The sequence below is a fragment of the Flavobacterium sp. SORGH_AS_0622 genome, assembly GCF_030818825.1.
In the GTDB taxonomy this organism is placed as follows: Bacteria; Bacteroidota; Bacteroidia; order Flavobacteriales; family Flavobacteriaceae; genus Flavobacterium.
In genome coordinates this window covers 865073-922743 of the sequence record NZ_JAUTAX010000001.1, presented here as the reverse complement: position 1 = coordinate 922743, position 57671 = coordinate 865073, and the positions used below count along the sequence as shown (strand labels likewise).

Sequence of the window (57671 nt, the reverse complement as noted above, 5' to 3'; positions counted from 1 at the left end):
AATGCTAATACTTTAACGTCTTTACCTGTTCCGTGAGGTAATGTAACCACACCTCTAACCATTTGATTCGCTTTTCTTGGATCTACACCCAAACGAACTGCGATATCAACAGACTCATCAAATTTTGCAGAAGCAACTACTTTTATTAATGCAGCTGCATCTTTAAGAGAATATAGTTTGTTCTTTTCAATTTTTGAAGCAGCCTCTTTTTGCTTTTTTGTTAATTTTGCCATGTCTTTTTCTTAATTAAAAAGGAGCGTCTCCTGATACAGTTATACCCATAGATCTAGCTGTTCCAGCAACCATACTCATTGCAGCTTCCACAGTGAAAGCGTTTAAGTCTGGCATTTTGTCTTCAGCAATAGTTCTAATTTGTTCCCAAGTAACGCTAGCTACTTTTTTACGATTAGGCTCACCAGAACCAGATTTTAGCTTTGCAGCTTCCATTAACTGAACCGCTGCTGGAGGAGTCTTAACAACAAAATCAAATGATTTGTCTTTGTACACAGTGATTTGCACTGGACAAATTTTGCCAGGTTTATCTTGAGTTCTAGCATTAAATTGCTTACAAAACTCCATGATATTAACCCCAGCAGCTCCTAAAGCAGGTCCAACCGGTGGCGACGGGTTCGCAGCACCTCCCTTAACTTGTAGTTTAACTACCTTACTAATTTCTTTAGCCATTTTTAAAAAATTTAACACTGTAATCAATGGAAGCGATTACAATGGTTATTATAGTGTAACAAAAAATTATACTTTTTCTACTTGCATAAAGCTTAATTCTAATGGTGTTTTTCTTCCGAAAATCTTAACCATAACCTCAAGTTTACGCTTCTCTTCATTGATTTTTTCAACAGAACCATTAAATCCGTTAAAAGGACCATCAATAACCTTAACAGTCTCGCCAACACTAAATGGTATAGATCTTGTATCTGTATTTACAGCCAATTCATCTACCTTACCTAACATACGGTTAACTTCAGAAAGTCTCAAAGGAACAGGTTCCCCGCCTTTAGTCTCTCCTAAAAAACCAATAACACTAGTAATTGACTTAATAATATGAGGTATCTCACCAACCAAGTTGGCTTCGATCATAACATATCCAGGAAAATAAACTTTATCCTTAGACATTTTCTTTCCCTCTTTTACAGTAACTACTTTTTCTGTAGGCACTAAAACCTGGGAAACATAATCACCCATACCTAATCTGGCAATTTCAGTTTCGATATAAGCTTTGACTTTGTTTTCTTGTCCGCTTACAGCTCTAACTACATACCATTTTTTCACATTATTATCTGCCATCACAAAAAAATTATCCTTTTAACCAGTTAAAAAATCCAGCCAAAGCTTTTGCAAAAAATTCATCTACTCCCCATGTTGCCAAAGCGAATAAGATAGAAAATACAGCCACAACAATTGTCAATTTTTGAACTTCAGCCCAAGCTGGCCAAGTAACATTTGACTTTAACTCTTCGAAAGCCTCTGATAAATAATTAGTAACTTTTGTCATTTGATATATTTTTTTATTGCACGGGCGGAGGGATTCGAACCCCCATCAACGGTTTTGGAGACCGCTATTCTACCCTTGAACTACGCCCGTAATTAAAAGCCAGTGACCTCATTTAAGAAAGTCAACTGGCTTTTTAATATTTATAGAAATTATTCTAAAATTTCAGTAACCTGACCAGCACCTACTGTTCTACCACCTTCACGGATAGCAAAACGTAAACCTACGTTCATTGCGATTGGGCTTAATAAAGCAACCTCAATTGTCAAGTTATCACCCGGCATTACCATCTCTACACCTGCTGGTAAAGAAATAACTCCTGTTACGTCAGTTGTACGTACGTAGAACTGTGGACGGTAGTTATTGTGGAATGGAGTGTGACGTCCACCTTCTTCTTTTTTCAAGATATAAACCTCAGCTTTGAATTTAGCGTGTGGTTTTACTGAACCTGGCTTAATAATAACCATACCTCTTTTGATATCAGCTTTATCAATACCTCTTAACAATAAACCTACGTTATCTCCAGCTTCTCCTCTATCAAGGATTTTACGGAACATCTCAACTCCTGTAATAGTAGAAGTTAATTTTTCAGCTCCCATACCAATGATTTCAACAGGATCTCCTGTATTAGCAATACCAGTTTCGATACGACCTGTAGCAACAGTTCCACGACCTGTAATTGTAAATACGTCCTCTACTGGCATCAAGAATGGTTTAGCTACGTCACGTACTGGCTCTTCGATCCAAGCATCAACAGCATCCATCAATTCTAAAATTTTAGGAACCCATGCAGCATCATTATTCAATCCTCCTAAAGCAGAACCTTGAATAACTGGACCATTATCTCCATCATATTCGTAGAAAGATAATAAATCTCTAATTTCCATCTCAACAAGCTCTAACAACTCAGCATCATCAACCATATCCACTTTGTTCATGAAAACAACGATTCTTGGAATACCAACCTGACGACCTAAAAGGATGTGCTCACGAGTTTGTGGCATTGGACCATCTGTAGCAGCAACTACTAAGATAGCTCCGTCCATTTGAGCTGCTCCAGTAACCATGTTCTTTACGTAATCCGCGTGACCTGGACAGTCAACGTGAGCGTAGTGACGGTTAGCTGTTTCATACTCTACGTGTGATGTATTAATAGTAATACCTCTTTCTTTCTCCTCTGGAGCGTTATCGATTTGATCAAACGATTTTGCTTGACAGTAACCAGCATCTGACAATACTTTAGTAATTGCAGCAGTTAATGTAGTTTTTCCGTGATCCACGTGTCCAATTGTACCTATGTTTAAGTGCGGTTTGGAACGATTAAAATTCTCCTTTGCCATTTTACTTAATTTTTAATCTTAGTTATATATTAATTTTCAATTTCCTACTTACTTGAGCCAATGTCGGGATTTGAACCCGAGACCTCTTCCTTACCAAGGAAGCACTCTACCCCTGAGCTACACCGGCAGAGAGTTCTGATTTTAGATTCCGAATTTAGATTTCAGATTTTCAAAATCTAAAACCCAAAATCTCACCTTCTTTTTTTGTGGGGAGAGCAGGATTCGAACCTGCGAAGTTCACACAGCAGATTTACAGTCTGCCCTCGTTGGCCGCTTGAGTATCTCCCCTAATTTTTTAATTCCATTATTTTAAGAACGAATTTCAAATCGCATTTGAAACTTTTTTTTGAGCCGATAGAGGGACTCGAACCCACGACCTGCTGATTACAAATCAGCTGCTCTAGCCAGCTGAGCTACATCGGCGAATGCATTAAAAAAGTCCGCTATTTCTAACGGACTGCAAATGTAGGTATTTTATCTTTTAATCAAAACATTTTTTAAAAAAAATTTCAATTAAATATGTGCTCTTATTTTTTCTTTCCTTTTTACAAGCAAACGTTCTAAAGATTCTGCAGAAAGCTCAACCGCCTCCTCAAATGTCTTACACTGTTTTTTTACCAAAAAATCATCACCAGGAACATTAATCTTTATCTCTACCACCTTATTTTCTTTATCACTTGTTCTTTCAACTTTTAAAAAAACATCTGAAGAAACCACTCGATCGTAGTATTTTTCCAACTTATCCATTCTTTCCTGAATAAAATCGACCAATTTTCTGTCGACAGTAAAATTAACTGCATGAACATCTACCTTCATAATACAAATTTTAGGATTTAACATTTAGAATTATCACTTATTTCTAGGATGCGCACCTTTATATACTTTTTTAAGCTCCGCCAAACTATTATGAGTATAAACTTGTGTAGACGCCAAACTAGAATGCCCTAATAATTCTTTAACTGAATTCAAATCTGCCCCATTATTCAATAAGTGAGTTGCAAAAGTATGACGAAGCACATGCGGACTTTTCTTCACCTTTTCTGAGACCCTACTAAAGTATGAATTTATTAATCGATAAACAAAAGATTCACTCAATTTTAACCCTTTTTTCGAAATAAAAAAATAGTCCGAATCCACAATATTATCCAAACCATCTCTCTCCTTTATATAAGAATCAATTTGATCTACTATAATTGGTAAAATAGGAATAATACGTTCTTTATTTCTTTTTCCTAAAACTTTTATAACACCAGCCGAACGATCAACATTTTTAATCATTAAATGAATTAATTCAGCACGACGCATTCCTGTAACATAAAACATTTCAACAATAAGCTTATCACGAACTTCTTCAAAACCTACCGGGACTTCAATTTGACTTAATAAATCCTTCAATTCTTTTTCAGAAAAAGGAACCTGAACAACTTTTGGCGTTTTTAAAGCCTTATGTTTCAACATCGGATTAATCTCAATCTGTTTTGTTTTTAAAAGGAATTTATAAAATGCTTTTAAAGAAGCCATCTTTCTATTAACAGAAACATTAGAAATATTTTGATCAACCAAAAAAACAATCCAGCTCCTAACCTGACTATAATTTACAGCATCAATATTATCCTGATCAAAAGATTCAACAACAAAAGACTCAAAAGAAACAATATCATTTAGATATGCCCCAACCGTATGAGGAGAATATTTTTTCTCTAACAAAAGATAATCCCTAAAAGCTTCTTTATTTGTTTTCATCAAAATTGAATCTAAAAATTAAGCACAAAAAAAACCGTTAGCATCAAAATTAAAACATTTTGACCACTAACGGTAATTATTTTTGAAAAGCTAATACTAACTTTCTAAACTATCTTTCAAGCCTTGGATGTAAGCAGCTTTTTGAATTTGAGCTCTTTTGATAACAGAAGGCTTAATAAAAGCAGTACGTGCTCTTAATTGACGAACAGTTCCTGTTTTATCAAATTTTCTTTTATAGCGCTTTAATGCTCTATCGATATTTTCTCCGTCTTTAATTGGTATAATTAACATAATATAGACACCTCCTCTCGTTAAGGCTGCAAATGTAAATATTAATTATGAATTATGAGTTATAAATTACGAATTATTTTTAAAAAGAGAGAAAAGATGATAGAACAAGAAAATAGACATATTATTCTTTATTCTTTATTCTTTATTCTTTATTCTTTATTCTTTATTCTTTATTCTTTATTCTTTATTCTTTATTCTTTATTCTTTATTCTTTCAGTAAATTTCTTGAAATAACTAATTTTTGAATTTCAGTTGTTCCTTCTCCTATAGTACATAATTTCGAATCTCTATAAAATTTTTCTACAGGAAAATCTTTTGTATAGCCATATCCTCCATGAATCTGAACTGCATCATTCGCTATTTTAACACAAGCTTCTGAAGCATACATCTTTGCCATAGCTCCGGATGTAGTTACTGGTTTATGCTGTTGTTTTAAGAAAGCTGCTTTGTGCAGTAATAACTCCGAAGCTTCAATCTCAGTTGCCATGTCTGCCAATTTAAAAGAAATACCTTGAAAGTTACTTATCGGCTGACCAAACTGATGTCTTTCTTTTGAATATTTTAATGCTGCTTCATAAGCTCCTTTTGCTATTCCTAAAGATAAAGCTCCGATGGAAATTCTTCCACCATCCAAGATTTTCATAGCCTGAACAAAACCTTGTCCTACTTCTCCTAATCTATTTTCATCCGGTACTCGGCAATTATCAAAAACTAACTCTGCAGTTTCGCTTGCTCGCATTCCTAATTTATTTTCTTTTTTTCCTGACGAAAAACCAGCCATCCCTTTTTCAAAAACAAAAGCGGTCATCCCTTTAGAATCACCTTTTTCTCCAGTACGTACTATAACAACTGCTATGTCGCCAGAAATTGCATGAGTTATGAAATTTTTTGCTCCATTTACAATCCAATGATCTCCGTCTCTAACGGCTGTTGTATTCATTCCTCCTGCATCAGAACCTGTATTATGTTCTGTTAATCCCCATGCTCCTATATATTCTGCCGTAGCTAATTTTGGAAGCCATTTTTTCTTTTGTTCTTCATTTCCGAAGGTTAAAATGTGGTTAGTACATAAGGAATTATGTGCCGCAACTGATAATCCTATTGAAGGATCTACTTTTGAAATTTCTTCAATTACAGTAACATATTCGTGATACCCCAAACCTGAACCACCATATTCTTCGGGTACTAGAACTCCCATAAAGCCCATTTCGCCAAGTTGTTTGAACAATGGGATTGGAAAAATCTGCGCTTCATCCCATTCCATTATATAAGGTCTTATATTTTTTTCAGCAAAGTCTTTTATCGACTGCGCTATCATCTGCTGTGTTTCGTTGTAATCAAAATTCATTAGTTACTTTCTTTTAGAACTCCAAATATAAACTAATTATTTTTGCTTTTTCAACAGGAAAATCTTTAATTTTTGCTAAATCCTCAATATTATTAAAATTTCCATTCATGCTTCTGTACGTGACAATCTGTTTTGCCAGTGTATATCTGAAATATGGAAACTGGGATAATTCTTTTAAAGAAGCATTATTTACATCTATTTTTTTTATAGTTGAGGGAATAACAACTTTAAAATGGCTCTTTAGCTCAGTTATAACTTCTGGCGAAAGCCCCCAAACTTCTTGCATTTGGTCCATTGACACAAAACATCCTAGAATTTCTTTCTGCTTTAGTATTCTAGACGATAAGCCTTCTCCAATTCCATAAATTTTTATTAGATCTTCTTGTGTTGCTTTATTGATATCTAATACTTCAAACTTCTCAACTTTTTTTGAAAAGCTCTTCGCAGTATATTCTGTTTTTTCTGTTTTGAAACGTGTTTTATTTTGAACCCAATCTGGAAATTTAAATAAAGGAGAAATCTTATTTAATAATGAATCTGAAACTCCCGTAACCTTTTGAAATTCTTCTGCTGAATTTACATATTTATTTTCTTTACGAAATGCTATCAGGCGATCAATTTGTTCAACTGACATTCCAAGTTTATATCCTTTATAATCCGAAATAAAATTTGGATTAAATAGATAATTTACTGGCTTACTATTTTGTTTAATAGATTTTTGTTCATCAATATCTGATTGATAAGCCATCCATTCTTCTTTATTAGGGCTTTTGGTTTCTGAAGTACTAAAATCTGAAAACAAGTAGAATAATTGCAATGATATTATAATTATAAACAGGATAAAGATTCCTGTTCGTTGATGCTTTGTAAAATGCAAATACTTATTTAAATGTGTTAAATTCATAAACAAAAAAGAGTTTCAAATTTATTTAAAATTAAAAATCAGAAAAATCTTTCAAATTTATTAAGAAAATTAGTAAGAAAATAGTTTTTAAAAAAATTATCAAATCTGCTACAAAAGAGCAATTAATTTAATGAATATCAATACTTAAAGAAGCATCCTTGAGAGTCCTTTAAAAAAATTCAATAATTTATAACTTAAAACATGATATTTGTTTTTATTTTTTACAAAAAACAATACATTTGGAGCTTAATAACAATAAACCAATATAATAGTATGTCAATTTGGAGAGTTAAACCAATATCTGCCTTTGAGGCCGATATAAAAAAAAGTAATTTAAAGAGAGTCCTTGGAAAATGGAGTCTTACTGCGATTGGAGTTGGTGCCATTATCGGTGGAGGAATTTTTGTACTTACCGGTACTGGAGCTTATTATCATGCAGGTCCAGCATTAGCTGTTTCGTTTATTATTGCAGGTATTGCCTGCGTTTTTGCAGCTCTTTGCTATTCTGAATTTGCGTCAATTTTACCTGTAGAGGGATCTGCTTATGCATATGCTTATGGTACAATTGGTGAAATTTTTGCCTGGATAATTGGCTGGGGGCTTATTCTCGAATATGCAATGGGATCTATGACGGTCGCCGTTTCCTGGTCGGGATATTTTAATAAATTGCTCAAAATGTTTCACATCAAACTTCCTGACTGGCTTACAACAGATCCAGCAAGCTACACTGGAGAAGGTTTCTCTATGAATCTTCCAGCTTTTTTGATCGTTATTCTAGTTATTTCACTACTTATTAAAGGAACAAAAAGTGCTGCTAAAGCAAATAATGCAATTGTTATTCTTAAAGTTTCTGCCGTAATCTTTGTAATCATTGCAGGTCTTTTCTTTATTAATACTGCAAACTGGCACCCATTTATTCCTGAAGCTACTCAAATTGTTGAAAAAGAAACTACTCATAATGCTTACGGAATTGGAGGTATTGTTTCTGGAGCTGCGGCGATTTTCTTTGCTTATGTTGGTTTTGATGCTGTTTCTACGCAGGCTGGAGAAGCTATCAATCCTAAAAAAGATGTTCCGTTTGCGATCATTGCTTCTTTATTAATCTGTACAACTTTATATATTCTTGTTTCTTTAGTTTTAACAGGGATGATGAATTATCAAGATTTTAATCCGCTAGGAAAATATCCAGAAGCTATTAAAGCACCAGTTGCTTATGCTTTTGATATCGCCGGACAAGGCTGGGCTGGTTTTATTATTACTGTTGCTGCTACTATCGGTTTAGTTTCTGTATTGATGGTAATGATTATGGGTCAATCTAGAATTTTCCTTGGAATGTCTAAAGATGGTTTAATTCCAGCTGTTTTTTCTAAAGTAAATCCTCTTTCTGGAACACCAAAAACTAATTTAATGATTTTAGGAGGTATTATTGCCACAGTTGCTGCATTTACACCAATTAATAAATTAGCAGATATGACAAGTTTTGGTACTTTATTTGCCTTTACAATGGTTTGTATCGCTGTTTGGATTTTAAGAGTTAAACAACCTGAATTAAACAGAACTTTTAAAGTTCCTGCTTTACCTGTTATCGCAGTATTAGGAATCTCAATTAATACTTACCTAATTATCAATTTGAGTTTAGATGCTCAATTATTATCATTAGGATGGCTTGTTATTGGTATTCTAGTTTACTTTGGATACAGTAAGAAAAGATCGAAACTTAACAACGGAATCGAAGAATAAAAAATACTATTTCAATAAAAAAGCTCCAAATGAAAATTTGGAGCTTTTTTTATAAATCAAATACTGATGTTCTTTTTGAGCGAATTAAATCTTTTAATCTAATCCAAAAAGCGAGAGTCAAGTAAACTCCAAATCCTAAACCTGCTGTCACAAAAGATATATAAATAAAAAATAGTCTTACGCTTGTTACACGCATTCCTAGTTTATCTGCCAATCTTGAAGAAACATGAAAACCATATTTTTCAAAAAAGAATTTAAGTTTTAAAATAGCTGACATTTTTTATTTCAGATTTTAGAATCATTTACCTCTAAGAGGAATTACAAATGTACAAATTATCTCATTATCCTATTATCTTATTTTCTAATTGCTTTTAAGTAATTCTAAACCTAGTCCGCATTTTAAACATGCTTTCTTATTACAATATTCATTTTTAAGCTCTAATAAGGTCTGGCTTTCAAACGCATTTTTCGACTTTATTCCAAAGGAATCAAACTTATCTATTATCGCATTTTTTTCGGAAGCTACTTCATTCATAAAATCAATCAAATCTTCCGCTATAGATTCTCCCATTATATTAGAATAAGCAAATTGAATTGGTATTATTGTATTTATAACTATCAAATCTAAAAATGATTTTGATACTATTTTTGCTTTCTTCGGACTTTCTTTATCAAATTGATAGTGGTCTTGCCAATAAGGACTTACTGAAACATTCAATAATTCGTACACGTTCTTCAAAGATTTTAATTCAATTATTTTAGAAAACAAATTTTGATGTTTATGATATAAACCTCCCAATTGAGAAAGTCGAATCGTAGGAAAATTATCAGGGCGAAGTTTAAAAAATTGAACTGGTTCAATAAACGTCTTCTCTAATTGATACTTATGAAGTAAGTAAAAATATCTGAATTTTAGATCCTTATAATAAACATCTTCTTTTTCTGAATCTAGTAATCCTGCAGTTCCAAAAAGCAATGCTTCTAAATTTTCTATTTCAAAACTTTCCTTTCGTATAATTGAAAATGGAATTGCTTTTGATATTTGTAAAAATGAAGTTCCGTTTGTATTCAAACCAAAATTCTTTGCTAAAAGGCAAAATAAAACTGCTTCCCAATCTTGATTTGTCTGCTCTAATAGATCATAAACAAACTTTGATTTTCGTTCTAAACGTTCAAAAAATAATCTTTCCTGCCAGCTTTTAAAAACAAAATCATCGATATGTTTTATTTGTTTCTCACATGAAATCCAAGTTTTTGGAGAAAGCAATTCCCTATAATTGTTTACTACATCTTTTGAAACATAATCTTTTAAAACCAAAACAGGAATCTCGGTATTATTTTCTCTAAAAATTGGAGTATCATTTTCCCAAACTACATGAAGAATTACATTTTTATAAGCTGGATCTTTTTCGTGATTGTGCAGATACCAATCAGAAGATTTTAAATGTATTTCTACATTGCCTGCCCATTTTTGATTTCCAATTTTAATTTGGGCATTAAAAAAGTCAGGTCCAGAAAGTTCTAAATAATCTCCCGTTTTTATAATGGTAATTGACTCACCTTGAGCAGTTTTTAAATCCAAGAGATCAAATTTCTTGAATTTCCAGAGATAATGAAGGAAGTCTTCTCTCATTTTTAGATTTTAAAGTATAATTATAAAATCTAAAAATAATAAAATTTCAATATTATTCTTACAAAATAAATTTTATTTAACGAAGCAAATATAATTTAGCACATGCCCTTGCATCAGATAAAGCTTCGTGATGATTAAGCTGAATATTCATTTCGCGACAGCAATCACTTAATTTTGTTGGCTTTAAACCTTTAGCTTTATAAATTTTAACTGTACATTCCCACTTTGGCGCAATGTTTAAATCTTCGTAATTCAAACCATGAAGCAGCATTGATTTCATTAAAACATTTCGGTCAAAACTTTCATTGTGCGCCACTACAACTCTATTTCTTAATCTTCTTTCAATTTCAGGATAGACCTGGTAAAAAGATTTTGCAGTGACTGTATCTTTCGGATAAATTCCGTGAACGCGAATTGTAAAAGGATTATACTCGTTATTCGGCGGTTTTATCAATGTCACAAATTCGTCCACAATAATTCCGTTTTGGACTGTAACAATACCCACTGAGCAGGGATGATATCCCGTTGCAGTTTCAAAATCAATAGCTGTAAAATTCATTTTATATTTTTAAAAAGACAAATCCACAAATCTAATTGCCAAAACAATAAGATTTATGGATCAGTTTTATTAGTAACGGCTTATTTTATAGAGCCGATAATATCATATTTTGTAATAATGTGATGGTGACCGTTTCCTAAATCAATTAAAACTGCATCGTTTTCTTTTGTAAAAAGTTTAGAAACTTCTTCGATTGGCGTTCCTAATTTTACGATTGGAAAAGGTTTACCCATTACATCTTTAATTGGTTTTTCGGCTACATTTTTATCTGCAACATAACTTCTAAACAAGTCAGTTTCATCAACAGAACCTACAAAACCATTTATGTCTACAACTGGAATTTGAGAGATTTTATATTTACGCATACGCTCAATAGCATGCGAAACCAATTCTTCTGTACGAACAACAATTAATTCCTTGTCAATATGATCTTTAATCACATCTTCTGCCTTCGTGATATTTTCTTCTAAGAATCCACGCTCGCGCATCCAGTCGTCGTTAAACATTTTACCTACATAACGGCTTCCTGAATCGTGAAATAGAACTACTACAACATCATCCGGCTTAAATTGATCTTTTAACTGTAATAGTCCTTTAATACAAGCTCCCGCTGAGTTTCCAACAAAGATTGCTTCTTCTAGGGCAATTTTTCTTGTATAAACTGCAGCATCTTTGTCTGTTACTTTTGTAAAGCCATCGATTAAAGAAAAGTCAACATTCTTAGGTAAAATATCTTCTCCAATTCCCTCTGTTATATAAGAATAGATTTCGTTTTCATCAAAAATTCCTGTTTCATGGTATTTTTTAAAAACAGAACCGTAAGTATCAATTCCCCAAATTTTAATGTTTGGATTTTTCTCTTTTAAGTACTTTCCAACACCTGAAATTGTTCCTCCTGTTCCTACACCTACAACAAAATGCGTAATTTTTCCGTCTGTCTGTTTCCAGATTTCTGGTCCCGTCTGCTCATAATGTGCCAATGAATTTGATAAATTATCATATTGGTTTACATACCAAGAATTTGGTGTTTCTTCTGCCAAACGCTTTGAAACTGAATAATAAGAACGAGGATCTGTAGGCTCAACATCGGTAGGACAAACAACTACTTTTGCTCCAACAGCACGAAGAATATCCATTTTCTCTTTTGACTGTTTATCTGAAATAACACAAATTAATTTATATCCTTTGATAATTGCTACAAGAGCAAGTCCCATTCCTGTATTTCCAGAAGTTCCTTCGATAATAGTCCCTCCAGGTTTTAGGTCTGCCGTCAGCCTCTGCATCTTCAATCATTTTTACCGCCATTCTGTCTTTTACAGAATTACCAGGATTAAAGGTTTCGACTTTTGCTAATACTAACGCATCAATTTCAGCAACAATTTTATTGAGCTTTACCAATGGTGTGTTACCAATTGTTTCTAAAATATTCTTTGAAAAGTCCATTTTTATTTAAGTTTAATATGTGGTTTTAAAATGAAAGTAAGTTTTTCTTATTGGAAGAAATTCCAAACTAAACCAAAACGCAATACAAAATCACGATAAGGATTATTTGGCGTAGCATAATAATTGCTTTGCGAAAAAGCGGCATTAAAATGCTCTGCTTTTAAATAAAATCTTGTCTGGCGTATTCTAGCATTTACGAAAAAATCGAATGTAGCAAAACCGCCAATCTTTTTATCTTGCTGTACAAAAAATTCTGCAATAACAGGATTATAATCATCTCCATAATACTTAGTCTGATAATTAAATACAAGACCTGTTTGCATGTATAAAGCTTTCTTAAAAAAGTAACCTGAATAATAAAATGTATTTCTAGTTACGAAATCTGGAACATTTAAGATTAAATCTGACTGATCTACTTTTTGGTACAAAAGTGTATTATCTAATGCAAAAGGTCCAAATTTAAATTCTCTACTCGCTTTTATCTCTAAATAATTAATAGCGTTTCCATATTGAAATGGTTTTACAATTTGAACATTTCCTGCTTTCTGTTCATCGGTTGCGGCATTTGTAAAATACAAGTGATCTTTTAATACTGTATATTGAACTTGTCCTGTTAACCAAGCCGTCTGAATCTCAGCGCTAAGAGAATTTATTTTTTCGTTTTTAAAATTATTAGACCAATTGTATTCTATCCAGCTGCTTTGGTATAAATTATAATTGTTGTTTGGCAGTTTATTGATGTTACGATATCTAAAATCAAATTTAATTTTATCATTTAGATCATATCTTAACTTCGCATCTAAATCAGAAAGAGATTGATTGGTAATTGATCTAGAATATAGAAATCTACCATTCCATTTGTTTTTCTGATATTCATATTGTCCTCCTACATTATTGATCTGCAAAAACAAATTATCTGGAATTGCTTTTCCTGTGCTGTCAATAATAATTCTAGTATACTTATAATTTGATCTATAATCATCAATAAAAAAATTGAACTTTCCTAGAAGGGAATTTTCATAAGCAAGACTTGCTTTATTATAAAGCCGCTCATATTTGGTCTGATCATTTATACTACTTGCCACATACGAATCTCCAAAACGCTTCACTTGAGTACTATTATTATTGCTATCTGTAACTGTAGAAATTACTGTAGGCTGTTTATATTCATACCCTTTATTCTCATAATTAAATTGATGTGTTACATACAAATTATTAAAACCGTTTGTTGGATTTACTCTAAAAGCATGATCAAAAAATAATCTTCTTCCTTTCAATAAAGATTCTGCATCGGTTAAATAAACCTGCAATCTTTGGCGGTTTTTATAATCTTTATTATCGCTTTCAAAGTTTTCATCGTTTGTAATTCCGCCATTTTCTTCATTTAATACATCTTGAAAAGTATAGTGAGCATTTATCGCATAACGTCTGCTGGTAGTTGCATAACTAGTTGTAAATCTAAAATTTCCAGCACTAACCAATTGATTAATATAATCTCCTTCAGATCTTAACCCCCGATAAGCAATGGAAAAATTAAGATTTTTAGAAACGTTTAATGTGATAAAAGAATCTACATTTTGTCCTTTATTAATTGTTGTATTAAAAAACAATTCTGTAAAAGGTGTTGCCGCAGAATAATATCGAATCTGATCTGCTTGGATATAATTAAAATGTTTACCGCTAAAACCTATTTCTGGATACGGAGAAAAATTGGTTAAACTATATTGTAAAGTGTTTAAAGGCTGTCCGATGTTTGAAAATTCCTGATATCCGAAAAGATCTTTTCTAAGGTGATTTTGTCTGTAAGCACTTTTAATTGTCAGCGATGTATCTGCATAAATAGTATCGTGCTCCAGCGTAATAATTTTATATTGGTCTATTGTGGCGATTTTAGCTTTTTTCTTTTTTACGGTATCTGTAATACTTGAATATTCCGTATTCATATCTAAATTATTTTTAGAAGCTGGCTTTTTTACTTGAGAAAACAATAACGTAGGTACAACTAATAGATATAGAAAAATGAATATTCTCATTTGATGGCTTTGTATAAATTTAATTCGACAAAATTTGCTAAGCAAAGGTAAGATAAAAACGTATAAACGAAAAAAACATAATATATAATATGAAACCAGAATCGCTTAGGTCTTTTTGGAAACGAAAACCCCGTATACAAAAGTATACGGGGCTCTCAAAAAAAATCAAAATATTTATTATTCTTATTCCCAAAATGGGTATAATTTACTTTGAATATTAACTTAATTGATATAGATTATATTCTAAAGATTAGAATTTATCCCAGAACAATTTAGTATTTAATAAATCTCCACCAATGTCAGAAGCTGCTTTAGTATAATTTGTTTTATTTATACTTGCTTCTACACCCGGATAAGTATATCTAACAGGCACAGTAAAAATAAGTTTGTTTATAGCTGCTTGAGGTGCTTTTAAAACTGGGAAATCCAATCTTCTGTAAGATGTCCATGCTTCGTATCCTCTGTTATAAAGAGCAAACCATGCTTGATTACCAATTTTTTCTTTCCATGTTGCTCCACTTAACGGATTATTATAATCTACTTTTGGACTTGCAATATAAGCATCAATAGCTGCAGTGCTAGTTACTCCCCAATCTGCCATAGAAGCTTTAATACCTGCTTCGTAATATACTTTTGCCTGAGCAGACCCCCCTGGAATTAAATTTTTCTCAGCAGCTTCTGCTAATAAGAAATTCAACTCAGCGAAATCAAAGATAGTTCCTGGGAAAACTGGATTGTTTAATGTCGATGTTATTTGTGAATAAGCTGTATAAACATTTCCTGCACCATAAGTTCCACCTACAAAAGTTCTTCCTGCAGGAATAACTGGAGCTGGAGAAGTTAGATTAGTAAAATATTTAGGCATCCTTGGGTCACCACCAGGAACAACAGCATCCATAGCAGAAACAAAAGGCTCAGCAGGAATAAAATCAAATCGCTGACTAGTTACTAAATCAGCATATAATGGATTTTGATTTCCTGATGTTGTTAAATAAGTCAATTTTGTATTATCAGCATTACCTGCTAAAGCACCAGAAGCAAGAGCTGCCTGAACTTGAGTAGTTGCATAAGCTGGATCAACATCAGACATATTAACTGCCATTCTAATGATCAATGAGTTCGCAAATTTTGCCCATTTTGCATTACTTGCAGCATTTCCTGAATAGATAATATCTGCTGCACCAAAGTTAGCTACTGTACTGTTCGCTTTTAAAACCGCAACATCTGCACTTAATCTTTTAATAAGATCTTGGTAGATAGTTTTTGCATCATCATAAGCTGGTAAAGGATATTTTTGAATATCAATTGCCTGTGAGTAAGGAACATTTCCAAAAGTATCTACTAATACACTATAAGCATAAGCTTCTAAAATATCTATAAGAGCTAATTTATTTTGCTTAACTGCTTCCTCTGCAGGAGTTGCAGGAGTTGTTGCTGAAATCATAACTCTTGAATCGTGAAAATCAGCTAGAACATCTCTGTACAAAACCAAAAAGTGTGTATCAGGAATTTTTCTGTTTGTAATGTTGTACTGACTTTCATCAGGATAAGTTGTCTCTGTCCATTGTTGTGCAAATAATCTAAAAACATTATTATTCACACTAGTACTAACCATTTGATCGACTAATTTTTTCTCAGCATTTGTAAATAAATATTCCGATTTGGTAGTTGTTGGTCTTTTCGGATCAACATTCATATCTGTAATGTCCTGGCTGCACGAAACCATCATACCTACCACAGACATTAATAAAAGTACTTTTTTCATGATTTAAAATTTTAATGTTAGGTTACAACCGATATTTCTTGTTGTAGGAAGTGAACCTCCTGAATAACCTGATGATAAGTTACCTGAACTTAGACCACTTTCTGGATCTGCATCTGGAAGATTTTTGCTGATGATCCATAAGTTAGAACCTACTAAAGAAAGACGTAAATCATTCAAACCTGCTTTAGTTATAAATTGTTTAGGAAAACTATAAGTAATACTTACCTCTCTTAATTTTACATAACTTGCATCGTAAACAAATGCTTTTTGTGGATTATTATTGTACCCATAGATACTTCCAGCAACTTCAGGACTTGGTGTTCTTGTAGTATTAGGAGTTCCATCTTCATTTACTCCAGGTAAAATAACACCACCACCATTAGCAAGTGTATTTCTTACAGGATTTCCAAGCTCATTGTTTCCTGCTGTAGAAGTATATAAACCAGAACTTTGACCGTAATATTGATCAAGAGAGAAGATATCTCCTCCTTTTTGAACATCAATTAAGAAACCTAAAGAAACTTGTTTGTAAGTAAATTTGTTACGGATACCACCAATCCAATCTGGTGTAACATTACCAATTACATTATTAGTAGTTGCAGTTTGTAAATACACTCCATTTTTAGTTACTTTTTGTCCGTCAGCATTGTAGATATAATCTTTACCAAGGATATCTCCATAAGGATGTCCTTTTGTACCAACGATACTAACACCACCTTGGAATGTACCAATTGTTAAAACATCAACACCTGGTGTTAAAGCTACAACTGTATTTTCATTTTTAGACCAGTTTAGGTTAATATCCCACTGAAAATTATTTGTTTTTAAAGGAGTTAGATTGAATATTACCTCAACACCTTTATTTTCTACAGATCCCGCGTTTACATATCTAGAAGAGTTACCAGTTGCAGTAGAATAATCTACTGGGAAAATTTGATCTTCACTTAAACTTTTGTAAACACTTACATCAAAACCTACTCTTCTGTCAAGGAATTGCATCTCTAAACCAAGTTCTTGCGATGTAGTTTTTACAGGGTGCAAATCTGGGTTATTAGCAGTGTTTGGTCTTGAATAAAGTTGGTTTGAACCAAATGGATTAAATTTGGTATATACATCTTGTAATGCATAAAGATCAATACTTCCTTGTGGATTCTCAGCATAACTTGCTCTTAATTTACCGAAAGTTAACCATGGTCTATTAATGTGGTTTGTAAAAACATAACTTCCAGATACTGAGTATGTATTAACATCGTTATCATCTTGTGGCAACATAGAGAATGCATCATTACGCACCGTTCCTTCTACAAAAAAGAAATCTCTGAATCCTACTGAAGCAGATGCATAAACACTGTTTACCGCTGAATTATCTTCAACCTCAACCGGGAATGGAGAAGCATTTACTGAATTTGATAATGCATAGATTTCCGGAATAATAAGTCCCCCATCTGTAGAAGCTAAGGTAGATGTACGTCTGGTTCTTAAAGCATTATATCCAATCAAACCTGTTAGTGAGAAATCCTCAGTAATTTTTTTATTGAAGTTTAAGGTAACCTGATAGTTTTGCTCAGAAAACATACCCGTATATTTTTGGTATCCTGAACCAACAGCTAAACGGTTAATACCAAATGTTCCTGCCAAAGATCCTACTGCTTTTCTCTCTTCACGTAATTCTGAATAAGAATCTGTACTTATTTTTCCTGTAGCGTTTAACCAATCTGTAAATTTATAATCTAACTGACCATAACCGATGAAACGATTTCTTTCGTCTGTTTGGTAATTTCTATATCTTGTAAAATATGGGTTATCCCAATACTTAGGATTTGTATTTCCATTAGCAGGATCTGCCATGTTCCATGAAATATTTTGTCCGCCTGAATTTTGGAAAGCTTCTTTCTGAGATTGAATATCTACGTTAGTTCCCCACCATTGACGAAATAAACCTGCAACGTTGTCTCCACCGTAACCAGTAGTATTTCTACCCATTGTAGTCTGTGCTAAATAATTTGCGAAAACACTTGCAGATAATTTATCCGTTAATTTGTGGTTGAATTTAATACTTGCATTATTTTTCTTCAATTCACTATTTGGTAAAATACCAGTCTCTTTATAGTTGTTGTAATTGATAACAAAGTTGCTTTTATCTGAACCACCTTCAAAAGAGATTGAGTTATTGAATGTTTGAGCAGTTTGAAAAAATGTAATTGGACCATTTTTAGCAGCTACCCATGGAGATTTTTGTCCAAATTTTGAAGAATATGGAGAATATGATTCCCAAGTATAAACAGAAAGATTTGGATCAAACGCAACACCGTAAGAAGCATCATCTGTAGTACTTACCACTTGGTTACCATTTTTATCGATAACAAAAAAAGCACCTGTTGGCCCAACTGGAGTACCTTTTGGATTTCCAGTTGCATCATAAGTAGGTCCATAACCTTGTCCGTATTTATTTTGGTAAACAGGGAAAGTCTTTTTATCAACTGAGCCAACTCCAAACTCACTAGATACAGTCACTCCCATACCTTTTTGAGCTTTTCCTTTTTTTGTAGTAATCATAATTACACCATTTCCAGCTTGAAACCCATATAAAGCAGATGCGGCAGCACCTTTCAGTATGTTTAATGATTCGATATCATCAGGATTAATATCCATACCAGCATTACCGTAATCATAAGTATTACGTGCTCCAGCAGTTTGTGCTCCATTACTAGAATTCACATTGGAATTGTTAATAGGCATACCATCAATAACAATAAGCATTTGGTTATTTCCAGTAAGGTTTTTAACACCTCTCGAAACTACGTTTGTAGATCCTCCAAAGTTTGTGTTCTTTCTAATTTGTACCCCAGCAGATTTACCAGAAAGATCATTAAGGAAGTTTGCACCTGTTGTTCCACCCACTAAATCTTGTCCTTTTATTTCCTGAGTAGTATATCCAAGAGCTTTTTTCTCTCTTTTAATACCTAAGGCTGTAACAACAACACCTTCTAACTCAGTAGTATTGCTAGCTAATTTTACATTTAATGTTGTAGAACTAGCTGCAACTTCTTGCGTTTTCATTCCAATGTAAGTAAAAGTCAAGACTTCGCTTGACGTAGCTTTGATAGAGAATTTTCCATCAAAATCTGTTTGTGTTCCAGTTTTAGTTCCTTTAACTAATACACTCACACCTGGTAGAGGCAATCCTGCATTATCGGAAACCACACCCGAAACAGTTCTTTCTTGCGCAAAGGTTAGTTGCGTAATCAGCGCCACCAAGAGCACTAAGAATCCATTTAACTTTAGTTTCATTTTTAAAAATTTTGAATTAGTATCTGGCAAACATCTTAATATTTTCTTAAAATAACAACAAGGCAAAATAACACTATATCGTTTTCGTTTTAAACTTACTTCAAAACAATTGTCAAAAACTTACTTTTTTATAAACAAAACTCAACATTATCAGACATATACGTAAAATTAGAATGATTCTATTTAATTTATTTTTAACAATAATTTAACATAATTTTAGCAAAATTGATTTTTTATTTAACTCATAAATTCATATATCAGATGTATAAACTGACAAAATTTCATTTTTTTTTAATGTATTTTAAACTCTATTTGTTAAAAAATGTTAATAACATCCATTATTAAAAACTTATTTAACATTTTGTTAATGATTTCTTATTTACTCAAACATTTGCAAATCAGAAGAAAAAAATACAATCTTTGTGATTCAAAAAAAATTTAAATGCTTCAATTAAATTATTCAGGATTTATTTTAGAAACTGGCACTGATGAAGCTGGCCGCGGATGTTTAGCCGGTCCTGTGACAGCGGCTGCAGTAATTTTACCTCATGATTTTAACAATGAGTTTTTGAATGACAGTAAGCAATTGTCTGAAAAAATTAGAAAAGAACTAAAACCTATAATTGAGGATCAGGCTGTTTGCTTTTCAGTAACACATTTACATGCGGATGAAATAGATGAAATCAACATCTTAAACGCTTCGATGAAAGGAATGCAGGAATGCATCTTGAAATTGAAACATGTTCCTGAATTTATTATTGTTGATGGAAACCGATCTTTAAATGCCAAACTTGGACTTAAAAATGCTTTTGGAAGACAGTTTTCTGAAGATGAAATAACACTTTTAAAATCGATCCCAAATCAAAGTATTATAAAAGGAGATGCGAAATATTTAAGCATTGCCGCTGCTTCAGTTTTAGCTAAAACCTATCGTGACGAATTTATGGATAAGATTCACGAAGAATTCCCCATGTACAACTGGAAACAAAATAAAGGATATCCAACAAAAGAGCATCGCGAAGCCATTAAAGAATTTGGAACAACAAAATACCACCGAATGAGTTTTAGACTTCTTCCTGAACAATTAGAATTGAATTTTTTAGAATAAAAAAAGACTTAATTGGATAAGTCTTTTTTTATTGCACTAAAATTAATTAGACAATGTCTTTTCTAAAAATAACATTTTGAGCTGATTCTCCCACTCTAATACATTTTCAACAGAAGGTCTATCTGCTTTATCAAAATAAAAATGGTGTTTAATTTCTAAACCACTATAATTAAAAATCCCAGTGTCTGAAGTTAATGTCAAGGCTTTATCCATTCCCATTGTTTTATATTCAGCATTCGATTTTCCATGAGAGTTAATAATAATGGTTTGTTTTCCAGTCAATAGTCCTTTTTGAATCCCTTGATCATATCGATATGCAAATCCATAACTAAAAACTCTGTCAATATATCCTTTCATAATAGCTGGCATTCCAGTCCACCAAATTGGATAAATAAAAATAATCTGATCTGCCCACGAAATAAAATCTTGTTCTATTTTAACATCATCAGCAACCTGTCCAATCCTTTGTCCCTGCATATCTTGCAAAGAAAGAACTGGATTGAAATTGATTTCATTTAAATCACGAACAACTATTTGTTGCCCAGATTTTTCTAAAGATTCTATAATGGTATTTTTGAAAAAATGGTTTAAACTTCCTGAATTTGGATGTGCATAAATAATTAAATTTTTCATGTTTTTATTTTTAAAGATTAACATGACAAATGTAAAACGCACATTTGGGTGACAATTGTAAGAAAACGAAATTAGCTTTAATCCATTTTTGAACTGCAAATGTCTGATTGAAATTTCAAATATTTGGTTGGCGAAATATTCATGTAGTATTTAAAATCATGAATAAGCTGGCTTTGATCGTAATAGCCGCATTTATCTACAATAGTTAACCAATCTGTTTTGGATTCTTCTAGTATATCTTTCTCTATTTGATTAACGGCTTTTAAAAACCTTTCGTAACGATTTGCTTCTTTAATTGTGTAACCAAAAATTTTCTTCTGGTTAAGTTGAATATTTCTTTCTGTTTGGTTAATCTGCGAAGCTATTGCCTTTATAGGATTTATATTCTCGTTTTGAAAATCGTTTAAAAGTGTTGTAATTGCTGTTTGCTCTCTTAAATATGGCTTGCAGAAATCTAAAATATAATCAACACGATCTTTTGTATCTGGAAGTTTAATGAGCTCATCCCATAAAAGTGTGAAACAATTTTCATTAATTAAATCATCTGGATGAATGGGCAGAGAATCAAAAAGAGCATTTCCAAAGAACCGATAAAAGGCATCTTCTTTAAAATTGGCAACTAGAATCTCTGAATTAGGTTCTAAAGTATAATCAAAAGCTTGTTTTATCGGACCAAGAAGAACACATTTTTCAACTTCCAAAAAATGATTCTGCTGAGATTTCAAGTATGATTTTGTGCCGAAGTTAAAAACTAAAATAGTCTGAAAACTAGGCAATAAAGTTTTTGTAATAGGAAATGTCGTCTTGTTTTCGGCAAAATAAAAATGAGAGAAAACAGTTTCAAATGCCGAAGGAACTGCAATTCTATAATTGTTATTTTCTTCAGCATTTTTCATACTATAATTATTAGAAATTTATTCAACAAATTCAGCCTCAAACAAATGAGCTAAATGCTTAATAATTCTCGATTTTACTTCTTCTTCATCTACTCTTTCCACACCAAGTTCAACTTGTAAAGAAGTAACGCCTTTTCCGCGAATTCCACATGGAATAATATTATCAAAATAACCCAAATCTACATTGACGTTTAATGCAAATCCGTGCATGGTTACCCACCGTGAAGCTCTTACGCCCATTGCGCATATTTTGCGGGCAAACGGAGTTCCAGCTCCTAGCCAGACACCGGTTTCTCCTTCACTTCTACCCGATTCTAAGCCATATTCTGCTAAAGTCAAAATAATTGATTCTTCAAGTAAACGTAAATATTTATGAATATCTGTAAAGAAATTTTCTAAATCCAGAATCGGATAACCCACAATTTGTCCTGGTCCGTGATACGTAATATCGCCGCCACGGTTAATTTTATAAAAAGTTGCTCCTTTTGCTTCGAGCTGTTTTTCGTTTAATAGTAAGTTTTCTAAATCACCACTTTTTCCTAAAGTATAAACATGCGGATGCTCTACAAACAATAAATAATTTGGTGTTGGCAGATCAAGTTCTTCTCGTCTGTTTTTGATCTTTAAATCGACTATATCTTTAAAAATTTCTTCTTGATATTCCCAAGTCGATTTATAATCTTTGTTTCCCAGATCCTGAAGTTGGATTTTTTTATTCATTTTAATTATTTTTCAAACTCAACATCAAAGTTAAGTTTGTCTGGATTCTCCATATAATCCGTGAAAGAGTATTGAATTGTAATTGATTTTCGATCGTCGCTAAATAATGCATTCGGATTAGAGACTTTCTTAATCTTTTTTGGAAAGTGATATTTTACAATATAGTTAGAAGATGCAAACATCATTTTAGACATATCTGGAGCAGAGTCCTTCGCTTTTGCTGCCAGTTTTTGCTGGTCTATTACTGCTTTTCTTGTAAATTTCTTTCCGTCGTATGTATAGCTTAATTTACTATTATTATCTCCAAAACCATTTCCAAGTGGATTTGTATTTGCTCCTCCTTCCAACTTTTGAAATGTGCTCAGTGTTTGCAAAATGTCTTGCAGCTCGTTTACATTTTTAAAGTCAGTAGCCATTGTCATTAGAAATTGTTTTTTCTCCGAGCTCATTTTTGTGGTAACTACAAAGTTTTCGAGTTTTTTGAGTTCTTTTTGAGTTTCTGGAGACAACTTAGCAATACTGTCTTTTTTCTCTTCGAATAATTGTTTGAAGGTAAAAGTGGAGTCAATATCTTTTTTGGCATCGCTGCCCATTTGACCTGCTAATTGATCGCCAGCCATTTCCATCAAAGCAGAACCATCCATGTCAACAGCAAATTTTCCAGTTCCGTTATCATTGATGTAAATATTTTCAGTAAAAGTACAGCTTGTTAATGTTGCTATTAAAAAAGAAAAACTAAGTAGTTTGTATAATTTCATCGTAGTGCAATTTTTTATCAAATATACGAAGACTATTTTATTTTTTAAGATTCTGAGATATTCAGATATTAAGGTACCAATATAATAGCTTTTAAATTCAGTAAAATACTTCTCAAAGCATATTTTGGAAATAAAAACATCTAACATATTTCCGATAGAAGCGGTATCGTTTTCTGCTTTTTCTGCAAAAAAGATACAATTGCCCCCAAGCTTCGGAAGCAAGACAAAAGGTGATTGAAACCCAATAAATTGCTGCTGCAAAAAATCTAAAATCTGCATTCTAAAATCTACATTCTTTTCTTTATCTTTGCACACTTAAAAAAAGAGCACAAAATGGCATTATCAGAACAAGAAATCATCAGAAGAGAAAAACTTCAAAACTTACGCAGTCTGGGAATCAATCCTTATCCAGCTAATCTTTTTCCTGTAAATCATACTTCTAAGCAAATTAAGGAGTCTTTTGAAGAAGGTAAGAAGGTTATTGTTGCGGGTCGTTTGATGAGCGTGAGAGATCAAGGAAAAGCTTGTTTTGCTGAATTGCAGGATAGCGAAGGACGTATTCAATTGTACGTGAATCGAGATGTTTTGTGTGAAGGTGACGATAAAACTTTATATAACCAAGTATTTAAAAAATTAACCGATTTAGGTGACTTTATTGGTATTGAGGGTGAATTGTTTACTACAAAAGTGGGTGCACAATGCGTTCGCGTTGACGGTTTTACTTTCTTGAGCAAAACATTACGTCCGCTTCCTTTACCAAAAGTTGATGAAGAAGGAAACGTTCACGATGCATTTAATGATGCTGAATTGCGTTACAGAATGCGTTATGTAGATTTAACTGTAAATCCGCATGTTAAAGAAACTTTCATCAAACGTACAAAGTTATTCAGCGCAATGCGTGGTTATTTTAACGATGCTGGATATCTTGAGGTTGATACTCCGGTTTTGCAGTCAATTCCTGGTGGTGCTGCGGCAAGACCTTTTATTACACACCATAATTCGCTTGATATTCCGCTTTATATGCGTATTGCAAACGAATTGTACTTAAAAAGATTAATTGTTGGTGGATTTGAAGGTGTTTATGAGTTCTCTAGAAACTTCCGTAACGAGGGAATGGACAGAACGCATAATCCTGAATTTACTGCAATGGAAATATATGTAGCCTACAAAGACTACAACTGGATGATGGAATTTGCTGAAGGTTTATTGGAACATTGCGCAATTGCTGTAAATGGCACAAGCGAAGTGACTTTTGGTGAACATACAATCAACTTTAAAGCTCCTTATGCACGTGTTACAATGACAGATTCTATCAAACATTTTACTGGTTTTGATATCTCTGGAAAAACAGAGCAAGAATTGTTTGAAGCTGCAAGAGGAATGGGAATCGAGGTTGACGAAACAATGGGTAAAGGAAAATTAATTGATGAAATTTTTGGAGCGAAATGTGAAGGAAATTATATTCAGCCAACTTTCATTACAGATTATCCAAAAGAAATGTCTCCGCTTTGTAAAGAGCATAGAGATAATCCAGATCTTACAGAGCGTTTTGAATTAATGGTTTGCGGTAAAGAAATTGCAAATGCATATTCTGAATTAAATGACCCAATTGACCAGCGTGAGCGTTTTGAAGATCAAATGCGTTTGGCAGCAAAAGGTGATGATGAAGCTAACGGAATTATCGACGAGGATTTCTTAAGAGCGCTTGAATACGGTATGCCACCAACTTCTGGAATGGGAATTGGAATGGATCGTTTGATTATGTATTTGACAAATAATGCTTCGATTCAAGAGGTTTTATTGTTCCCACAAATGCGTCCGGAGAAAAAACAAGCTCAGGTTGAATTATCGGATGAAGAAAAATTTATCGTAGATTTATTGAAAGGAAACGAAAGTAAAATGGATCTTCAACAATTAAAAATCACTGCGAATTTAAGTGGTAAAAAATGGGATGCTTCTATGAAAAATTTATCTAAACATGGTTTGACTAAAGTTGTCGTTGACGGCGAGTTTAAAACTGTGGAATTGGTGGGATAAATTTTTTAAAATTCCAATTTTAGAAAATTTCAAATTCCAATTTGGGATTATAATATTCAAACCCGACAGGTTTTTAAAACCTGTCGGGTTTTGTATTTAAAAGATCTGATTAAAAAGAATACTTCTCTAAATTCTTTCCTTGAATATCTAAAACTGTTGTACTTTCTTTTGGAATATCCCCTTTTAGCTTTTCTTGAACAGAAGGATTTGACGGATATTTTCCGTTTTTCATTTTTACAAGATGAGAAATTCCGCCGCTTTTCACGATCAGATCATAAAATTTATCGGTTGAGGAAGTCGCTACATAAATTGGAAAATCGGTCACTGTGAAACGATTAATTACGCTTCCGTCATTATTTAAAATATACCCCGAACATCCTCCGCTTCCGCAGAAATATGAATTGGAGAAACCAACAAAATATTCATTTTTTTGATCGTTATTCAAATCAAAAGCTTCATAATAAAAATAACGGTCGTCTTTTGTCATTGCAGGAAGATCTGCTTTTAACAACACATTCAATTGTTTTCGAATCAAGTCAACTGTTTTATCTTCTTTTGCTGGAGCGTCACTTACGTCGGCAGTTCCCGCAGCAGTTTTTGACAAAGTGTCTTCAGCAATTGTTTTGATTATACTTTTGTCGTCGGTTTTATCTTTATTTTGACATGAAATCATTCCCAGAATCATAACTGCCCCTAAAATTGTATTTCTCATAATTTCTTTATTTTAAATTCTCAACATTACGTTTGTTAAACCAACAAAGCGGCTTTGTTTTCAATATCATTTTGACTTACCAGTGATTTTATATTATTGAACGTTACCAAAGCAATCTGCGTTAAAGCTTCATTGGTAAAAAATGCTTGATGCGCTGTTACCAAAACATTCGGAAAACTCATTAAACGCTGAATAGCATCATCTTGAATAATATCTGCTGAAAGATCTCTAAAGAACAGTTTTTCTTCCTGTTCGTAAACATCTATTCCTAAATAACCTATTTTACCTTCTTTTAAACCTTCAATAACGCAGGCCGTTTCTATTAATCCGCCACGGCTTGTATTGATAATCATAACGCTGTCTTTCATCAAAGCAATTGAGTCTTTATTAATGACATGCTTCGTTTGATCGTTTAGCGGACAATGAAGCGAAATGATATCACTCGATTTAAAAATCTCTTCTAAACTAACAAAAGAAACGCCGTCTTTTATCATTTCTTCATTGGTAACAATATCATACGCCAAGACTTTACAGCCAAAACCTAGAGCAATTTTCGCGAAAGCTTTACCAATATTTCCTGTTCCGATAATTCCAATTGTTTTGCCAAATAAATCAAAACCTAATAATCCATTTAAGGAAAAATTCTGTTCGCGAACTCTGTTGTAAGCTTTGTGTGTTTTTCGGTTTAAGGTTAAAATCATTGCCATTGCATGTTCTGCAACTGCCTGCGGAGAATAAGCTGGAACACGGCAGACTTTTATATTGTATTTTTTAGCAGCTTCTAAATCAACATTATTAAATCCGGCGCATCGTAAGGCTATAATTTTTACATTCTTTTCTGCTAATTGTTTAATAACGGCTTCGTTCACAATATCATTTACAAAAACGCAGACAATCGAAGCGTTTTCGATTAAAATTACGGTTTGCGGATTTAACTGCGTTTCAAAGAAATCCAGTTCAAAACCAAAATCAGTATTATATTTATTAAAGAATGCTTTATCATAAGGCTGTGTTGAGAAAAAAGCAATTTTGTTGTTCTTTACATTATTTTCTAAACTCATAATACATCGTTTTTGGTTCTTAATTTCTAGTTTTACTAAATTAAGCAATTAATTCTGACGAAAGCATATAAATTACTGTTCTCTGAATTTTAAATGATCTGTACTAAAAAGCAAACCAATTCCACTGTAAGGATCTTTTTTTAAATCGAAAAAACTATTTACTCCCGACAGATCTTTATATAAATCAGCAATTATAGAAGAATTTTGAAATCCATCAATTGTATGATTTATAATTGTATCAGCAAGACAGGTTAATTCTTTTGAAGCATTTGTAACACCAATGTTATTTCCCGTTTCCCAATCCCAAATAATCCAATCCCAATTGTGTTTGCGTCTCACACAATCAAGCCATAAATAAGAAAGATTCTTGATTTTTAGTTGATTAAAATCTTTTTCTTTCCAATATTCCACACTTTCTATTATTGCTTCTACAGCTTCGTCGGTTTGATCGTATATAAAATCAGGATTAGAGATCTGAATAATCTTTATAGCATTATTTATTTTCGTATTGATTGATTTTAATTCTTTTTCAGTTGGTTTTCTTAAAAAGGCAAAATCAATATCTTGTTTTTCAAAAACGTCTCCTGCTGATTTTACAAGCATTACAGAAGGAATACATTTTACATTAGCATTTAGGTCCAAAAACTCTTCATTTGGATCAAAAGAAAAGTTAGCAGCAGTATAAAAACCTGAGACGTATTTCTCCTCAATTTCTTTTATCAGCTGATAATTATGATAATTTAAATCTTCCTTTATTTCATCTTCATTCTTAAAGTTACAAAAATAATCTGGCTGAAGCATCCAATACAAACAGAGAGCCGTTCCCTTATCAAGATATTTTTGTTTTATAATCCATTTAAAAGGTTCAATAACATCATCATAATTCCAATGTTGAACAAATTGATGAAGCTCTGGAGCAGTTAGCTTTTGATAAGACAACTCTCCTTCTAATGCTTTAAGGACTCTATTCTTGTTATTTTTAGTAAATAGTTTCATTTTAGTTTTGATAGTGTCAATTTTTGAAAAACATGCAATAATTAAAAAAATTTAATAGTTTATAAAAGGAGAACTACATAATCTTCCTCCACTTTTATTTGTTGAAATTCATTTACAAACATTCTGAACATTTCTCCAAATTTAATGTTTCATTATCTTTCATATTTTTCTGCAGCTTTTTTTAAAGCCATATCTAATTCTGGACTGAAATGTAATTGTATGCTATCTAAATCAAATTGCTTAGGTTTTTCAAAATTAAAGTTTATAATAAAATCTTCGAAATTTTCAGCAACCAAACAAACATCTTCCCCTTCATGTTCTTCATGGAACCATAAATAAATTTTATAATTTTCCTTATCCATACAGACTAAATCTCCTCCACCAAAATCAGCTATAGGAAATAAATTTACTGGCAAAAACTCTCGCTTGGTTTTCAGTTCAATTTCTAAATTATTAACCCCATCATATAACCCAAAAATGGCAGATATATCAAAATGTGAATCTCGAATATGCTTTGGCAATTCTATTATCGGAGTAAAAACATAATTATCTTTAACATAATCATTTCCAAAAAATTGTAAATAAAAAATATAATTTTCAGGAAAAGTTAATTTATACCTTTTGGCAACATCTTGAATATCGTTTTTAGTCAACAAATTACGTGATGGACTCAGTTCAAAATCAATAATTTCTTCGAGTTTAAGTTTTAATTTATTCATTTTTGTTTTTTTTATATAATAATCCTTCGCCACTTGTATTTGCAAAAATTCATTTTCAATACCTTCTAAATCTGTGATATCTTTTAGCGATAATTTTTCACTATAAATCTCAAATTGAATTATTATTCTTTCATTTGTAAAAATGATTCCATATTCAATTTCTTCTTCATCTTCAAAATATGATATTAAAAATACCTTTTCAACATCTAATCCTGACTCTTTTACATCAGATCATTTCCTTATTAAAGATTTGTTAGTTCTCGTAATTCTTCTTTGCATAATTCAATTCTTTAATGCTCATGTTTACATTTTTTAAGTTCTACAAACTAATAACATCAATTTTATAAAAAGGGGCACAATAAGTCATAATTATAACATTTTAAGCTCATTAACTAAAACTTAAAAGTTAAACAAATAATAATTCTTACAATAAAAATTAAACCAATTTAGTTTAATAAAGTCTAACGAGTATAACAATTAAAAAAACTTAAAAATGAAAAAATTATTTATCGCAGCTATGTTATTTGTTGGAATAGCAAGTTTTGCACAAGACACAGATCAAAAACCTCAACGCGAGCAAAGAGAAAGAATGACTCCAGAACAGCGTAATGAGAAACAATTCCAAAAATTAACAACAGAATTAAGTCTTGACGCTAGTCAGCAAGCACAGGTTAAACAACTTTTGGCTGACAGAAGTGCTAAAGCTGAAAAATTTAGAGAAGCAAGAAAAGACAATACTACAAAACCAACTGCTGAAGAAAAAGCTGCTTTCAAAAAACAAATGGAAGATGAAGTTGCTGCAAACGACGCTAAAATGAAATCGATCTTAAAAGCTGACCAATACACAAAATGGAAATCTTTGCAAGAAGAGAAAAAAGATAAAATGAGAGAAAAGGTAAAAGAGTATAAAAAAGAAAACAACTAAAAGTAGTTTATAAAAGAGGTCTAAATGGCCTCTTTTTTATTTCTATTATTATTTATGTTTTCATTAATACTTTCTGTTAAATAAAAGACAAACTTCATAATTGGATTAAACTTAATAAAATCGTGGCAGTCTAATTGCTTATAATCTTAAAAAAACGAATTATGAAAAAATTATTTATCGCAGCTTTATTATTCGTTGGAGTAATAAGTTTTGCACAAGACATCAATCAGAAACCAGCACGTGATCAAAAAGAAAAATTAACTCCGGAACAGCGTAACGAAAAACATTTACAAAAACTGACTTCTGAATTGAATTTAGATAAGAAACAACAAGAACAAGTAAAACAGCTTATAGCTGAAAAGAGTGCCAAAGCAGAAAAATTTAAGGAGTCTAGAAAAGACAGCAAAACAAAACCTACTGATACCGAAAGAGAAGCTTTAAAAAAACAAATAACAGCCGAAAAAGAAGCTACAGATGCTAAAATGAAAGCAATTCTAAACGCTGATCAATACACAAAATGGACGGCTCTTAAAAAAGATCACAAAGATCATAAAGGAAGAGGAGATCATAAAGGAGATCACAAAACGCCGCAAGAACGCGATCAAGCACATTTGCAAAAATTAACTACTGATCTAAGCTTAAATGCTGACCAGCAAAAACAAGTCGGCCAGCTTTTATCTGACAGAAGTACAAAAATGGAAACGCTTAAAAAAAGCCGAGGTAACGCAAAACCAACTGAAACTGAAAGAAAAGCCATGAAAAAACAAATGGAAGAAGATCACAAAACTTTTGATGCAAAAATGAAATCTATTTTGAATGCAGATCAATATAAAAAATGGACAGCGATTCAAAAAGAACACAAAGATAAAATGAAAGATCACCGAAAAGATAAAATGTAATTGAGATCAAAAAAAGAGGCTGTTAAAGCCTCTTTTTGTTTGTATTATTTTATCGGATTTAATATCAAATCAATTCTTTTGATACAATCTTCATAATGATATTTGGTTTCGGTATTAACTGCTCCTGCTTTTGCTGCAACGAGTGATTTTCGTAGTGCACTTAATTCTCCTCTTACTAACGCTCTTAAATCAGATTGAGTTACGTTATAATAAATAGTAGATCTATCTGTTGGTTTGATTTCTTCTGTCATTAAAAATCCCATTCTGTCAATATATGCACGCTGTAAGTTCCTGCGATAAACAGTTACATTTGAAGCCGCCGCAGCTTCTTTCCAAATTCCTCTTCGGATGTCTTTGAAGAAATCTAAAGCTTTGTAATTATCACCGCTCAAAATTTCGTTGTCCATTAGTCTTCCAACTCTTCCTAAAGTCATTAAAATATTAAGCTGTCTTACTTGCAGACTTCTAAACTTTTCTGTGTAACCCGCAAACTCTGTATTTTGGAGCGTTTTTACATTTACAATCCAAGTTGGCGATTCAAAAGCATTTTTTTGAAGCCAATTCATCGCTTCAATTTGTTTTGCTTTTGGCACTACTTCATAAACACTTCCCGCTTGATTTGGCTTTTTAGTATTTTCATAAATTCCTCCAACATTGGTTACAACATGACCAACATAACGACTCCAGCAATCTAATAACTCTTTGTATAATTCGTCTAAATCTTCGTAATTATTAGTAACATTACTGGTCCATTCGTTTAAATGACTCGCTACATATTCTAAATTTTTAAGTCCGTAAGAACTTGCTTTCATCGAATTATTTCCAATGTCTTCTGTTTGAGAAGAAGGATCAAAAGCACTGCTTTGTTTTCCGAATTTATAAATCGGATTTCCTGCTTTATCCAAAATCCATTTATCTAAAATTGGTACTTCATCTTGTGGAGATTTCACATTCGGAATCACTCTATATCCCCAATTTACAGCATATTGATCGTAGGCACCCATTTTACGAACAAAACGTATATTTTTATCTCCAGGCTGTGCGATATAATTAAAACGGGCATAATCCATTATACTGGCCGAGATTCCGTTTTGCTGTGTAAAATCCCCATTTCTATAACTCTCCACATCATAAGCACAACTTGCGCCCATATTATGAGGAAAACCTAAAGCATGCCCAACCTCGTGTGCAATAACCATTCGCATCATTTCTCCCATTTCTTCATCGCTCGTCTGTAAAGTTCTCGCTGACGGATTTGCAGCTCCAGTTTCTAATAAATATCTATTTCTATAAGAACGCAAATGATTGTGATACCAAATAACATCGCTTTCTATAATTTCTCCCGTTCTCGGATCTGAAACACTTGGTCCAACTGCATTTCGTGTTGTACTGGCTACATATCGAATCACAGAGTAACGAACATCTTCTGGGCTAAAATCTGGATCTTCTTCTTTCGTTGGGGCATCTTTTGCAATAATGGCATTTTTAAATCCAGCGGATTCAAACGGTTTCTGCCATTCTTCGATTCCTTGTTTGATGTACTTTTTTAATTTTTCAGGCGTTGCAGGATCGAGATAATATACAATTGGCTTTATTGGCTCAACCAATTCTCCTCTGTTGTAGGCTTCTGGGTCTTTTGGCTCTAATCTCCAACGTCTGATATAAGTTTTCAAATCCGATTTTAATTCGTTACTGCCATAATCGTATTGACTTACTGTAAACCAGCCAACACGCGGATCTGCCAATCTTGGTTTCATTGGAACTTCTGGAAGCAAAATCATAGATTGATTCATTTGAATACTTATAGATTCTGATTCTTCTAACATCGAAGGCTTCGAAGCGTTGTATGTAAAGTCTTGAATTACTTCGATATTCATCGGAAAACTTTTCATTGCATTAATGAAACTTCTCGAATCATCTAAACCTTTTACTTTATAGGTTTCTCTCATTTCTGCTGAAATTCCGCTGATTGCTTTTACATCTGTGCTGTAGAATTTAGTAACATCAATAACTATATTTGCCGAATCTTTACTAAAAGCAGCGATATCAAAAGCATATAAAGTAGGCTCATAATTATTTGATTTTACCGAAATACTAATTGGTAATGTATCATTGGCAACAGCATTGTAGGATTTTGATTTGATTAAGATTTTATCTTGAAAACGCTGCCAGACAATTAACTGTTCATTGGTTTCAGAACCTGCGTTTACGTAACCGCCACCTAAATTAGAAGGCAGTTTTGCAAGTCTGCTCACTAAAAGCATGTCTTTGTTTAAATATTTATTCGGAATTTCGAAATAGTATTTTTTATCAACTTTATGAACTGTAAAAAGTCCTTCGTCTGAAACGGCATCTTTGGTAATTACTTTATTGTAATCTTTAATTGATGATTCTGGTTTCTTTTCTGGCTGAGGTGCCGGAACTTCTTTTTGATCTTTTTTGTTTTTTTTCTGGGAAAATGTTTTGGAAGGAAACAGCGCAAAAATGGCTATTAAAGATAAAATGAAAAATTTCTTCATTTAATGTTGGTTTAGTGGTTAATTGACAAACAAAAATAATTTTTACTTACAATATCACAACAAATCACATATACATTAACTTTTTATTAACTAATAAAATTCTAGCATAAAAAAAGGCTCCACTTTTAGTAAAGCGAGCCTTAAATATTATTTTTTTCTATAAATTAGAATGTTTTCGAAACTTTATTAATTGCATTTATTGTAAAATCTAAATCTTCATAAGTCAGAGCATCTGTAATAAACCAAGTTTCATAAGCAGATGGTGCAATGTAAACACCTTCTTGCAATAATCCATGGAAGAATTTCTTAAAGGTTTCGTTATCCCCTTTTGCAGCCGTTTGAAAATCTGTAACTGGATTGGCATCAAAATGAACAGAAATCATAGAACCAACTCTATTTATTGTAAACACAATGTTATTTGCTTTTAAAACCCTGTCAATTCCTGCTTCTAGGTAAGCTGTTTTTTCTTCTAAACGAGTAAAAATTTCGCGGTCATTATCCAATGCTTTCAACATTGCCAGTCCAGCCGCCATTGCTAATGGATTTCCAGATAATGTTCCTGCTTGATAAACTGGTCCAAGAGGCGCTAAATGGTTCATGATTTCTTCGCGCGCAGCAAAAGCCCCTACTGGAAGTCCTCCTCCTATTACTTTTCCGAAAGTCACAATATCAGCATCTACACCATACAATTCTTGAACTCCACCACGAGCCAAACGGAAACCTGTCATAACCTCATCAAAAATCAAAAGAATTCCATTTGCTGAACATAATTCTCTTAAGCCTTCTAAGAATCCTTTTGCTGGCGGAATACATCCCATATTTCCAGCAACTGCTTCAATAATAATCGCTGCGATTTCTCCTTTATTAGCTTCAACTAAAGTTTTTACATTTTCTAAATCATTGTATTTTGCTAACAAAGTATCTTTTGCAGTTCCTTCTGTAACTCCTGGACTATTTGGAGATCCAAAAGTTACAGCACCGCTTCCTGCCTGAATCAAAAATGAATCAGAATGTCCATGGTAACAGCCTGCAAATTTTACTATTTTATCTCTTTTTGTAAATCCGCGAGCCAGACGGATCGCACTCATACAAGCTTCTGTTCCTGAATTTACAAATCTAATTTTATCAATATTCGGAACCATAGAAACGGCAAGAGCTGCGATTTCTGTTTCCAATTCTGTCGGCATTCCAAATGAAGTTCCTAGTTTTGCTTTTTCGATCACGGCATCAACAACCGGCTGATAAGCATGACCCAAAACCATTGGTCCCCAAGAGTTAATATAATCAATTAATTTATTTCCGTCTTCATCATATAAATAAGCACCTTTAGCACTTTTTACAAAAATTGGAGTTCCGCCAACAGCTTTAAACGCTCTTACTGGTGAATTTACTCCTCCTGGAATTACTTTTTCTGCTTCAGCAAAAAGCTGACTACTTCTTTTATATAACATTCTTATTTTAGATTTTAGAGTTCAGATTTTAGATTTTTTAGATTAAAAACTGAAAAACTTATTTTTGGATTTTATATTAACTGAAAACTGAAAACTGTGACTGTGACTGAACACTGTGACTGAGACTGAAAACTTTTACTTCACCTTCAATCTCTGCCCAATTGAAATCGCATTATCAGTCAGGTTATTTTTTCTCTTCAAATCATCAACCAATAAATTGAATTTCTTTGAAATGGAATACAAAGTATCACCTTTTTGAACTTCATATGAATTTGGATCATACGTATTCATATTGATCTTTGGATCAGATGCGACATCATAAGATGTTTTTTTTGCTGGAGCAGAAGTATTGATTGGCACGTAGTTTCTACCTGTAACTTGACAATCGTATTGATGAAGATTGTAACGTTCAATATAACTAATTAACTTATCTGGATATTTTGGATCTGTTGCATAACCTGCCGCTCTCAAACCTTTTGCCCAAGATTTGTAATCGTCTTTTTCGTAAGTAAATAAGGTAGCATATCGTTTTTTTCCAACCAAAAATAAAGCGTGATCCCTGTAAGATTCTGAAGCTTGAGGATATTTTCTAAAACATTCCTGAGCCGAATCATCGTCGTGGCGAACACTTTCTCCTAACCAATCATTATGACATTTAATCCCGAAATGATTATTCGCTTCAAGCGCTAGATCTCCTCTTCCCGCACCCGATTCTAAAATTCCCTGTGCTAAAATAATACTGGCTGGAATTCCATAAGTTTTCATGTTTCCCATCGCAATCTCTTTGTACTGCAAAACGTAATTATTAATCAAATCGCTGGTTACAACTGTTTTTGAAGTAGATTGAATAACCTCAGTTGTATTATTTGTAGAAGGATAATTTTTACCAATTGGTTTAACGGGAGTAGTTCTTTTTGCCGCTGCTGTCCTCGTTTGAACTGCTGCAGCCTTTTTAGTCGTCGCGATGGCAGGCTTACTAGAAGAGCAGCTTGCTAAAGCTAATATTACGAGAAGTAATACAATTTTTTTAATCATTGGTTTTGAGTATTGGTAATTTTTTCTGCTTCAACTTTATATTCATTCCATCAATTCCCTGTAATCCACCAGTGTGAATGAGTAAAATTTTTGAATGTGCAGGAAAATAATTTTTGCTGATTAAATCTATAACGCCAAAAACCATCTTTCCTGTATAAATTGGATCTAAAGGCACTTTATTTTCTTCAAAAAAAGCATTTATAAATTCGATTAATTCCAAATTTACTTTGCCATAACCTCCAAAATGATAGTCAGAAATTAAATTCCAGTTATCTTTTTTTGCAAAAATACGAATTTCATCGGTTAAAAAGTCACCTTTTAACGCTGGAAACCCTAAAATTTTCTGATTTGGCAATGCACTATTAATTAATCCAGAAATCGTGCCGCCAGTTCCAACCGCACAGCAGACATAATTAAAAACCGCATCTTCATTGGTCAAAATCTCTTCACAGCCTTTTACAGCCAGTTCGTTTGTGCCCCCTTCTGGAACTAAATAAAAGTCTCCAAATTTATCTTTTAGGTTTTCAATAAATGAAATTTCGCTTTTTAAACGGTAATCTTCACGGGAAACAAATTCAAATTCCATTCCGTTATCCTGAGCGAATTTTAAAGTTGGATTTTCTTCAATTTTATCCAAAAGTTCATCGCCTCTAATAATCCCAATCGTTTTAAAACCCTGCTCCTTTCCCCCATACGCCACTGCTGCAATATGATTGGAAAATGCACCGCCAAAAGTCAATAATGTTTTTTTATTTTCGGCTTTCGCCTGAAGTAAATTGTATTTTAATTTTCGAAATTTATTCCCCGAAACAAAAGGATGAATCAAATCTTCACGCTTTATCGTTAAAGAAATGTCATTTGGAAAATTGATCGAAATAGGCTGGTTGATAACTGGATTCATTTTAATGTAATATAATGTAGAAACTGAAAAAAAGATCGCTGTTTCAAATAATCCAACTCGGTTTCTTTTGCGTAAGCTTCTCTTTCAAAACTAATATTACGATACGCCAAAGCTGCATTTTTATATTGAATAAGGCGAATTAAATATTCAAAAAGATACCAAATAAAAAACAGAATAATCAGAAGTTCTAACTGCTGTTTCAAATGAATTTTTTCGTGGTTTACAAAAACTGCGTTCGATTTATCAAAATCATATTTTATTAAAATAAACGGAAATACAGCCATTCCGCGATATCCTTTCGGAATTAAATATTTGGCAACAATCAGAAACATTGGCTGTAAAATTTATAAATTTGTAGATATAAAATTATTAGATTTCATTAAAATCATAATCAAATAATTATTTTTGATTTTTAAGAGATGAAAATACGACCGAAAGCAGTTTTATGAAAGAGCAAAGTAATGAAAATAAATTAATCGAAGGCGAAGATTTTTACTATACACCTGAAGGTTATAAATGCTTTACTGAAAAATACCATTTAAAAAGAGGTTATTGCTGCAAAAGCGGCTGTCGTCATTGCCCATATGGTTATGATAAAAAGACAGGCACGATTAGGAAATAATCTAATTAGAAAATGTGCCAATTTGATAATTAGATAATTATTGAAAGTGAATTTAAATTAAACTAACCTCATTAAAGATAGATATGATTTTCAACTTCAAAAAAATCTAAGAAGTCTAACAATCTAACATCTAAAAATCTAAACAAAAAATGAATGTTTTTATAACTAAAAATATACCTGAAGCCGGCATTGCATTATTAAAGGAAAAAGGCATCAACCTAACTATAAATCCAACAGAGCATGTATTATCAAGGGAGGAATTTATAAAAATATGTCAGGAAAATGATGCTCTTCTAAATGTAGGCTCTAGTAATTTAGATGAAGATTTTTTTGAGCAGTGCCCAAATTTAAAAGGTATTGCTTTGTTTTCTGTCGGATTTGATTCTGTTAATATAGAATCGGCAAATAAGAGAAAAATTCCTGTTGGAAATACGCCTGATGTTTTGAGCAGAGCAACATCTGACACCGCTTTTTTATTGATGCAGAGTGCAGCCAGAAAGTCGTTTTACCATCACAAAAGAATTATAAACGGCGAATGGGGAACTTTTGATGCAATGGCCAATTTAGGACAGGAACTTTATGGAAAGACGTTGGGAATATTTGGTTTAGGAAGAATTGGTTTTGAAATGGCGCAAAAGTGTAAAGCTGCTTTCGGAATGAACATTATTTACCACAATCGTTCTCATAATGAAAATGCCGAAAAAGAACTTGATGCGGAATTTGTAGATTTTGAAACTTTACTTTCACAAAGTGATGTTTTAAGCGTTCATGCTAATTATACTTCAGAAAACAACGAACTTTTTAATAAAGATGCTTTTGCTAAAATGAAACCTAATTCGATTTTCATTAATACAGCAAGAGGAAAATTTCATAATGAAGACGACTTGTATCATGCCTTAACCAATAATATAATTTGGGGAGCAGGACTTGACGTTACGAATCCAGAACCTATGAAACAAGACAATCCGTTATTAGAGCTGCCAAATTGCTGTGTTTTACCGCATATTGGTTCTGCAACCTACGAAGCTAGAAATGGTATGGCAATTTGCGCTGCACATAATATAATAGCGCTTTTTGAAAATAAAAAAATGCCGTTTTGTGTTAATGAGGAAGTTTATATTTAAAAGTTCCAAATTTTTAAATTCCAAATTCCAATCTAAAATCTAAAATCAACAATCTAAAATTATAAAATGGATATTCGTTCAAGAAAATTTAGGATTAAAATCCACAAATCTTATCATAGGTCGGATATCCGTTATCCGTAGTTTTTTTTAAATTGGAAAATGTGTCAATTTGAAAATTAGATAATTATTGTTTTATCGAATTTTCATGGGCAAACATTTCGCTCCGATGGAGCTTTTGTACCGATCCGTTTTTATTCTATATAACTATTTCGCCTTTCCAAGGCTTAAAAAAATAACTCCGTAGGAGTGAAATATTTATAGAACATAATTATCGATTTTAATTTCAGCCCCAGCGGGGCGACACAACTAAAGGTAAAAAACCTTAGCAACTCAGAATATTAGCCACTTAGCACCTTAAAAAAAATGACTTTCAAAGAACAAATACAACAAGGAATTCCAAATATATTACCTCCAAAAAAAGAATACGATTCAACGATTAACCACGCGCCAAAACGAAAAGAAATTCTTTCGGCAGAAGAAAAAAAACTGGCTTTAAAAAATGCGTTGCGTTATTTTGATCCAAAACATCACGCCGAATTAATCCCTGAATTTTCAGAAGAATTAGAAAAATACGGACGTATTTATATGTATCGCCTGCGACCAGATTACAGAATGTACGCAAGACCAATTGACGAATATCCTGGAAAATCATTGCAGGCAAAAGCTATTATGCACATGATTCAGAACAACTTGGATTATGCTGTCGCACAACATCCTCATGAATTGATTACGTATGGCGGAAACGGTGCCGTTTTTCAAAACTGGGCACAATATTTATTGACGATGCAGTATTTGTCTGAAATGACAGATGAACAGACTTTAACGATGTATTCCGGACATCCGATGGGATTATTTCCTTCGCATAAAGAAGCACCAAGAGTAGTGGTAACAAACGGAATGGTAATCCCAAATTATTCCAAACCTGACGATTGGGAAAAAATGAATGCTTTGGGCGTTTCGCAATACGGACAAATGACTGCAGGAAGTTATATGTACATTGGCCCGCAGGGAATTGTGCACGGAACGACAATTACGGTTTTGAATGGTTTTAGAAAAATAAAATTAAATCCGGAAGGAAATCTTTTTGTGACATCTGGACTTGGCGGAATGTCGGGTGCACAGCCAAAAGCTGGAAATATTGCCGGATGTATTACGGTTTGCGCCGAAGTAAATCCAAAAATTACTAAAATTCGTCACGAACAAGGATGGATCAATGAAGTTGTAACTTCTACAGATGAATTGGTTGCAAGAGTTAATTCGGCGAAAGCCAATAAAGAAGTAGTTTCGATTGCTTATTTAGGAAATGTGGTTGATGTATGGGAACGCTTTGATCAGGAAAATATCAAAATTGATTTAGGTTCAGATCAAACTTCTTTACATAATCCTTGGGCTGGAGGTTACTATCCAGCTGGGATTTCTTTTGAAGAAGCCAATAAAATGATGGCCGAGAATCCCGAATTATTTAAAGAAAAAGTACAAGAATCTTTGCGCAGACAGGCAAAAGCGATTAACAAGCATACTGCAAAAGGAACTTATTTTTTCGATTACGGGAATGCCTTTTTATTAGAAGCTTCGCGCGCTGGTGCAGATGTTCTGGCAGAAAATAATATTGATTTTAAATATCCTAGTTACGTTCAGGATATTATGGGGCCAATGTGTTTTGATTACGGATTTGGTCCTTTCCGCTGGGTTTGTACCTCTGGAAGACCCGAAGATTTATTAAAAACAGATGCAATTGCTTGCGAAGTTTTAGAAAAAATGGCTGAAACTGCTCCAAATGAAATTCAGCAGCAAATGCAGGATAACATCAAATGGATTAAAGGTGCACAGGAAAACAAACTGGTTGTAGGCTCTCAAGCCCGAATTTTATACGCTGACGCAGAAGGAAGAGTTAAAATTGCAGAAGCTTTTAACCAAGCGATTGCTAAAGGCGAAATTGGAGCTGTGGTTTTAGGACGCGATCATCATGACGTTTCTGGAACTGACTCACCTTATAGAGAAACATCTAATATTTATGACGGATCACGTTTTACAGCCGATATGGCTATTCAAAACGTAATTGGCGACAGTTTTAGAGGAGCAACCTGGGTATCAATTCATAATGGCGGCGGAGTTGGCTGGGGAGAGGTTATAAACGGTGGCTTTGGTATGGTTCTTGATGGTTCTAAAGAGGCTTCAAAGCGTTTAGCATCAATGCTTTTCTGGGATGTTAACAATGGAATTTCCAGACGAAGCTGGGCTCGAAATGAAGGTGCTGTTTTTGCCATAAAAAGAGCAATGGAAATTGAGCCTTTATTAAAAGTAACTTTACCTAATATGGTAGATGAAAGTCTGCTTTAGTTAAAGATATTAAAAAAAGATTTTATCATAAAACATAGTGTCATCCTGAGTGAAGTCGAAGGCTGAAACCGAATGAAATCAGTCTGACAGAAAAAATAAAGTTGTTTTTTAGGATAAACTAATTACAAACAAGAACATTAAATTTCTAATAATATGAAAACACTTAAGTTAATTCCATTTTTCCTGCTGTTGATACTTTCTTCCTGCAGCAGTGTTACTGTTTATTCTGATTACGACAAAACTGTCGATTTTGCGCCTTATAAAACATACGCTTACTTTAAGCCCGGAATTGACAAGGTCGAGATATCAGATTTAGATAAAAGAAGAATTCTTCGTGCTATCGATGATCAAATGCAGGCTAAAGGTTTTACTAAAAGCGATAATCCTGATTTACTTGTAAATATATTTACAAAATCAAGAGAACAAGTAGATGTAAATCAATTTAGTGCTGGCTGGGGTTATGGCTGGGGATGGGGATGGAATCCGTGGATGATGTATGGCGGTAACCAAACTACTGTTTCTACTTCTACCGAAGGAACTTTGTACATTGATTTAATTGATGCTAAAAAGAAAGAAATGATCTGGCAAGGTGAAGGTGTTGGAACTCTAACTCGAGACATCGATAAAAAAGATGAAAGAATTGCCGAGTTTGTTGGTAAAATTTTAGCACAATATCCTCCAGTTAAGAAATAGTATTCAGTTTCAGGTTACAGTGGAAATTTTCAGTTTATTTCATAAAACTTAAAATATTTCATGAGTACTTCGCAAAATAATTAATACATTTGCTATTCAAATAACAAAAAAATGACAAACTTTAGTAACATTATTATCGCTATTATTATCATTATTACAATTCAGCAGTAATGGCGAGGTGCTATATAAGTTTGTAAAATTATAATTTATAGAAACCTCCCAATTGGGAGGTTTTTTATTTTAAAAAGATTTTAAATAGCCAAGAATTGCACCAATTAGCACGAATTATTTTTTCTAAGAGAATAAAATTAGTGTCAATTCATGGAATTCGTGGCGAAAAAACAAAACATAATGAGTTTATTTAACGAAGTACTTAATGCAAAAAAGCAGCTCGAAGATGTAGTTGCTGCAACTCCTTTGACACAAAATTTGAATCTTTCAGATGAATTTAAAGCTACCGTTTTATTAAAAAGAGAAGATTTACAAATCGTTCGGTCGTATAAAATTAGAGGTGCTTACAATAAGATTTCTTCGTTAAACGAAAAAGAAAAAGCAAACGGAATTGTTTGCGCCAGTGCAGGAAATCATGCGCAGGGCGTTGCTTATTCTTGTAATCTTCTCCAAATAAACGGCAAAATTTATATGCCAAAAACCACGCCGAAACAAAAAGTAAAGCAAGTACAATTGTTCGGAAAATCTTTTGTTGAAATTGTTCTTACAGGGGATACTTTTGATGATGCCTACGCATCTGCAACTGCTGATGCGATCAAAAACCACAAAACATTTATCCATCCTTTTGACGATGAAAAAGTAATTGCCGGACAAGGAACTGTTGGTTTAGAAATCTTAGAAAGTTTTAAAGAACCTATTGATTACGTATTTGTGCCAATTGGCGGCGGTGGACTGGCTTCTGGTTTATCTGAAGTTTTTAGACACTTAAGTCCGAATACAAAAATAATCGGCGTTGAACCAAAAGGAGCGCCTTCGATGAAAACTTCGATTGAAGAAAATAAAAATACGCCGCTAAAAACGATCGATAAATTTGTAGATGGTGCCGCAGTAAAACAAGTTGGCGATAAAACTTTTGAAATCTGCCGCTACAACCTAGAAGATATTATTCTTGTTCCCGAAGGAAAAGTGTGCACCACTATTTTAAGATTGTATAATGAAGAGGCAATGGTTGTAGAACCTGCGGGTGCACTAACTATTGCGGCTTTAGACTTTTATAAAGATAAAATTAAAGACAAAAATGTAGTCTGCATCGTAAGCGGCAGTAATAACGACATAGAAAGAACTGCCGAAATAAAAGAACGTTCTTTACTTTACGAAGGTTTAATGCATTATTTTATGATTCAGTTTCCACAGCGTCCTGGGGCTTTAAAAGAATTTGTCAATAATATTTTAGGTCCAGATGATGACATCACGTATTTCCAGTTTGCTAAGAAAAACAGCCGCGAAGTGGGTTCTGTTGTTGTGGGTTTAGAGTTGAAAAACAAAAATGATATCATGCCAATTAAACTCAAAATGACTGAAAATGGTTTCGAATTTCAATATTTAAATGACAACCAAGATTTGTTCACACAATTAATTGGATAAAAATAAAAAGGCTGTCACATAAAATGACAGCCTTTCCAAATCAAATATAAAATTACTAATTGAATTCTAAACTTGTAATTACTCTTTTAGTATTTTTTTAGAATAAGAGCCTTCACCATCCGTAACTCGCACTACATAAACTCCTTTTGGCAATCTCGAAATTTCTATTTCTGGTTGATTTCCTTTGACAAAGTTTATAGTTTTCTTTAAAACAGGCTGTCCCGTTATATTAAATATTTGTACATCGGCACTGCCTTGATGATTAGTATCAATTTTTAAATAATTGCTGGCTTCATCAACAAAAACTGTCATATCATTTGAGCTCTCATTTTCAGCCACTACTGTTTCTACTGCCAAAGCACTTTTAGCTGCAGAAGACTCAACTTGCACGAATTGCCATTGTTGATTCAAACCTCCAGTATAACTCCAAACTTGAATATTGGCTCCATTTGCTGTAGATACATTTTCAACATCTAGAGATTTTCCGCTGTTTACATTTATGATTTTGTAGTAACCGCCTCCTAAACTTGTCACAGTCCATTTGAATTCATTTGAAGACGAAAAAGTTTTTTGCTGCACCTTTAATCCATCTGCGGTACCGTTATTTTCCACAGCCAAGTACATTCCAGTTGATTTTACAATAATGTAATAATTCCCGCTTCCGTCAGAAACAAATTTCCAGCGCTGATTATTGCCGCCTCCGTTTGTTATATCATATTGCTGAATCCTTCCTCCGCTTGTAGTTGAATTATCAGCAACATCTAAACCTTTATTACTATTTCTTGAAATAATATTATAGTAACCAGGAAAACTAGTAACAGGAGGTGTTCCTGCTCCCCATGTAAAAGTTACTGCAGATGAAGCAGGAACTGCATAATTAAATGCCGATGATCCTGATACTACTTTTATTGTGTTTGATGATCCGCCTGAGTTATATACTACAAGTGCAATGGAACCATCAGGATTTTTAAATCCAACTGATGAAATACTGCCGCTTGTACTTGACGAACTAATTCTTACGGCTCCTGGTTTTACATATTTTGAAATTTGGCCAATAATATAAAACGCAACATTTTTAGTGTAGGTCGTGCTATTATTAACCGTAATCGCTCCTAAACAAGTGTTACATCCGCCTGGAGTTCGCGGTCCTAAACTTGAATTATTTGCTGCATTCCATTCCAAAACTGTTTTCGACCAGTTATTTGTACTGCCTATTACAACATTTTGCATATGCCAGCCAAAATCACCGCTAAAACTTCCGCCTGAGCCTGTATATTGTTCTGTAAAATATACGTTTTTATTTGTGGCATTTCGTACTGTTGACATTGCCGATATATTTCCTAAATACAAATGAAAAGCTGCTCCATCTACATAGCTGCTATTATTCAAAACATCAGTAGGATATGCGGTGTTATCGCAGTTATGATCAAAAGCAATAATTTTGACATTTCCGTAACCTGCCGCAACCATTTGAGTTCCAAGTTGTTGATTAATAAAATTCTTTTGTTCTGTCGAATTCATCAGCATACTTGGCTCATTATTTGGATTTTCTGGCTCGTTTTGTGGAGTAATTCCCCAAATCGGAATTCCCTGCGCCTGCATTGCCGCAATGTATTTCACAAAATATCTCGCATAAGCCGCATAATATTGTGTTTGTAAACTTCCTCCAACCCAAGAACCATTAGTTTTCATCCAGCGTGGTGCAGACCAAGGTGTAGCTAGTATTTTTATATTTGGATTGATCTGCTGGATTTTTTTGATAATTGGAATTAAATATGTTAAATCAGGTCCGTTTAAGCTAAAATTGTTCATATTTGTATCGCCAGAAGTTTCGTTGTAACTGTAAGATGAACTGCTTAAGTCAGAAGCTCCGATACTGATACGAACTACACTTGCATTTAATCCTGTTGTGGGATTATATAAATCATTTAGCAATTGGTTTTGCTGTGTTGCTGCCATACCGCTGATCACTTCACAACTGCCTTCGGTTAGGGTGTAACCAAATCCATCAATGGTTTGATAAGTTGTTCCCGGATTGACTGTGACTGTGGAAGGATTAGATCCTGAGTTGGTTCCAAAGCTGACAGCAGATTGCTGCTGTAATAATTTGGTTTGATCTCCTGTTGTCATCCAAGGAGTTACAGTTTGTGCATTTAAGCTGTAAATAAATAATAGCATACTACTAAGAAGCAGTTTTCGCATTTTATTTACTCGCGCAGATGTTTGAGTAGTTTTGTGCATTTTTTGTGGTTTTGGTTTTTGATAATTAGTTTTTCTTATTAATTTCCTTTTATTTTACTAAAACATCACAATATTATGAGTATTTTTACAATATTATCATTTTTAAAACTTTACAAATACACATCAAATTTAAAAATCAGATATAACAAAAACTCATCTCCTTGTTCTATAATTAACTAAGAATCATTAATTTAAAAAACAAAAAATCATAAAAAACTTACTTATACAAAGCTAAATAACTTATCAAAAAACAAAATAGTTATACAATTACCTTACAAAACGTGTTTATTGCGTATTTACAGGGATTAATGACAAATATCAGTATAGAAAAAAAGTTAAATTGTATTTTTACAATCTACTTTAAATACAATAAAATGGCAGATTTAAAAGATATTTCGACAATAGAAGACATTAAACAAATGGTCGACAGCTTTTATGGAAATGTTAGAAAAGATGACCTTATTGGTCCTATTTTTAATGATAAGCTGCAAGATCGCTGGAAACCGCATTTGCAAAAAATGTATAATTTCTGGCAGACTATTTTATTTGATGTCCGCGCTTATTCTGGAACTCCATTTCCACCACACAAACAACTGCCTGTTGATAAAACTCATTTTGACCGCTGGATTCAGATTTTCAATTCTACCATTGACTCACAATTTGCGGGTGTAATTACTGAAGAAGCTAAAATGCGTGCCGCAAATATGGCATTTATGTTCAGTCATAAAATTGAATATTTCAGAAATGCCGAAAACGAGTTACGAAATTCCAGTAAAAAATCTTAAAAACTAATTGGTCAATAAAAAACAGATTCCTTAATTCGATATATTTGAATGAATTAATCTCAAATCTATATTTCTTATTTATGAAAAAAGTAATCTTGTTTTTTATAATTTGTTTTTCTTTTATAAATCATTCAAACGCACAATCTCAAGCTCCAGTTTCTAATTTATACAAAGGAACAATTGACGGAAAAACTCCTATAACTCTTTACATCAAAACAGAAGAAAATCCTTGTACTGCCGATTTAATGTTTACTTCAATGTATCGTTACAATAAATCAAATAATTGGATTCAGCTTGATATTACTCAAAACAGAAAAAAAGAAAACGAATTTGTTTTAGTCGAACATAGTTTCAGCGGTGTATTAATTTTAAAGAAAACCGGCAATACTTTTACTGGTTTATGGATTAGCCCTGATGCTCAAAAACAGCTTAAGGTTGATTTAAAAGAGGCTTCAATGACTAAAAAGGAAATTGAAAACTTTGAAAAAACAATGGAAAAAGTCAATTATGAGAATAATGACTGCTAAAATTTTAACTATTACTCATTTCTCAAAATCTATAAAAACGCAATAAAAATCACTTTAGAATAAAAATATTGTGGTAAACAGCAAAAATTAGCGGTCTAAATTCGTAATTTTACATTCTAATCTACAACGTTTGCGAAATGAACCCAAATATTGAAACCAATCCGTTATTAGAGCGATTGCCTAAACATCTACAGCAATTTATTAAGCCTCAAGATTATAGCGACTACACTCCTATTAATCAAGCGGTTTGGCGATATGTTATGCGTAAAAATGTAGATTATCTTTCTAAAGTTGCGCATCATTCGTATTTGGAAGGTTTACGCAAAACTGGAATTGAGATCGATTCTATTCCGAGTATGTACGGAATGAACCGTATTTTAAGCGAAATTGGCTGGGCTGCAGTTGCGGTTGACGGATTTATTCCGCCAAATGCTTTTATGGAATTTCAAGCTTATAATGTTTTGGTTATTGCTTCGGATATCAGACAATTAGAACATATTGAATATACTCCCGCACCAGACATCATTCACGAAGGTGCCGGCCACGCTCCTATTATTGCCAATCCAGAATATGCGGAATATTTAAGACGTTTTGGCGAAATTGGGTGCAAAGCCATTTCTTCTCACAAAGATTATCAAATGTACGAAGCGATTCGCCTGCTTTCGATTTTAAAGGAAGCCGAAGACACTCCGCAAGAAAAAATTGATGAAGCCGAAAAAGCAGTTGCCGATTTACAAAACAATATGGGCGAATTGTCTGAAATGGCGCAAATTAGAAACCTGCATTGGTGGACAGTTGAATATGGCTTAATCGGGACGGTTGAAGATCCTAAAATATATGGTGCCGGATTACTTTCTTCTATTGGTGAAAGTGCTTGGTGTATGACTGATAACGTGAAGAAAATTCCGTATGATATTTCAGCGGCGAATCAGAATTTTGATATTACGCAGTTACAGCCACAACTTTATGTAACGCCTACATTTTCTTATTTGAGTCTGATTTTAGAAGAATTTGCGAATAAAATGGCTTTGCGAACTGGAGGTCTTTCGGGAATTCAGAAATTGATTCAATCCAATGCTTTAGGAACAATTGAATTGAGTACAGGTTTACAAATTTCAGGAGTTTTTACCAATGTAATTGAAGATGAAGGAAAACCTGTTTACATTCAAACAACTGGAAAAACAGCATTGGCTTACCGCGAAAAAGAATTAGTCGGCAACGGAACTTTGACACATCCGCATGGATTTGGAAGCCCGATTGGAAAACTGAAAGGTTTTAATCTGGCTATTGAAGACATGAGTCCGAAAGATTTGCAGGCTTACAGCATTGTAGAAAACGAGACTGTAAAACTGGAATTTGAAGGTAATATCATTGTTGAAGGTGAAATCATTACGGGTTCTAGAAATTTGCATGGAGAAATTATCCTGATCAGTTTTAGAAATTGTACAGTTACGCATGGAGAAATGATTTTGTTTCAGCCTGATTGGGGAAATTACGATATGGCGATTGGTAAAAAAGTTATATCTGCATTTTCTGGCCCTGCTGATGTAAATAGTTTTGATTTGATCAATATTGTTCCGACAAGTAAAACTATAAAAGCAAAACATACTGATGAACGTGATGAATTAGAAATTCTATACGCAACAGTTCGTAACATTCGAAATAATAAAGACTCTAAAACCGAATTAAAGTCTGTTTTTGAAAAATTAAAAAATAATCATTCTAACGATTGGTTGTTATCAATTGAAATAGCAGAGCTTCTAAAAGATTCAGACGAAAAGCAGCTTTTACAAGAAGTATTGGTTTGCTTGGATCAATTGAAGGTAAAACGTCCTGAAATTGCACATTTAATTTCTGGCGGATTGGATTTGATTTTTGATAGCTCTTTGCCTAATTTGCCACAAAGACACTAAGGCGAGAAAGTTTTTATTATTTGAGTTTTTTAAGCTTATTTGTCATTTAGACGGAGGAGCAATTACACTCGGGATTCGACAAAGATTGACGATTAGAATTGCGAAATTTCTAGTGTGATTGCTCCTCCGTCAAAACGACAAGATTGCAAAAAAACCTTTGAACCTTTGCTACTCTGAACCTTTGTACCTTTCCTCTATAACTTCAAATCTTGATTCAGCTCAGTCTCAGATTCGATAACTTTCCCGTTGTATTGTAATTTCCAGCCCATTGAATTTGTCATAATTAAGATTTTTGACAATTCACTTATTAATCTATTTTGGGCATTTGTTTTTAGAGTAGATTTCTCAATTTTTTTAGCCAGATTGGCTTTTACTGATTTATTGATTTTATTGTAGTCATCTCCCGTAAACGGATTCAGTTTACTTTGTTCAACATCATAAAACTGAATATCTGGATTTATTGTAATTTCTTCTTTTGGGATATTTAATATGGTTATCGTTTTGTTTTTTTCATCGATATCGTATTTCATTTGATGTAAATCGTAAGCAACAGTAACATTAGCATTTACTACAATTAGTGCTTTCTTTTCAAAAGAAACCAAATCCATTAAATATTTCTGCTGATTCTTATAAGTAACTACCTCAGAGAAATGACCTTCGGTTACGACCAATTTTCCAACATTAAGAATTTGCTGCTGAATTAAATTAGTATTATACTGAATATCAGAATCGTCTTCTTTTTTAAACTGGCAATATTTAAAAGCCAGAACAATTAATAAAACGATGACACCAACACCTATAATTCTTTTGATTAAGTTTTGCATTCTAATAAAATATTTAGACCAATTTACTTCTTTTTTTACTATTCTTTGCCACGAATTGCACTAATTACACTAATTTTTTAAAATGTCAAATTTGACGTTCTTAATTTTTAATTTGTGAAATCGATAAAAAACATACAGCTAAGATTAGTGAAAATTCATGAAATTAGACACAAAAAATTAGAACGGATATCCGATAGCAATATTCAAAATCAGGTTGTCTTTTCTCCAAGAGCTATCTCCAAAATCAATCTTATCAATCACCCAGCGCTGCCCATCTGGAAGCGCAGGATTACGAAGCGGAATTGCTAAATCTGTTCTTAAAATCAAAAATGACAAATCAAAACGCAAACCTACTCCGGCACCAACTGCAAGTTCTTTCATAAAATCTTTTGAAATTTCAGCTCCTGGTTTATTTGGATCGGCATTTAAAAGCCAAATATTTCCAGCATCTAAGAACACTGCTCCTCGAACAATACTAAACAATTTAGCTCGATATTCTGTATTAAATTCCAGCTTCAAATCTGCTGATTGATCTGGTGTATAATTATTATTTGTTGTCGGCGGAATCACATAACTCCCCGGCCCTAACGTTCTGGCTCTAAAGGCCCTAATACTATTCGTTCCTCCTACGACAAACTGCTTTGAAGTTGGAAGTGTATTTGAGTTTCCATAAGCAAATCCGGCACCGAGAATTAATCGGCTTGCTAATTCGCTTTCTTTTCCGAGTTTTAAATAATGCCTGAAATCTGTTTTGATTTTTACATATTGGCTAAACGGAACATCAAATATAGTCTTTACATTATCTTTCTTATAATTGGCACCTGTAACCAATCCTGTAATATTTCCCGCTAAATCCAATTCCCCATTAAAATAGATGGTATTTTTTCGGCGTTTCTGCATGGTATTCGTATAGGTATAATTGTAAGTCGGACCAAAAATCAACTGTTTTTCAATTACTTTTCCAAGCGCAGGATCTTCTTTTATATCTGCCAAATATTCTGGTGTAACATGATTTGGACTCACATACGTAACATCAATAACATTTAATTGATGTTCTTTACGAATATTTTCTTTCCATAAATAACCAAATGAAGTGTTGAAAGAATTCAAGGCATACAACTGTGTTCTTTTTTGATATTCGTAACGCAAAGTTGCTTTAGTTCTTGGCACAAATTCGCTGTTTCCTTGTATATTAAATGGCGTTATAAATCGTGGCCAAGTCAAACTAACTTCCCCTCCGAGTTTATAAATATTTTTTCCTCTATTCACTCCCCCAAGCTGGAAATCAGCTCCTCCAAAGACTGAAGCTGTAAATAATTCTGCTCCTCTAAAAAAGTTTCGATTGTTCCAATTTAAATTTAATTCTGTCCCCGTGTAACTTGCTGAATTGGTTTTACCTATAACTTCAACACGAATAAACTTTTTAGGAAGCAAGGTTAAATAATAGTAGGAATTTAAAGCATTTGGAATCGAATCAGACGGTTTAAATTCGTTTTTCACAAAACTGAATGTTCCCAGATTTACAAATCGGTTTAAAGTTAAATTATGATCTTTTCTATTGTATAAATCTCCTTTTTTAAAGTAAATCGTTCGATCATAAACTCTTGGTTTAAAAGTTTCTGCAGTGTCTATTATTGTAAAATCTTTGTATTGTGTGATATTTCTTTTTCGATAAACGGCACTATCATTTGTAAGTGAGTAATTTGGATAAACAAATATTTTATCAATCTTGTAAGAAGTCAGCGCTTTTACTGGCGTATCATCTTTAATTACAAGTCTAATTTTCACTTCATGATTTCCTTTAGTACTGTCTACTTTTGCCAAAATATAATCTGGATTAAAATAAAAATATCCATTTTCTTTTAATCTCGCATCAATACGTTCTCTCTCAGCTTTAATGACATCCAAATCGTAAGGTTTTCCAACTTTAAGAAGACTTCTACGGTGGCTCTTGGCTATAATCTTTGATATTCTTAAAGAGTCATCAGGGAAAGTAACACTTTTTATAATGTATTGCTGTTTCGGAGTAACGGTGTATTCTGCAGTGACTCTTTTATTTCGAACAGTCGAATCGGCGCTTACACGGCTTTTAAAATAACCTCTGTTTTCCGTAAAATTTCGCAAAACCGATGCGTTATAATCCAGGTCAACTTTACTGAATAAAACTGGTGCTTCACCCACTTTATTACGCAGCCAATATCTGGTTCCTTTTTGTTTTTTAGGTTCGCCTGCCAAATTATAAATCCATAATTTAGGACGTAAACCGAAAATCTGTTTATTAGGTTTTGGACGCAATAAATCTTTCAATTCAGTCTCCAGCGCCTTACGGTCTTTCTTTTTCATCAGCGAATCTTTTACGGTAACCGAACCACCGACATAAAGCAAATCGCCTTCTGGAAGATATTTGGTATTACTGCATCCTACAATAAAAAACAAGGAAAACAGTGCCATACACTTGATATAAAATTGTCTTATATGTTTATGTTTTCTGCTCATTTCCTTCAATTTGTTTTTCTTCCTGATTTTGTATTTCTGGTTTTTCTTTTGCTTCTTTTTCTTTCTGTTTTTGTTTTTCTTTTCGAATTTTTTCTTCGCGAATCATTTCTTTTTCCTGCTCACTGCGATGAAACAACTCTCTAAACTTGTTGTAACTCATTGTAATCACAAATGCAACTCCTGTTTCAACAACCTGACCTTCAACAGCAACTTGATATTGGTTTTTTCTATAGGCACGAACCATATATCTTCCGTCTTTTGTTAATTGATAATCTAAAGCAACATCGCCGGCAATATTCGTACTTTCTTCGTTGGCACGTTCTTGGCCTTCAACACCAAAACTGCTTCCAACGGTTACTTTCAATCGGTCATCCAACAATCTTTTTGAAACTTCAACATTCAGGTCGGTTCTATTCTGCATAGTTCCAGTCGTATAATCTTCCGTAGATTCTAAGTCAAAATTTACTTCAAATCCCGTGATCAGTTCGCCTGCAAGATTGTTTAACTGCTGCGAAAGTATTTTACTTACACTTTGTCTGGCAAAAGATTCAGCACTTGCGCCGCCGCTTTCGCTCGAAAACGGATTTTCTCCAACAAATCTATTTAATAATAAAAGTGCAAAAACCTGCTTATTTAATTCTGCTGGATCTTGTTCCAGTTGTTTTAATCTTGTCTGCGTAAGTTCAACCACATCTGAAGCAACATTATAATTTCCTTCAGGAAGTGTAATTCCAAAAGAGATTTCTGGTTTCATCAGTTCACCGTTCATTTTCAATAAAGTCTGAAAAGGAAGTTTTTGTTTGTATGTATTTTGCACCGTTTGAGGTTCGCTTTTTAACTGATTCCCTAATAAATCAATCGGCGCTGCATCTACTTTATAAATGGCGGTTATATTTAAGTTGGCTAATGTCGGTTCGCCATTCCATGTGATGTAACTTCCTTTCTGAATATCAAATTTTCTTCTGATGCCGTTGAAATTCATTTCGTAAGCTCCATCAGAAAACTCATATTTACCAGTCAGAGTTGTTTTACCCGATTGATCGATTCCGCCGACTAATTCTGCTTCACCCTTTAATTTTAGATAATCACCATTTCCTTTATCAATCAGCAAAGTCAATTCTGCTTCTTTATCAATCGTAATGGCAACGTTTACATCCATTCCTTTTAGTTCCGATTGATCGAGTTTATTCTGCATGTCAACAGTTTGTTTCAGATACATATTATCTTCATCAACAAACTCTACAATTCCTTCTCGATCTGCAATTGAAGGATCTGACTGCGGCAATACAACCGTAAATTTGGTTTCTTTATTTATCTTGATTGTTCCATCGACAACTGGACTATCTAAATTTCCTTTGATATTCAATTTGGTATCCAAAAACAAATCGCCGTAGAATAAATCATTATCTGCTGCTTTAGAGTTTATGGCTCTAAAATCATTTGCTTCTACCAAAAGATTGAAATTATACTTCACAAAATCAGCCGATTGAATTGTTCCGTTAACATACAATTCGTTGTCATTTTCATCAAAAAGAGAGAACTTATCAAATGAAATCGTTTCATTATTAAACGTGATTTTTTCTTGTCCAATTTTAAAGTACGAGTTCAATTGTGTAACTCTAAAAGCGGCATCATTAAAATTCAATTCGCCATTAATTTTGGGAGCCGAAGTATTTCCTGTCAATTTAAAATTCCCAGAAAGAAAACCTTTTCCTTCTGTTATATTTCCCATGCTAAAACCTTGAACGCTTTTGATATTCAATTTATTAATTGCAACATCAAAGTCAAAATTCCCTGCATCCAGTTTATAATCTCCAGTTAATTTTACATCATTTCCTTCGTCGCTTAAAGCAACATTCGCAGCAAGCGTATTAGCGGTTTTATTATCTACTTTTATTTCTAAATCACCTACTTTTTCAGCTTTAAAAGTAAAATCATCAATTTTCAGATCTGATGTAAAAGTCGGATTGGTCATAACGTTTTCGACCAAAGCATTTCCGTTTATTAGACCCTGCATCAACAACTCATCTTTTTTAACCATGTTCATAATGGTTTCAATTTTGAAGTTTACAAAATCAACTTGAAGCGGTGCATTATTCTGAGTTCCCTGCGACTGAATTTTTAATTCATTACCAGAGTTATCTATATAGAATTTGTTGATATAAAGTCTTTTATCTCCAAACTCAATCGAATTTTCGGGATCGACATTCCATTTATCATAATTTAAAACGAAGTTTTCTGCATCAATTTTAAAGATGTTTTTAGAATTTTCATGGTTAAGATTTCCAGCAATATAATATTGCTGTTTGTCTTTAACATCTTTCACTTCCAGCGCATACGTCAAAATGTTGTTTTCTACTTTTCCAGACAAACTAGTAAACGGAATTTTAAGAGAACCGCTTTCGATTGTGGCAACAGAAACCAAATATTCTAAAGCATTTTCTTTTGCTTCAATATTGATTCTCCCGTCTGAAATAGTATTATCGGCATACACGATTCTCGGAATAGTTCCTTTTATGGCTAAAGAATCTGTTTGGTTATTATAATTTCCATTTATGGTAAAAGGCTCTAATCCAGTTAATTTTGGTAATAATTTAAAAAGAACAGGATCATTGTCTACTTTTAATTTGAACGCCAATCGCTGTTCGTCAGATTCCGCATTGACTTTAGGATTTTGAAGGTCAATGTATTTAGACAATGATTTTTGAATTGAATTTGATAAAGTGGTCAACTTATATTTTCCTACTACTTCGGCTTTTAAAAATTGTGACGAAATTTTAATCGAATTACTGTCTTTATCTGCAAAAGCAAGAACGCGGATCGAATCTAAAACAATTGGTTCGGCATCCTTTAAGATCTGAATGTTCGAAAGAAAAACTTTTCCGTTTAAGAAATCAGGGTTGCTGTTTGCGATATCCGCATCGACATTTCCGCGAAGCTTCATTGGCCCGGCATGCAGATTCAGTTTTTCTAGATCGGCTATATCTAGATTTAGTTTTAATTTTATGCTTGGATATTTGTCTTTTGTATCACCTGAAGCTGTTAAATCAAAATTCAGATTTGGATCTTTCATTCCAGATTTTACGGCGAAAGAACCATTTTCGATATTTCCTTTTAGAGCTAAATCTTTGTATGTGTAGCGATTAAAAACAGCTTTTTGCACCAGACCATCAATTGCCGCATTTGCCGTTTTTGGGTCTAAACCATTTCCTTTTACTTTCGCTTTAAGCGTAATTTTTCCGATCGAATCGTTTTTAATTAATCGGCCTACATTAAAATCCAATAAATAAACGGTTGCATCGTATTTTTCTCTTTTTTTAAGACGCTGATCAAATAAAGCATCAACTTTGGCATTTCCGAAACTGCTTTTTAAGGCCAGATTAGTTTTAAAGTTTTGAACCGATCCTTTAAATTTTCCCTGTAGATTTAGTTGAGAAGGCAATTGAATGTTTTTTGGAATTGTCCCAGCTGGCACAAACATATTAATGTCTTTTGCAGTGCTCGAAATGTTTTTAATATTCAAGTCGTAATAAGCTTTTTGCGCATCCGGCAGTCCGGCGATTTTCCCCGAAAGGGAAACTTTTGTAGAACCTATTCCTCTCATTTCGAATTTCGAAATATTCAGATCTTTTACTTTTCCATTTACTCGGCTGTCCACATACAAAATTGCATTTGGATTACTCTTAAACGGATTTGTTTTTTGTAAATCTGGAACAAACAATAAAATGTCTTTGAAACCAATTTTTGATTGTTTCAAATTAGCATCAACAGACAAATTTCCTAAATCTTTTTGAATAGATTCCAGCGATTTGTATGCTGCTTTAATTTTATCCTGCACAAGGGTTTGCGGCGTTTTCAAATACAAATTATTCAAATACGCATTTTTTGGTCCGTAGAAGAAATCCGTTTTTAAAGCCTGGATTTGTAAACCGCTTTTTTCGTTTACGGTAAGTGTGTTTATGTTTCCAGAAATTGTATCGTTTGCATAATATAATTTCTCTGCTTTAAAATTGAATTTACTCAAATCTAAATGACTGTAATCTAAACCTTTTGTTTTGGGTTTTGACTGCATATCATCAAATTTAAACGCTATATTTTCTAGATTGGCATCATTCAGCTTAACTTTCCAGCCTGCTTGTTTGATAGAAGTTGAATCTAAATCTGGCGCTTGAATTTGTTTGTCTTTTGCGACTAATCTTAAATTTCCGCTTAGGTTTTTTACTTCAAAAGTGTCAAAATCTAAAAGCTGCTTATTGAGGTCAATTTCGTTTACAGCCAAATTTAAATTCCCTAAACGAATCCCCGAATTTAATTTTGAATCTTTATTGTCGTATAAAATATCAATTTTAGCTAAAGTGATTTTATCTAGTGCAAGTTTGAAATCTGGTCGTTTTGAAATGGTATCTACAGTCTTAACCGAAACTTCAGCAATTCTTTCCACAACATCTTGATCTAAAACTACTTTTAAGCCATTTAAATTGATATTCGGAATATTAAAATCCATTTTATCAAGGTCAAATTTCTTGAATTTGGTATCAAAATGGGTCAGATTTACATGAATATCATTTTTAGAAAAATCATCTTTAAAATTGAATTTTACTTGATCGAGATTTACTTTTACTACAGAAATTTTGAAAGGTTTGGCATCTGGATCTTCAACTTTTGGTTCTTTAGATTCAAACGCTTTTATAATATAATCGAAATTAAAAACTCCATCTTTATTTCTTGAAATATTAGCTTTTACATTTTCAAGTGAAACTGAATTGATTTCAAGTTCGCTGCTTACGAGTTTAAAAAGATCAACATCAACCTCTAATCGTTTACCAGCCAGTAGCGTATCTTTTTTCTGGTCTTCAAAATAAAAACCTTCCAGCACTACATCTTTTGGAAATTTAATGGAAATATGATCTAAGGAAACCTTGGTTTTAATCTTATTATGAAGATAAGTAATCGCTTTATCCTTAACGAAATTCTGAATCGACGGAACTTGAATTAATATGATAAGAAGAAGTAAAAGTGCCACTATAGAAACCACGCACCATAACAGTACACGAAGTGTTTTTTTTAAATAATGAATGGGTTTCTTATTCATACGTCAATAAAATACATGATTAAATTGCTTCTGAAAAAAGCATAATTAGACATTTTACAAAAATGTAAAATTTAAACTTTAACAATTTACACAATTATCAGGAATTATTCTAAAATTTTACTGTTAAATAACCATTCATTGCATAGTATGAAAGGCTAGTTGATTTAAAATTTTATATGTGGAAGTTTATCTCCTAATGCATTTATTTTCTGCTGTAATTTTGCAAGGAATTTTTGATGCTGTTCAGATTCTGGATTGAAGCTTCTGTGGCGCAGGCTTTTCTGAATTTCGTCTACTTCCTGCATCAGCGCAAAACTCTCTTGTGAAATATAATTTTCGCTGAAAAGTTTCCAGATATAATCTATCGCAATTTGATTGGGATGAAGCATAT

General features: G+C 33.0%; 47 protein-coding genes, 4 tRNA genes and 1 pseudogene (2 of these 52 running past the window's edge). 13 read left to right on the top strand and 39 right to left on the bottom strand.

The annotated features are described in order from the left end of the window. The 14 genes from rplA to QE431_RS03985 form a co-directional block, all read right to left on the bottom strand. Positions 1-233, bottom strand: partial view of a 50S ribosomal protein L1 gene (gene rplA / locus QE431_RS04050; protein WP_057117055.1) — the 5' portion only. 457 nt of this gene lie to the left of the window's left edge; only the first 233 of its 690 coding nucleotides appear in the window; the start codon lies at positions 231-233; the stop codon falls past the left edge of the window. A gap of 13 nt (positions 234-246) precedes the next feature. Further along, positions 247-684, bottom strand: a complete 438-nt coding sequence (gene rplK / locus QE431_RS04045; RefSeq protein WP_057117056.1) for a 50S ribosomal protein L11 — start codon at positions 682-684, stop codon at positions 247-249. A 66-nt stretch (positions 685-750) separates the two neighbouring features. Then, positions 751-1302 carry a transcription termination/antitermination protein NusG gene (nusG, locus tag QE431_RS04040; RefSeq protein ID WP_057117057.1) on the bottom strand — a complete coding sequence of 184 codons (552 nt, stop codon included), beginning with the start codon at positions 1300-1302 and terminating at the stop codon, positions 751-753. A gap of 10 nt (positions 1303-1312) precedes the next feature. Further along, the gene (gene secE / locus QE431_RS04035; protein ID WP_008466927.1) at positions 1313-1510 is read right to left on the bottom strand and encodes a preprotein translocase subunit SecE; all 198 of its coding nucleotides are present in this window, start codon (positions 1508-1510) and stop codon (positions 1313-1315) included. 19 nt (positions 1511-1529) lie between these two features. Then, positions 1530-1600, bottom strand: a tRNA-Trp gene (locus tag QE431_RS04030). A gap of 59 nt (positions 1601-1659) precedes the next feature. Further along, entirely contained in the window at positions 1660-2847 is a 1188-nt protein-coding gene (gene tuf / locus QE431_RS04025) for an elongation factor Tu (protein WP_057117058.1), read from the bottom strand. A 55-nt stretch (positions 2848-2902) separates the two neighbouring features. Beyond that, positions 2903-2974: transfer RNA gene (locus tag QE431_RS04020), tRNA-Thr, on the bottom strand. Between the two features lie 80 nt (positions 2975-3054). Beyond that, a tRNA-Tyr gene (locus tag QE431_RS04015) sits at positions 3055-3135 on the bottom strand. Positions 3136-3196: 61 nt separating this feature from the next. Beyond that, a tRNA-Thr gene (locus QE431_RS04010) sits at positions 3197-3270 on the bottom strand. Positions 3271-3360: 90 nt separating this feature from the next. Next, positions 3361-3663, bottom strand: coding sequence for a ribosome hibernation-promoting factor, HPF/YfiA family (gene hpf, locus QE431_RS04005; protein ID WP_057117059.1), 303 nt, complete (start codon positions 3661-3663; stop codon positions 3361-3363). A 33-nt stretch (positions 3664-3696) separates the two neighbouring features. Continuing rightward, complete coding sequence (locus tag QE431_RS04000) at positions 3697-4590, bottom strand: tyrosine-type recombinase/integrase (protein ID WP_307292817.1); 894 nt, start codon at positions 4588-4590, stop codon at positions 3697-3699. A gap of 96 nt (positions 4591-4686) precedes the next feature. Then, the gene (gene rpsU / locus QE431_RS03995; RefSeq protein WP_026730435.1) at positions 4687-4881 is read right to left on the bottom strand and encodes a 30S ribosomal protein S21; all 195 of its coding nucleotides are present in this window, start codon (positions 4879-4881) and stop codon (positions 4687-4689) included. A 205-nt stretch (positions 4882-5086) separates the two neighbouring features. Beyond that, the gene (locus QE431_RS03990; RefSeq protein ID WP_307292808.1) at positions 5087-6229 is read right to left on the bottom strand and encodes an acyl-CoA dehydrogenase family protein; all 1143 of its coding nucleotides are present in this window, start codon (positions 6227-6229) and stop codon (positions 5087-5089) included. Between the two features lie 13 nt (positions 6230-6242). Beyond that, positions 6243-7133 (bottom strand): helix-hairpin-helix domain-containing protein, encoded by an 891-nt coding sequence (locus QE431_RS03985; RefSeq protein ID WP_307292805.1) that lies wholly within the window; start codon positions 7131-7133, stop codon positions 6243-6245. Between the two features lie 273 nt (positions 7134-7406). Here QE431_RS03985 and QE431_RS03980 point away from each other — a divergent pair, with 273 nt between their 5' ends. Further along, entirely contained in the window at positions 7407-8873 is a 1467-nt protein-coding gene (locus QE431_RS03980) for an APC family permease (protein WP_057117062.1), read from the top strand. 49 nt (positions 8874-8922) lie between these two features. Here the strand turns inward: QE431_RS03980 and QE431_RS03975 are convergent, their stop codons facing one another. From QE431_RS03975 to QE431_RS03945, 7 genes and pseudogenes are all read right to left on the bottom strand, one after another. After that, positions 8923-9150: a PspC family transcriptional regulator gene (locus tag QE431_RS03975; protein WP_008466940.1), complete on the bottom strand. Its 228-nt coding sequence runs from the start codon at positions 9148-9150 to the stop codon at positions 8923-8925. 84 nt (positions 9151-9234) lie between these two features. Next, complete coding sequence (locus tag QE431_RS03970; protein WP_307292782.1) at positions 9235-10506, bottom strand: DUF2851 family protein; 1272 nt, start codon at positions 10504-10506, stop codon at positions 9235-9237. Positions 10507-10582: 76 nt separating this feature from the next. Beyond that, positions 10583-11065: a 3'-5' exonuclease gene (locus QE431_RS03965; RefSeq protein ID WP_307292779.1), complete on the bottom strand. Its 483-nt coding sequence runs from the start codon at positions 11063-11065 to the stop codon at positions 10583-10585. 80 nt (positions 11066-11145) lie between these two features. Continuing rightward, a pseudogene (locus tag QE431_RS03960) lies at positions 11146-12508 on the bottom strand (pyridoxal-phosphate dependent enzyme). 47 nt (positions 12509-12555) lie between these two features. Beyond that, on the bottom strand, positions 12556-14541 hold the full coding sequence (locus QE431_RS03955; RefSeq protein ID WP_373428841.1) for a putative porin: 1986 nt from the start codon (positions 14539-14541) through the stop codon (positions 12556-12558). A gap of 250 nt (positions 14542-14791) precedes the next feature. Continuing rightward, positions 14792-16306, bottom strand: coding sequence for a SusD/RagB family nutrient-binding outer membrane lipoprotein (locus QE431_RS03950; RefSeq protein ID WP_243839310.1), 1515 nt, complete (start codon positions 16304-16306; stop codon positions 14792-14794). Between the two features lie 3 nt (positions 16307-16309). After that, on the bottom strand, positions 16310-19597 hold the full coding sequence (locus tag QE431_RS03945; RefSeq protein ID WP_307292771.1) for a SusC/RagA family TonB-linked outer membrane protein: 3288 nt from the start codon (positions 19595-19597) through the stop codon (positions 16310-16312). A 442-nt stretch (positions 19598-20039) separates the two neighbouring features. On the opposite strand from QE431_RS03945, the gene QE431_RS03940 reads away from it, so the two are divergent. After that, complete coding sequence (locus tag QE431_RS03940) at positions 20040-20705, top strand: ribonuclease HII (RefSeq protein ID WP_134139584.1); 666 nt, start codon at positions 20040-20042, stop codon at positions 20703-20705. 42 nt (positions 20706-20747) lie between these two features. Here the strand turns inward: QE431_RS03940 and QE431_RS03935 are convergent, their stop codons facing one another. The 4 genes from QE431_RS03935 to QE431_RS03920 form a co-directional block, all read right to left on the bottom strand. Continuing rightward, positions 20748-21338, bottom strand: coding sequence for an NAD(P)H-dependent oxidoreductase (locus tag QE431_RS03935; RefSeq protein ID WP_134139582.1), 591 nt, complete (start codon positions 21336-21338; stop codon positions 20748-20750). Between the two features lie 77 nt (positions 21339-21415). Next, on the bottom strand, positions 21416-22234 hold the full coding sequence (locus tag QE431_RS03930) for an AraC family transcriptional regulator (protein WP_307292768.1): 819 nt from the start codon (positions 22232-22234) through the stop codon (positions 21416-21418). Positions 22235-22252: 18 nt separating this feature from the next. Next, a complete protein-coding gene (gene lipB, locus QE431_RS03925; protein WP_134139580.1) occupies positions 22253-22954 on the bottom strand; it encodes a lipoyl(octanoyl) transferase LipB in 702 nt (233 codons plus the stop codon). Between the two features lie 5 nt (positions 22955-22959). Beyond that, positions 22960-23712, bottom strand: coding sequence for a hypothetical protein (locus QE431_RS03920; protein WP_057117656.1), 753 nt, complete (start codon positions 23710-23712; stop codon positions 22960-22962). A gap of 333 nt (positions 23713-24045) precedes the next feature. Between QE431_RS03920 and lysS the strand changes: the two genes are divergently transcribed. Next, positions 24046-25749, top strand: coding sequence for a lysine--tRNA ligase (gene lysS, locus QE431_RS03915; RefSeq protein WP_057117071.1), 1704 nt, complete (start codon positions 24046-24048; stop codon positions 25747-25749). A 109-nt stretch (positions 25750-25858) separates the two neighbouring features. On the opposite strand, the gene QE431_RS03910 is transcribed toward lysS, so the two are convergent. From QE431_RS03910 to QE431_RS03895, 4 genes are all read right to left on the bottom strand, one after another. Continuing rightward, complete coding sequence (locus QE431_RS03910) at positions 25859-26461, bottom strand: hypothetical protein (protein ID WP_307292761.1); 603 nt, start codon at positions 26459-26461, stop codon at positions 25859-25861. Between the two features lie 35 nt (positions 26462-26496). Continuing rightward, positions 26497-27522 (bottom strand): 2-hydroxyacid dehydrogenase, encoded by a 1026-nt coding sequence (locus tag QE431_RS03905; protein WP_134139576.1) that lies wholly within the window; start codon positions 27520-27522, stop codon positions 26497-26499. Positions 27523-27594: 72 nt separating this feature from the next. Then, positions 27595-28518, bottom strand: coding sequence for a DUF4274 domain-containing protein (locus QE431_RS03900; protein WP_307292758.1), 924 nt, complete (start codon positions 28516-28518; stop codon positions 27595-27597). A 152-nt stretch (positions 28519-28670) separates the two neighbouring features. Then, positions 28671-29237: an SMI1/KNR4 family protein gene (locus QE431_RS03895; RefSeq protein WP_307292756.1), complete on the bottom strand. Its 567-nt coding sequence runs from the start codon at positions 29235-29237 to the stop codon at positions 28671-28673. 493 nt (positions 29238-29730) lie between these two features. On the opposite strand from QE431_RS03895, the gene QE431_RS03890 reads away from it, so the two are divergent. Together QE431_RS03890 and QE431_RS03885 are read left to right on the top strand one after the other, a co-directional pair. After that, entirely contained in the window at positions 29731-30162 is a 432-nt protein-coding gene (locus QE431_RS03890) for a hypothetical protein (RefSeq protein ID WP_307292754.1), read from the top strand. Positions 30163-30323: 161 nt separating this feature from the next. After that, positions 30324-31061, top strand: coding sequence for a hypothetical protein (locus tag QE431_RS03885; protein ID WP_307292753.1), 738 nt, complete (start codon positions 30324-30326; stop codon positions 31059-31061). Positions 31062-31105: 44 nt separating this feature from the next. Here the strand turns inward: QE431_RS03885 and QE431_RS03880 are convergent, their stop codons facing one another. The 5 genes from QE431_RS03880 to QE431_RS03860 all read right to left on the bottom strand — a co-directional run bounded on the left by QE431_RS03880 (position 31106) and on the right by QE431_RS03860 (position 37299). Then, entirely contained in the window at positions 31106-33580 is a 2475-nt protein-coding gene (locus QE431_RS03880; protein WP_307292752.1) for a zinc-dependent metalloprotease, read from the bottom strand. A 164-nt stretch (positions 33581-33744) separates the two neighbouring features. Then, positions 33745-35031 carry a glutamate-1-semialdehyde 2,1-aminomutase gene (gene hemL / locus QE431_RS03875; RefSeq protein ID WP_307292751.1) on the bottom strand — a complete coding sequence of 429 codons (1287 nt, stop codon included), beginning with the start codon at positions 35029-35031 and terminating at the stop codon, positions 33745-33747. Between the two features lie 135 nt (positions 35032-35166). Next, positions 35167-36066, bottom strand: a complete 900-nt coding sequence (locus QE431_RS03870; RefSeq protein ID WP_057117081.1) for a glucosaminidase domain-containing protein — start codon at positions 36064-36066, stop codon at positions 35167-35169. Next, positions 36059-36967, bottom strand: coding sequence for a 1-aminocyclopropane-1-carboxylate deaminase/D-cysteine desulfhydrase (locus tag QE431_RS03865; RefSeq protein WP_307292749.1), 909 nt, complete (start codon positions 36965-36967; stop codon positions 36059-36061). The genes QE431_RS03870 and QE431_RS03865 overlap by 8 nt, the downstream gene beginning before the upstream one ends. Then, a complete protein-coding gene (locus QE431_RS03860; RefSeq protein ID WP_307292748.1) occupies positions 36964-37299 on the bottom strand; it encodes a hypothetical protein in 336 nt (111 codons plus the stop codon). Before QE431_RS03860 ends, QE431_RS03865 begins: the two co-directional genes overlap by 4 nt. Positions 37300-37412: 113 nt before the next feature. On the opposite strand from QE431_RS03860, the gene QE431_RS03855 reads away from it, so the two are divergent. From QE431_RS03855 to ilvA, 5 genes are all read left to right on the top strand, one after another. Next, the gene (locus tag QE431_RS03855) at positions 37413-37589 is read left to right on the top strand and encodes a DUF5522 domain-containing protein (RefSeq protein ID WP_307292746.1); all 177 of its coding nucleotides are present in this window, start codon (positions 37413-37415) and stop codon (positions 37587-37589) included. Positions 37590-37738: 149 nt separating this feature from the next. Continuing rightward, entirely contained in the window at positions 37739-38713 is a 975-nt protein-coding gene (locus QE431_RS03850; RefSeq protein ID WP_307292745.1) for a D-glycerate dehydrogenase, read from the top strand. 423 nt (positions 38714-39136) lie between these two features. Further along, a complete protein-coding gene (locus tag QE431_RS03845) occupies positions 39137-41113 on the top strand; it encodes a urocanate hydratase (protein WP_307292744.1) in 1977 nt (658 codons plus the stop codon). Positions 41114-41266: 153 nt separating this feature from the next. After that, positions 41267-41806: a DUF4136 domain-containing protein gene (locus QE431_RS03840; RefSeq protein ID WP_307292743.1), complete on the top strand. Its 540-nt coding sequence runs from the start codon at positions 41267-41269 to the stop codon at positions 41804-41806. A 351-nt stretch (positions 41807-42157) separates the two neighbouring features. Further along, positions 42158-43402: a threonine ammonia-lyase IlvA gene (gene ilvA / locus QE431_RS03835; protein WP_057117657.1), complete on the top strand. Its 1245-nt coding sequence runs from the start codon at positions 42158-42160 to the stop codon at positions 43400-43402. 78 nt (positions 43403-43480) lie between these two features. Here the strand turns inward: ilvA and QE431_RS03830 are convergent, their stop codons facing one another. After that, positions 43481-45643, bottom strand: coding sequence for an RICIN domain-containing protein (locus QE431_RS03830; protein WP_307292741.1), 2163 nt, complete (start codon positions 45641-45643; stop codon positions 43481-43483). Between the two features lie 374 nt (positions 45644-46017). Between QE431_RS03830 and QE431_RS03825 the strand changes: the two genes are divergently transcribed. The 3 genes from QE431_RS03825 to QE431_RS03815 all read left to right on the top strand — a co-directional run bounded on the left by QE431_RS03825 (position 46018) and on the right by QE431_RS03815 (position 48868). After that, entirely contained in the window at positions 46018-46428 is a 411-nt protein-coding gene (locus QE431_RS03825) for a group III truncated hemoglobin (RefSeq protein ID WP_307292740.1), read from the top strand. An 80-nt stretch (positions 46429-46508) separates the two neighbouring features. Next, the gene (locus QE431_RS03820) at positions 46509-46955 is read left to right on the top strand and encodes a hypothetical protein (protein WP_307292739.1); all 447 of its coding nucleotides are present in this window, start codon (positions 46509-46511) and stop codon (positions 46953-46955) included. Positions 46956-47092: 137 nt separating this feature from the next. Then, positions 47093-48868, top strand: a complete 1776-nt coding sequence (locus QE431_RS03815) for an aromatic amino acid hydroxylase (RefSeq protein ID WP_307292738.1) — start codon at positions 47093-47095, stop codon at positions 48866-48868. 194 nt (positions 48869-49062) lie between these two features. Here the strand turns inward: QE431_RS03815 and QE431_RS03810 are convergent, their stop codons facing one another. The 4 genes from QE431_RS03810 to QE431_RS03795 all read right to left on the bottom strand — a co-directional run. Then, positions 49063-49692 carry a DUF4230 domain-containing protein gene (locus QE431_RS03810; RefSeq protein WP_307292736.1) on the bottom strand — a complete coding sequence of 210 codons (630 nt, stop codon included), beginning with the start codon at positions 49690-49692 and terminating at the stop codon, positions 49063-49065. A 177-nt stretch (positions 49693-49869) separates the two neighbouring features. Continuing rightward, positions 49870-52188, bottom strand: coding sequence for a BamA/TamA family outer membrane protein (locus QE431_RS03805; protein WP_307292734.1), 2319 nt, complete (start codon positions 52186-52188; stop codon positions 49870-49872). Continuing rightward, complete coding sequence (locus tag QE431_RS03800; RefSeq protein ID WP_307292732.1) at positions 52172-57280, bottom strand: translocation/assembly module TamB; 5109 nt, start codon at positions 57278-57280, stop codon at positions 52172-52174. Before QE431_RS03800 ends, QE431_RS03805 begins: the two co-directional genes overlap by 17 nt. A 164-nt stretch (positions 57281-57444) precedes the next feature. Further along, positions 57445-57671, bottom strand: partial view of a GSCFA domain-containing protein gene (locus QE431_RS03795; RefSeq protein ID WP_307292730.1) — the 3' end only. The gene runs 733 nt beyond the window's last position; 227 of the gene's 960 nt are visible here — the last part of the coding sequence; its start codon lies beyond the right edge, outside the window; its stop codon occupies positions 57445-57447.

Excerpts from the sequence above, each read along its gene's own strand:
- QE431_RS03930 (WP_307292768.1), bottom strand. The coding sequence starts at position 22,234 with ATGAAAAATGCTGAAGAAAATAACAATTATAGAATTGCAGTTCCTTCG.
- hemL (WP_307292751.1), bottom strand. The coding sequence starts at position 35,031 with ATGTTATATAAAAGAAGTAGTCAGCTTTTTGCTGAAGCAGAAAAAGTA.
- lipB (WP_134139580.1), bottom strand. The coding sequence starts at position 22,954 with ATGAATAAAAAAATCCAACTTCAGGATCTGGGAAACAAAGATTATAAA.
- QE431_RS03950 (WP_243839310.1), bottom strand. The coding sequence starts at position 16,306 with ATGAAAAAAGTACTTTTATTAATGTCTGTGGTAGGTATGATGGTTTCG.
- QE431_RS03955 (WP_373428841.1), bottom strand. The coding sequence starts at position 14,541 with ATGAGAATATTCATTTTTCTATATCTATTAGTTGTACCTACGTTATTG.
- QE431_RS03885 (WP_307292753.1), top strand. The coding sequence starts at position 30,324 with ATGAAAAAATTATTTATCGCAGCTTTATTATTCGTTGGAGTAATAAGT.
- ilvA (WP_057117657.1), top strand. The coding sequence starts at position 42,158 with ATGAGTTTATTTAACGAAGTACTTAATGCAAAAAAGCAGCTCGAAGAT.
- QE431_RS03920 (WP_057117656.1), bottom strand. The coding sequence starts at position 23,712 with ATGAAATTATACAAACTACTTAGTTTTTCTTTTTTAATAGCAACATTA.
- QE431_RS03810 (WP_307292736.1), bottom strand. The coding sequence starts at position 49,692 with ATGCAAAACTTAATCAAAAGAATTATAGGTGTTGGTGTCATCGTTTTA.
- QE431_RS03840 (WP_307292743.1), top strand. The coding sequence starts at position 41,267 with ATGAAAACACTTAAGTTAATTCCATTTTTCCTGCTGTTGATACTTTCT.
- QE431_RS03830 (WP_307292741.1), bottom strand. The coding sequence starts at position 45,643 with ATGCACAAAACTACTCAAACATCTGCGCGAGTAAATAAAATGCGAAAA.
- QE431_RS03890 (WP_307292754.1), top strand. The coding sequence starts at position 29,731 with ATGAAAAAATTATTTATCGCAGCTATGTTATTTGTTGGAATAGCAAGT.
- QE431_RS03865 (WP_307292749.1), bottom strand. The coding sequence starts at position 36,967 with ATGAATCCAGTTATCAACCAGCCTATTTCGATCAATTTTCCAAATGAC.
- QE431_RS03815 (WP_307292738.1), top strand. The coding sequence starts at position 47,093 with ATGAACCCAAATATTGAAACCAATCCGTTATTAGAGCGATTGCCTAAA.
- QE431_RS03945 (WP_307292771.1), bottom strand. The coding sequence starts at position 19,597 with ATGAAACTAAAGTTAAATGGATTCTTAGTGCTCTTGGTGGCGCTGATT.
- QE431_RS03900 (WP_307292758.1), bottom strand. The coding sequence starts at position 28,518 with ATGAAACTATTTACTAAAAATAACAAGAATAGAGTCCTTAAAGCATTA.
- QE431_RS03850 (WP_307292745.1), top strand. The coding sequence starts at position 37,739 with ATGAATGTTTTTATAACTAAAAATATACCTGAAGCCGGCATTGCATTA.
- QE431_RS03800 (WP_307292732.1), bottom strand. The coding sequence starts at position 57,280 with ATGAATAAGAAACCCATTCATTATTTAAAAAAAACACTTCGTGTACTG.
- secE (WP_008466927.1), bottom strand. The coding sequence starts at position 1,510 with ATGACAAAAGTTACTAATTATTTATCAGAGGCTTTCGAAGAGTTAAAG.
- QE431_RS03980 (WP_057117062.1), top strand. The coding sequence starts at position 7,407 with ATGTCAATTTGGAGAGTTAAACCAATATCTGCCTTTGAGGCCGATATA.
- QE431_RS03975 (WP_008466940.1), bottom strand. The coding sequence starts at position 9,150 with ATGTCAGCTATTTTAAAACTTAAATTCTTTTTTGAAAAATATGGTTTT.
- QE431_RS03895 (WP_307292756.1), bottom strand. The coding sequence starts at position 29,237 with ATGAATAAATTAAAACTTAAACTCGAAGAAATTATTGATTTTGAACTG.
- QE431_RS03935 (WP_134139582.1), bottom strand. The coding sequence starts at position 21,338 with ATGAAAAATTTAATTATTTATGCACATCCAAATTCAGGAAGTTTAAAC.
- QE431_RS04000 (WP_307292817.1), bottom strand. The coding sequence starts at position 4,590 with ATGAAAACAAATAAAGAAGCTTTTAGGGATTATCTTTTGTTAGAGAAA.
- QE431_RS03965 (WP_307292779.1), bottom strand. The coding sequence starts at position 11,065 with ATGAATTTTACAGCTATTGATTTTGAAACTGCAACGGGATATCATCCC.
- nusG (WP_057117057.1), bottom strand. The coding sequence starts at position 1,302 with ATGGCAGATAATAATGTGAAAAAATGGTATGTAGTTAGAGCTGTAAGC.
- QE431_RS03820 (WP_307292739.1), top strand. The coding sequence starts at position 46,509 with ATGAAAAAAGTAATCTTGTTTTTTATAATTTGTTTTTCTTTTATAAAT.
- QE431_RS03985 (WP_307292805.1), bottom strand. The coding sequence starts at position 7,133 with ATGAATTTAACACATTTAAATAAGTATTTGCATTTTACAAAGCATCAA.
- hpf (WP_057117059.1), bottom strand. The coding sequence starts at position 3,663 with ATGAAGGTAGATGTTCATGCAGTTAATTTTACTGTCGACAGAAAATTG.
- tuf (WP_057117058.1), bottom strand. The coding sequence starts at position 2,847 with ATGGCAAAGGAGAATTTTAATCGTTCCAAACCGCACTTAAACATAGGT.
- QE431_RS03910 (WP_307292761.1), bottom strand. The coding sequence starts at position 26,461 with ATGAGAAATACAATTTTAGGGGCAGTTATGATTCTGGGAATGATTTCA.
- QE431_RS03855 (WP_307292746.1), top strand. The coding sequence starts at position 37,413 with ATGAAAGAGCAAAGTAATGAAAATAAATTAATCGAAGGCGAAGATTTT.
- rpsU (WP_026730435.1), bottom strand. The coding sequence starts at position 4,881 with ATGTTAATTATACCAATTAAAGACGGAGAAAATATCGATAGAGCATTA.
- rplK (WP_057117056.1), bottom strand. The coding sequence starts at position 684 with ATGGCTAAAGAAATTAGTAAGGTAGTTAAACTACAAGTTAAGGGAGGT.
- QE431_RS03990 (WP_307292808.1), bottom strand. The coding sequence starts at position 6,229 with ATGAATTTTGATTACAACGAAACACAGCAGATGATAGCGCAGTCGATA.
- QE431_RS03860 (WP_307292748.1), bottom strand. The coding sequence starts at position 37,299 with ATGTTTCTGATTGTTGCCAAATATTTAATTCCGAAAGGATATCGCGGA.
- QE431_RS03970 (WP_307292782.1), bottom strand. The coding sequence starts at position 10,506 with ATGAGAGAAGACTTCCTTCATTATCTCTGGAAATTCAAGAAATTTGAT.
- lysS (WP_057117071.1), top strand. The coding sequence starts at position 24,046 with ATGGCATTATCAGAACAAGAAATCATCAGAAGAGAAAAACTTCAAAAC.
- QE431_RS03905 (WP_134139576.1), bottom strand. The coding sequence starts at position 27,522 with ATGAGTTTAGAAAATAATGTAAAGAACAACAAAATTGCTTTTTTCTCA.
- QE431_RS03880 (WP_307292752.1), bottom strand. The coding sequence starts at position 33,580 with ATGAAGAAATTTTTCATTTTATCTTTAATAGCCATTTTTGCGCTGTTT.
- QE431_RS03870 (WP_057117081.1), bottom strand. The coding sequence starts at position 36,066 with ATGATTAAAAAAATTGTATTACTTCTCGTAATATTAGCTTTAGCAAGC.
- QE431_RS03825 (WP_307292740.1), top strand. The coding sequence starts at position 46,018 with ATGGCAGATTTAAAAGATATTTCGACAATAGAAGACATTAAACAAATG.
- QE431_RS03845 (WP_307292744.1), top strand. The coding sequence starts at position 39,137 with ATGACTTTCAAAGAACAAATACAACAAGGAATTCCAAATATATTACCT.
- QE431_RS03805 (WP_307292734.1), bottom strand. The coding sequence starts at position 52,188 with ATGAGCAGAAAACATAAACATATAAGACAATTTTATATCAAGTGTATG.
- QE431_RS03940 (WP_134139584.1), top strand. The coding sequence starts at position 20,040 with ATGCTTCAATTAAATTATTCAGGATTTATTTTAGAAACTGGCACTGAT.